This window comes from Halomonas sabkhae (assembly GCF_030409265.1).
GTDB lineage: Bacteria > Pseudomonadota > Gammaproteobacteria > Pseudomonadales > Halomonadaceae > Halomonas > Halomonas halmophila.
Map to the genome: position 1 here is coordinate 115,343 of NZ_JAUFPM010000017.1, position 56,643 is coordinate 171,985.

At 64.7% G+C, this 56,643-nt stretch carries 47 protein-coding genes, 1 tRNA gene and 1 pseudogene (1 of these 49 running past the window's edge); 19 read left to right on the top strand and 30 right to left on the bottom strand.

The genetic code is table 11. The annotated features are described in order from the left end of the window. A protein-coding gene (locus tag QWY79_RS11350) for an ABC transporter substrate-binding protein (RefSeq protein ID WP_290272780.1) crosses the window boundary here: on the bottom strand, window positions 1-600 show its 5' portion. Its footprint begins 429 nt before the window's first position; only the first 600 of its 1,029 coding nucleotides appear in the window; the start codon lies at window positions 598-600; the stop codon falls past the left edge of the window. Between the two features lie 89 nt (window positions 601-689). Continuing rightward, window positions 690-2,867 carry a TonB-dependent receptor gene (locus QWY79_RS11355; RefSeq protein ID WP_290272782.1) on the bottom strand — a complete coding sequence of 726 codons (2,178 nt, stop codon included), beginning with the start codon at window positions 2,865-2,867 and terminating at the stop codon, window positions 690-692. A 181-nt stretch (window positions 2,868-3,048) separates the two neighbouring features. Here QWY79_RS11355 and QWY79_RS11360 point away from each other — a divergent pair, with 181 nt between their 5' ends. Next, window positions 3,049-4,761 (top strand): multidrug ABC transporter permease/ATP-binding protein, encoded by a 1,713-nt coding sequence (locus tag QWY79_RS11360; protein ID WP_290272784.1) that lies wholly within the window; start codon window positions 3,049-3,051, stop codon window positions 4,759-4,761. Window positions 4,762-4,781: 20 nt separating this feature from the next. Here the strand turns inward: QWY79_RS11360 and QWY79_RS11365 are convergent, their stop codons facing one another. Together QWY79_RS11365 and QWY79_RS11370 are read right to left on the bottom strand one after the other, a co-directional pair. Next, entirely contained in the window at window positions 4,782-5,810 is a 1,029-nt protein-coding gene (locus QWY79_RS11365; RefSeq protein WP_290272786.1) for a nickel/cobalt transporter, read from the bottom strand. Window positions 5,811-5,830: 20 nt separating this feature from the next. Beyond that, window positions 5,831-6,490, bottom strand: a complete 660-nt coding sequence (locus tag QWY79_RS11370; RefSeq protein ID WP_290272788.1) for a DUF1007 family protein — start codon at window positions 6,488-6,490, stop codon at window positions 5,831-5,833. Between the two features lie 266 nt (window positions 6,491-6,756). Between QWY79_RS11370 and QWY79_RS11375 the strand changes: the two genes are divergently transcribed. Continuing rightward, on the top strand, window positions 6,757-8,829 hold the full coding sequence (locus tag QWY79_RS11375; protein ID WP_290272790.1) for a TonB-dependent siderophore receptor: 2,073 nt from the start codon (window positions 6,757-6,759) through the stop codon (window positions 8,827-8,829). Window positions 8,830-9,100: 271 nt separating this feature from the next. On the opposite strand, the gene fhuB (QWY79_RS11380) is transcribed toward QWY79_RS11375, so the two are convergent. Genes fhuB (QWY79_RS11380) through QWY79_RS11390 form a run of 3 tightly spaced genes read right to left on the bottom strand, consistent with a single transcriptional unit; the run spans window position 9,101 to window position 12,785 of the window. Beyond that, window positions 9,101-11,101: a Fe(3+)-hydroxamate ABC transporter permease FhuB gene (fhuB, locus tag QWY79_RS11380; protein ID WP_290272792.1), complete on the bottom strand. Its 2,001-nt coding sequence runs from the start codon at window positions 11,099-11,101 to the stop codon at window positions 9,101-9,103. Next, entirely contained in the window at window positions 11,091-12,002 is a 912-nt protein-coding gene (locus tag QWY79_RS11385) for an iron-siderophore ABC transporter substrate-binding protein (protein ID WP_435389786.1), read from the bottom strand. The genes fhuB (QWY79_RS11380) and QWY79_RS11385 overlap by 11 nt, the downstream gene beginning before the upstream one ends. 15 nt (window positions 12,003-12,017) lie before the next feature. Further along, window positions 12,018-12,785: an ATP-binding cassette domain-containing protein gene (locus tag QWY79_RS11390; RefSeq protein WP_290272795.1), complete on the bottom strand. Its 768-nt coding sequence runs from the start codon at window positions 12,783-12,785 to the stop codon at window positions 12,018-12,020. 265 nt (window positions 12,786-13,050) lie between these two features. Between QWY79_RS11390 and QWY79_RS11395 the strand changes: the two genes are divergently transcribed. The 7 genes from QWY79_RS11395 to QWY79_RS11425 all read left to right on the top strand — a co-directional run bounded on the left by QWY79_RS11395 (window position 13,051) and on the right by QWY79_RS11425 (window position 22,782). Continuing rightward, window positions 13,051-13,662 carry a superoxide dismutase gene (locus QWY79_RS11395; RefSeq protein ID WP_290272797.1) on the top strand — a complete coding sequence of 204 codons (612 nt, stop codon included), beginning with the start codon at window positions 13,051-13,053 and terminating at the stop codon, window positions 13,660-13,662. 216 nt (window positions 13,663-13,878) lie between these two features. After that, a complete protein-coding gene (locus tag QWY79_RS11400; RefSeq protein WP_290272799.1) occupies window positions 13,879-14,403 on the top strand; it encodes a sigma-70 family RNA polymerase sigma factor in 525 nt (174 codons plus the stop codon). Window positions 14,404-14,405: 2 nt separating this feature from the next. Next, complete coding sequence (locus QWY79_RS11405; RefSeq protein WP_290272801.1) at window positions 14,406-15,422, top strand: FecR domain-containing protein; 1,017 nt, start codon at window positions 14,406-14,408, stop codon at window positions 15,420-15,422. 105 nt (window positions 15,423-15,527) lie between these two features. Next, complete coding sequence (locus tag QWY79_RS11410) at window positions 15,528-17,924, top strand: TonB-dependent siderophore receptor (protein WP_290272803.1); 2,397 nt, start codon at window positions 15,528-15,530, stop codon at window positions 17,922-17,924. Window positions 17,925-17,932: 8 nt separating this feature from the next. Continuing rightward, complete coding sequence (locus QWY79_RS11415; protein ID WP_290272805.1) at window positions 17,933-18,835, top strand: ABC transporter substrate-binding protein; 903 nt, start codon at window positions 17,933-17,935, stop codon at window positions 18,833-18,835. Next, window positions 18,828-20,822, top strand: a complete 1,995-nt coding sequence (fhuB, locus tag QWY79_RS11420) for a Fe(3+)-hydroxamate ABC transporter permease FhuB (protein ID WP_435389787.1) — start codon at window positions 18,828-18,830, stop codon at window positions 20,820-20,822. The genes QWY79_RS11415 and fhuB (QWY79_RS11420) overlap by 8 nt, the downstream gene beginning before the upstream one ends. A 157-nt stretch (window positions 20,823-20,979) precedes the next feature. Then, window positions 20,980-22,782, top strand: coding sequence for an ABC transporter ATP-binding protein (locus QWY79_RS11425; RefSeq protein WP_290272809.1), 1,803 nt, complete (start codon window positions 20,980-20,982; stop codon window positions 22,780-22,782). Window positions 22,783-22,852: 70 nt separating this feature from the next. Here the strand turns inward: QWY79_RS11425 and QWY79_RS11430 are convergent, their stop codons facing one another. The 5 genes from QWY79_RS11430 to QWY79_RS11450 form a co-directional block, all read right to left on the bottom strand. Next, on the bottom strand, window positions 22,853-23,254 hold the full coding sequence (locus QWY79_RS11430; RefSeq protein WP_290272811.1) for a hypothetical protein: 402 nt from the start codon (window positions 23,252-23,254) through the stop codon (window positions 22,853-22,855). 373 nt (window positions 23,255-23,627) lie between these two features. After that, the gene (locus QWY79_RS11435; RefSeq protein WP_290272814.1) at window positions 23,628-25,715 is read right to left on the bottom strand and encodes a TonB-dependent siderophore receptor; all 2,088 of its coding nucleotides are present in this window, start codon (window positions 25,713-25,715) and stop codon (window positions 23,628-23,630) included. A 132-nt stretch (window positions 25,716-25,847) separates the two neighbouring features. Then, window positions 25,848-26,873 (bottom strand): helix-turn-helix transcriptional regulator, encoded by a 1,026-nt coding sequence (locus QWY79_RS11440; protein ID WP_290272816.1) that lies wholly within the window; start codon window positions 26,871-26,873, stop codon window positions 25,848-25,850. After that, window positions 26,870-27,634 (bottom strand): siderophore-iron reductase FhuF, encoded by a 765-nt coding sequence (gene fhuF / locus QWY79_RS11445; protein ID WP_290272818.1) that lies wholly within the window; start codon window positions 27,632-27,634, stop codon window positions 26,870-26,872. Before fhuF ends, QWY79_RS11440 begins: the two co-directional genes overlap by 4 nt. A gap of 124 nt (window positions 27,635-27,758) precedes the next feature. Next, window positions 27,759-29,834: a TonB-dependent receptor gene (locus tag QWY79_RS11450; protein WP_290273440.1), complete on the bottom strand. Its 2,076-nt coding sequence runs from the start codon at window positions 29,832-29,834 to the stop codon at window positions 27,759-27,761. 383 nt (window positions 29,835-30,217) lie between these two features. Between QWY79_RS11450 and QWY79_RS11455 the strand changes: the two genes are divergently transcribed. Then, window positions 30,218-31,255 (top strand): hypothetical protein, encoded by a 1,038-nt coding sequence (locus QWY79_RS11455; RefSeq protein ID WP_290272820.1) that lies wholly within the window; start codon window positions 30,218-30,220, stop codon window positions 31,253-31,255. A 70-nt stretch (window positions 31,256-31,325) separates the two neighbouring features. Next, a tRNA-Ile gene (locus QWY79_RS11460) sits at window positions 31,326-31,402 on the top strand. A 337-nt stretch (window positions 31,403-31,739) separates the two neighbouring features. Here the strand turns inward: QWY79_RS11460 and QWY79_RS11465 are convergent. Beyond that, window positions 31,740-31,901, bottom strand: a complete 162-nt coding sequence (locus tag QWY79_RS11465) for a hypothetical protein (protein WP_290272822.1) — start codon at window positions 31,899-31,901, stop codon at window positions 31,740-31,742. A 254-nt stretch (window positions 31,902-32,155) separates the two neighbouring features. Here QWY79_RS11465 and QWY79_RS11470 point away from each other — a divergent pair, with 254 nt between their 5' ends. The 4 genes from QWY79_RS11470 to QWY79_RS11485 all read left to right on the top strand — a co-directional run bounded on the left by QWY79_RS11470 (window position 32,156) and on the right by QWY79_RS11485 (window position 35,935). Then, window positions 32,156-32,389, top strand: a complete 234-nt coding sequence (locus tag QWY79_RS11470) for a YMGG-like glycine zipper-containing protein (RefSeq protein ID WP_290272824.1) — start codon at window positions 32,156-32,158, stop codon at window positions 32,387-32,389. Window positions 32,390-32,832: 443 nt separating this feature from the next. Beyond that, complete coding sequence (locus QWY79_RS11475; RefSeq protein WP_290272826.1) at window positions 32,833-33,813, top strand: Bug family tripartite tricarboxylate transporter substrate binding protein; 981 nt, start codon at window positions 32,833-32,835, stop codon at window positions 33,811-33,813. A 74-nt stretch (window positions 33,814-33,887) separates the two neighbouring features. Continuing rightward, window positions 33,888-34,403, top strand: coding sequence for a tripartite tricarboxylate transporter TctB family protein (locus QWY79_RS11480; RefSeq protein ID WP_290272828.1), 516 nt, complete (start codon window positions 33,888-33,890; stop codon window positions 34,401-34,403). Between the two features lie 5 nt (window positions 34,404-34,408). Continuing rightward, entirely contained in the window at window positions 34,409-35,935 is a 1,527-nt protein-coding gene (locus QWY79_RS11485) for a tripartite tricarboxylate transporter permease (RefSeq protein WP_290272830.1), read from the top strand. A 461-nt stretch (window positions 35,936-36,396) separates the two neighbouring features. On the opposite strand, the gene QWY79_RS11490 is transcribed toward QWY79_RS11485, so the two are convergent. Together QWY79_RS11490 and QWY79_RS11495 are read right to left on the bottom strand one after the other, a co-directional pair. Further along, window positions 36,397-37,131, bottom strand: a complete 735-nt coding sequence (locus QWY79_RS11490; protein WP_290272832.1) for a Crp/Fnr family transcriptional regulator — start codon at window positions 37,129-37,131, stop codon at window positions 36,397-36,399. 210 nt (window positions 37,132-37,341) lie between these two features. Beyond that, window positions 37,342-38,061, bottom strand: coding sequence for a Crp/Fnr family transcriptional regulator (locus QWY79_RS11495; protein WP_290272834.1), 720 nt, complete (start codon window positions 38,059-38,061; stop codon window positions 37,342-37,344). Window positions 38,062-38,585: 524 nt separating this feature from the next. Between QWY79_RS11495 and QWY79_RS11500 the strand changes: the two genes are divergently transcribed. Then, a complete protein-coding gene (locus QWY79_RS11500) occupies window positions 38,586-39,629 on the top strand; it encodes a diguanylate cyclase domain-containing protein (RefSeq protein WP_290272836.1) in 1,044 nt (347 codons plus the stop codon). A gap of 42 nt (window positions 39,630-39,671) precedes the next feature. Here the strand turns inward: QWY79_RS11500 and QWY79_RS11505 are convergent, their stop codons facing one another. After that, complete coding sequence (locus QWY79_RS11505) at window positions 39,672-40,772, bottom strand: DUF8606 domain-containing protein (protein WP_290272839.1); 1,101 nt, start codon at window positions 40,770-40,772, stop codon at window positions 39,672-39,674. A gap of 300 nt (window positions 40,773-41,072) precedes the next feature. Here QWY79_RS11505 and QWY79_RS11510 point away from each other — a divergent pair, with 300 nt between their 5' ends. After that, on the top strand, window positions 41,073-41,633 hold the full coding sequence (locus QWY79_RS11510; protein ID WP_290272840.1) for a glycoside hydrolase family 24 protein: 561 nt from the start codon (window positions 41,073-41,075) through the stop codon (window positions 41,631-41,633). A gap of 68 nt (window positions 41,634-41,701) precedes the next feature. Here the strand turns inward: QWY79_RS11510 and QWY79_RS11515 are convergent, their stop codons facing one another. From QWY79_RS11515 to QWY79_RS11540, 6 genes and pseudogenes are all read right to left on the bottom strand, one after another. After that, window positions 41,702-42,133 (bottom strand): DUF7282 domain-containing protein, encoded by a 432-nt coding sequence (locus QWY79_RS11515; protein ID WP_290272842.1) that lies wholly within the window; start codon window positions 42,131-42,133, stop codon window positions 41,702-41,704. A 100-nt stretch (window positions 42,134-42,233) separates the two neighbouring features. Next, on the bottom strand, window positions 42,234-42,983 hold the full coding sequence (locus tag QWY79_RS11520) for an anti-sigma factor (RefSeq protein WP_290272844.1): 750 nt from the start codon (window positions 42,981-42,983) through the stop codon (window positions 42,234-42,236). Next, window positions 42,980-43,597 (bottom strand): sigma-70 family RNA polymerase sigma factor, encoded by a 618-nt coding sequence (locus tag QWY79_RS11525; protein WP_290272846.1) that lies wholly within the window; start codon window positions 43,595-43,597, stop codon window positions 42,980-42,982. Before QWY79_RS11525 ends, QWY79_RS11520 begins: the two co-directional genes overlap by 4 nt. Before the next feature lie 112 nt (window positions 43,598-43,709). Further along, window positions 43,710-44,060 (bottom strand): AzlD domain-containing protein, encoded by a 351-nt coding sequence (locus tag QWY79_RS11530; protein WP_290272848.1) that lies wholly within the window; start codon window positions 44,058-44,060, stop codon window positions 43,710-43,712. Next, window positions 44,053-44,799, bottom strand: a pseudogene (locus QWY79_RS11535) (AzlC family ABC transporter permease). The gene QWY79_RS11530 and the pseudogene QWY79_RS11535 overlap by 8 nt, the downstream one beginning before the upstream one ends. Then, window positions 44,796-45,326, bottom strand: coding sequence for a helix-turn-helix domain-containing protein (locus QWY79_RS11540; protein ID WP_290273443.1), 531 nt, complete (start codon window positions 45,324-45,326; stop codon window positions 44,796-44,798). Before QWY79_RS11540 ends, QWY79_RS11535 begins: the two are co-directional and overlap by 4 nt. A 307-nt stretch (window positions 45,327-45,633) precedes the next feature. On the opposite strand from QWY79_RS11540, the gene QWY79_RS11545 reads away from it, so the two are divergent. Continuing rightward, the gene (locus tag QWY79_RS11545; protein WP_290272850.1) at window positions 45,634-46,992 is read left to right on the top strand and encodes a PepSY-associated TM helix domain-containing protein; all 1,359 of its coding nucleotides are present in this window, start codon (window positions 45,634-45,636) and stop codon (window positions 46,990-46,992) included. A gap of 89 nt (window positions 46,993-47,081) precedes the next feature. Here the strand turns inward: QWY79_RS11545 and QWY79_RS11550 are convergent, their stop codons facing one another. From QWY79_RS11550 to QWY79_RS11585, 8 genes are all read right to left on the bottom strand, one after another. Beyond that, window positions 47,082-47,408, bottom strand: a complete 327-nt coding sequence (locus tag QWY79_RS11550) for a YnfA family protein (protein ID WP_290272851.1) — start codon at window positions 47,406-47,408, stop codon at window positions 47,082-47,084. A gap of 70 nt (window positions 47,409-47,478) precedes the next feature. Further along, window positions 47,479-49,218, bottom strand: a complete 1,740-nt coding sequence (locus QWY79_RS11555) for an NADP-dependent isocitrate dehydrogenase (RefSeq protein WP_290272854.1) — start codon at window positions 49,216-49,218, stop codon at window positions 47,479-47,481. Window positions 49,219-49,377: 159 nt separating this feature from the next. Further along, window positions 49,378-50,619, bottom strand: a complete 1,242-nt coding sequence (locus QWY79_RS11560) for a threonine ammonia-lyase (protein WP_290272856.1) — start codon at window positions 50,617-50,619, stop codon at window positions 49,378-49,380. 30 nt (window positions 50,620-50,649) lie between these two features. After that, a complete protein-coding gene (locus QWY79_RS11565) occupies window positions 50,650-51,234 on the bottom strand; it encodes a gamma-glutamylcyclotransferase (RefSeq protein ID WP_290272858.1) in 585 nt (194 codons plus the stop codon). Between the two features lie 45 nt (window positions 51,235-51,279). Beyond that, on the bottom strand, window positions 51,280-53,208 hold the full coding sequence (locus QWY79_RS11570) for a metallophosphoesterase family protein (RefSeq protein WP_290272860.1): 1,929 nt from the start codon (window positions 53,206-53,208) through the stop codon (window positions 51,280-51,282). Between the two features lie 175 nt (window positions 53,209-53,383). Next, on the bottom strand, window positions 53,384-54,733 hold the full coding sequence (locus tag QWY79_RS11575; protein WP_290272863.1) for a sensor histidine kinase: 1,350 nt from the start codon (window positions 54,731-54,733) through the stop codon (window positions 53,384-53,386). Continuing rightward, the gene (locus tag QWY79_RS11580; protein ID WP_290272864.1) at window positions 54,730-55,401 is read right to left on the bottom strand and encodes a winged helix-turn-helix domain-containing protein; all 672 of its coding nucleotides are present in this window, start codon (window positions 55,399-55,401) and stop codon (window positions 54,730-54,732) included. Before QWY79_RS11580 ends, QWY79_RS11575 begins: the two co-directional genes overlap by 4 nt. Continuing rightward, window positions 55,398-55,772, bottom strand: coding sequence for a PepSY domain-containing protein (locus QWY79_RS11585; RefSeq protein ID WP_290272866.1), 375 nt, complete (start codon window positions 55,770-55,772; stop codon window positions 55,398-55,400). The genes QWY79_RS11580 and QWY79_RS11585 overlap by 4 nt, the downstream gene beginning before the upstream one ends. 148 nt (window positions 55,773-55,920) lie before the next feature. Here QWY79_RS11585 and QWY79_RS11590 point away from each other — a divergent pair, with 148 nt between their 5' ends. Beyond that, window positions 55,921-56,391 (top strand): PepSY domain-containing protein, encoded by a 471-nt coding sequence (locus QWY79_RS11590; protein WP_290272868.1) that lies wholly within the window; start codon window positions 55,921-55,923, stop codon window positions 56,389-56,391. Window positions 56,392-56,643 lie beyond the last annotated feature (252 nt).

Genomic DNA, 56,643 nt, shown 5'->3' on the forward strand with positions numbered 1-56,643 from the left:
CACGGCGGCCTTCTGGGGCCAGGCCGCGGGCATTTCTCGGGCGATCTGGCGGCGGAAGCGTTGTACCCGGGCGTCCCAGTCGTCCAGCAGGGCTCGGGCACGCGCTTCGCGTCCCGTGGCCTGCGCCATCAGCCGCAATGTGGCCTTGAAGTCGAAGACCTCCCGGGTGGCCAGCGTGGGGGCGATATGTTCCAGCAATGGGCGTACCCGTTCATGGCGAAAACGGGTCGCCATGATCAGGTCCGGGTCCAGCCAGGCGATGCGTTCCAGATCGGGCTGAGTCTCCAGTCCGACATGCTCCACGCCCTGCAGCGCTTCGCGCAGGTAATGGTACATGGGCTGCTCGAGCCAGGAGTCGACCACCCCGACCGGTTCGATGCCCAGCGCCACCGCCGTATCCGTGGCCCCCTGATAGAGGGTGACCACCCGCTGCGGTGGGCGCTCGGGCACCGGGGTGCGTCCGAAGGCGTGCTCGATAGCCGGGTTGCCCTGATGAGAGGCTGCACCCTCGACAACGGCGATCAGCACCAGCAGCAGCGGCGCGAGCCACCCCGGGCGGGGCCTGCGCCCCGGGAGAGCGTCCAGGTGTTCAGATGACATGATGGACTCCGAGTACGGAGGCAATGGGCCTTCATGAGACGACGGCGCCCCGGTGGGGCGCCGCGGAAACGTCCTGTTGGCCTGGGCGGTCAGAAGTCGAGCTGATAGCCCAGGGTGAGGGTACGGCCCCGACCCTTGAAGTACAGATCGTCTTCAAGCACGGGCGACTGAGGGAACGACTGCGAGTAGTAGGTGAAGTAGTCCTCGTCGGTGAGGTTCTCGATGCCCAGGCTGGCGCGGCCCACCGGCAGTCGATAGGCCAGGGAGGCATCGAGCAGGCCATAGCCGTCGAACTCGATCTCCGGGTCATCGAAGCTGCGGTCGAGGTAGTGACTGTATTGCAGGTGAGTGGACAGCTTGTCGCTCCAGGCCGCGCTCCAGGCCAGCTTGAGGGTGTCCGGCGCCAGGTCGCGGCCCGTCAGCCTGGTATCGACGCTGCCGTCGCCGTCGGTGTCGGATTCGCCCTCGGCGTGGGTATAGGTGAGCCGCAGCTTGTGGGCATCATTCAGGCGCGCCTCGCCGGTGACCTCGACCCCCTGAATCTCTGTCTTCTCCCGCTGGACACGGTAATTGCCCTGGGCATCGGGCTGGATACGCTGGCCGAGGTCGGAATTCGACTCGTAGTAGCTCAGCTCGAGCCCGTAGCGATCCCAGTCGAAGCGTGCGCCGGCCTCGCGGTTGTCGGTGACGATCGGCGAGAGATCGATCAGGTCGTCGACGTCCTGGCCTGGCGTGCTGACGCCACGCAGGACTCGGCCCACGTCGGGCATGCCGAAGCCCTCGGAGTAGTTGGCGTAGAGTTGGGCCCAGTCGGTGGCCTGATAGACGATACCGGCGTTGAACAGCGTCTCGTCGAACTCGGGATTACCGCCGTTGACCGAAACCAGGTTGTTCTCGACGCTCGTGCTGCGATCCACGGTCGAGTAGTCGTCGACGTTCAGCTCGGCATGCTCCTGGCGGACCCCGGCATGCAGGCTCAGCGACTCGGTCAGGTCGTAGTCGCCCTGCAGGAAGGCTGCCACGTTGCGAAACTGGCTTTCCGGGACATAGTTGCGGTTGGTGTTCACCAGTACCTGCTGGGTCTCGTCCTGCAGCAGGTCAAGGCCTGTGGTCAGGGTCAGGCGGTCGTTCAGCAGGCCGTCGCGGCTCAGGGTGAACTTGGCCCCCACCTTGTCGGACTCGTTGCGCGTGTGGTCATAAAGCGTATTGCCGGCGTCGTCCTGATAGGGGAAGGAGCCAAGGCCGGTGGCACCGAACTGGGCGCGGAACCGCTGGGTATAGAGCTGGGCATCGACGTTGTTGCCAAACCAGTCGGCATGGGAGTACGACAGCCGGGCAGTGGTGGCTTCGTTGTAGCCCGGATCGTTATCCGGAGTGCCCTTGCGGGCCGTGGTTGGCACGCCGGCGTCGCGGTCGCCGGATACCGGTACATAGTCGTCGTTGATATCGAGGTCGAAATGGTTGAGCGAGAACTCGAGGTTCTGGTCGTCGTCGATCCAGTAACCCAGCTTGGCCATCAGATCATAGCTTTCGGAGTTCTGGAGCTCGCCATGGTAGGCCATGCCGACGATCTCGTCGTTGCCGTCGTAGAAGACGCCACGCTCCTCGCGACTGGCGGCCAGCACGTAGTCCCAGTCGCCTTGCTGGCCGCTGAGGCGGTAGTCCAGCTTGTGGCCGAAGCCATCCGACTGGAAATCGTCGTCGCTGGTCAGGCTGATGCCGGCATGCTGTTGAACCCCGGCGCCGTCGGGGCGCTTGGTCACGTAGTTGATGATGCCGCCGGTGGCGCCCAGGCCGTGCTCGGCGCTGGCACCATGGATGACCTCGATGCGCTCGACCATGGACAGGTCGATGGTGTAGCTGTCGCGGCCACCGTCGCGCAGCGGGTTGGACTGAGGCACGCCATCGATCATGAACAGTACCGAACGGCCGCGGAAGGTCTCGCCGGTGTTATTGAGCTTCTGGCGGCTGGGCGAGTAGGAGGGAATCAGGTTGCTGAGCACCTGACTGGGGTCCTGGGTGATCGCCAGCTGCTGCTCGATCTGCTCGCGCGTGATGATGGTGACCTTCTGCGGGGTCTTGCCTTCGCTGCTGCGGTTGCGGGTGGCGGTGATCACCATCGGGTTGAGCCCGCTGTCATTCGCCTCGGGGGTATCGGACGTTGGCTGGGGTTCTGCCAATGCCGTGGCGGGAAGCAGGGTGCAGAGTAGCGCGGGACGACAGACCGTGAGCCATTGCGGCGCTTGAAACCGGGGACGAGAGTGCATAGGGCGGGTGTTCCTTGGAGATCCGAAGACGTGGCGAAGTTGGTGATCGTGGTAACAGCCGGCACGGGCCATCGCTCATGACGAAGGGAATGATAATCTTTTACTTTTGTTTATGTAAATGCTTATCATCCGTGCGGTCGCAGGCGTTCCCCGCCGGCCGGCGCGTTGACTTGCACGCCTGATGCGCCACAATGCCCCGCCATTTGCCCGTCGAGGAGCGCCCGTGGAACTCTTGCGCGTCGTCTTTCGCCATTATCGCTGGCCGTTCATTGCCGTCATGGCGCTCAGCCTGGCGAGTGCCGGCCTGGGCATCGGTGTCATCGCCTTCATCAACCGCCGCCTGATCGAGGCGCACGGTGATCCCCTGAGCGTGCTGCCGCAGTTCCTCGGGCTGATCGTGCTGCTGCTGGCCATCACCCTGGGGGCGCAGCTGGCGCTGACGACCCTGGGTCACCACTTCGTCTATCGGCTGCGCGGGCATCTGATCAAGCGCATTCTCGACACCGATATCGAGCGCATCGAGGCGCTGGGCAGCGCCAATCTGATGGCCAGTCTGTCGAGTGACATTCATCACATCACGGTGGCCTTCGTGCGCCTGCCCGAGCTGGTGCAGGGGGTCATCCTGACGCTCGGCTCGGCGCTCTATCTGGCCTGGTTGTCGCCCGGCATGCTGGCGGTCACGGCGGTCTGGGTGGCGGTGACGGTGGTGGTCGGCTGGTTGCTGGTGTCGCGGGTCTATCAGCACCTGAGCCGGGTGCGGGCCACCGAGGATCGGCTCTATCAGGACTATGCCTCGGTCATCGAGGGGCGCAAGGAACTGGCGCTCAATCGCGACCGGGCACGCCGCCTGTTCGACGAGACCTATACCCGCAATGCGCGCGAGTATCGCCACCACATCATCCGCTCCGATACCTTCCATCTGAGTGCGGTCAACTGGTCGAACATCATGATGCTCGGCGCCATCGGCCTGGTGTTCTTCCTGGCCAATGGCCTGGGCTGGGCCAATACCAATGTGGCGGCGACCTATTCGCTGACGCTGCTGTTCCTGCGCACGCCGCTGATCCAGGCCGTGGGTGCACTGCCCACGCTGCTCGGCGCCCAGGTCGCCTTCGACAAGCTCGAGAGCCTGGAGCTGGCCGAGTATCGCCAGGCCTTTACCAGCGGCGAGGCGCTGAATCACTGGCAGACCCTGGAGCTGCGCGGCGTGCGCTTTCGCTATCCCGCCACCGAGCAGGCTGAGGGCTTCGAGGTCGGCCCCATCGACCTGACCCTGACGCGCGGCGAACAGGTCTTTCTGATCGGCGGCAACGGCAGCGGCAAGTCGACCCTGGCACGCCTGCTGACCGGGCTCTATCAACCCCATGACGGCGAGATCCTGCTCGATGGCGAGGCGTTGACGGCGGAGCAGTGGGAGGCCTATCGGCGCAGCTTCTCGGCGGTGTTCACCGACTTCCATCTCTTCGACCGGCTGGTCGGCCAGGAGGGCGCCGCGCCGGATCCGGCCCTGGTGCAGGACTGGCTGGAGCGGCTCGGCATGCAGGACAAACTGCAGTTCGACGGCGACCGGGTCACCAATCCCCGGCTCTCCCAGGGGCAGCGCAAGCGTCTGGCGCTATTGCTGGCGGTCGCTGAACAACGCGATTTCCTGCTGCTCGACGAGTGGGCCGCCGATCAGGACCCGCAATTCCGCCGCGCCTTCTACCAGGCCCTGCTGCCGCGGCTCCGCGAGCTGGGCAAGACGGTGCTGGCGGTCAGCCATGACGATGCCTATTTCGCCCAGGCCGACCGCCTGCTGGAGATGCGTGAGGGCAGGCTCACCGAATTGACCGGCCATCAGCGCGAGCAGGCCAGCCGGGACGCCGTGGGGCGACTGGACGACACGACGACGCCTTGAGTCGCTGACCGGCCGCTGGGCTAGATCCCCAGCGGCGAGGCGCTATCGGTCGTTTCCGTCTCGCTCCCGGGGCCGTCCAGCAAGGGCAGGGCGTTGCGCTCGGCCGGGTCGCTGAGCAGCAGGCTCAGGCCCAGCAGCAGAATCAGCACGCCGCCGGCGAGCGCGACCCCGCCTACCAGCCTCTGCCACCAGGCGCCCCGCATGGCGCCCGCCAGGCGTTTTTCCGCCCAGTCGCGTGCCATGACACTCAACAGGGCCAGGGCCGATACCGTCAGGGCGGTGCCCACCGCCATGCTCAGCGTTGCCAGCACGCCAACCCCGTAATGGCCCAGCAGGGAGGCGGCGCCCATCATCAGCACCGCCCCGCTGCAGGGGCGCATGCCGATGGAGGCCACCGTGAGCAGGGCGCTGCGCCAGTCGCCGGCGTCCGCCGGTGTCACATGGTGAGCACAGTCACAGTCGTGCCCATGATGAGCCGCGTGGTCGGCGTGGTCATGATGCGGCGCATGAGGCGGCGTTGCCGGGCGTGCGGCGCTGCGCCATTGTCGCAGGGCGCGCCAGCACAGCCAGACGCCCAGCAGCATGATGGCCAGGTAGCTGGCACGCTCGACCCAGATCACCGAGTCGACCGCCGTGCGGGTCAGCCAGCCCAGGCCATGCACCAGCAGCGTGACCAGGGCGATGGCCACCAGCGCCTGGAGCAGAGCGGCCGCGCAGGACAGGCCGAGGGCACGGCGCCAGGCGCCGCCCTGGGTCAGCAGATAGGTGCCGAGTACGGCCTTGCCATGCCCCGGGCCCGCGGCATGAAAGACCCCGTAGCCGAAGCTCAGGCCGAGCAGGATACTCCAGGTATGCAGTGAAGGCGCGCCGCTCAGTTCGCTGATGGCCAGGGTCAGGCCACGGTGCAAATCGCGCTGCCAGCTGATGATCTGCAGGCTGAGCGACTGGCCATGGGCGCTGACCAGCAGGATCACGCCCACCAGGACCAGTACTCCGGCCAGGGTCGACCAGGCCAGCAGGCGCGGATGTCGTTCGGTGAAGTCGTGCATGACAGGCTCCGGGGACACATTCAGCTCGACGCGCAGCTCACTTCACCGGTCTCGGCGAAGAAGCGGCCCAGGCCATCCGGCGCCTCGTCGGTGCGATCCAGTTGCGCGGCCTTGGCCACCATTTCGGGATCCGGCTCGGCGCGGATGATGCGGGTGGTGCAGTCGGGGGCGTCGATGACCAGCGCATCGTCGCGTGGTGTCTGATCCTCGTTGATCTCGTGGATCATCTCGATGTAGTAGCTGGGATCATAGATGCGATAGCGCAGGGTGTCGTCGTCCGCAACGGCGGCCAGCGGCAGGGGCTCGGCGAAGGGCAGGCGGAAGTGGAACTCCACGCGGTCATCGCGCGCCATGGTGGTATATTCCGTGACCTCGTCGAGCTCCACGGGCTCGCCGGCATGACGAACCTCGGTGAAGTAGCCCTTGGGTGCCAGGTTGCTGCGGATCTCGCCGCCCAGCTGGTCGAGGCGGGCTTCCATGGGCTTCTCGCCCTCGGCGCCGTTCAACTCCTCCAGCAGCATCAGGCTGTAGAAGGGGTCGAGTCGCCAGCGCTGGCGCAACGCCTCGACGCGGCCCTGCTCATCGAGCTCGACCCGGACGCTGATGTCGGCCCAGACATGCGGATGGGCCGAGGCGGTGGCGGGCAGCAGTCCGGCGCCCAGCAGGCCGGCAAGGGCCATGACGAGGCTGCGACAGTGATCAGGCCGGTATCGGGTCATGGTGTGGCGCGTCATCCCGCGTGGTGAAAAGCGCAAGCCTAGCAAGAAAGCCTGTGTTGGGCACCCGGTTCGGACCGGAGCGCCATGCCGAGCGCCGTGTTGGGCGCGAGTCGAGCGTTGGTCGGCATGATTGTGAATCTTGGTAGCAACGATTATCATCCGCGCCAGTGTGTCGAAGCCAGCTTCCGGCACCCTGTGTTCATCGCTGTCATTCACGAGGCCTTCTCATGCCAACTCCCTGTTCCTCCCTTCGCCCCCGTTCGCCGATGGCGCTGGCCATTCGGCGTGCCCTGGGGCTTTCGCTGTCCGGCGCCGCTCTTGTCGGGGTGCCAGCCCTGGCTCAGGCGCAGGACGCAGCCGCCGAGTCCGATACTGTGGTGGTCACCGCCACGGCACTGAAGGTCGCGGTGCCGCTGGCCGAAACGCCGCGCTCGGTGTCCAGGGTGCAGCGTGAGGAGCTGGACGAGCGCAACGTTCAGAGCCTCGACGAGAGCTTTCGCTATCGCGCCGGCGTGCTGGCCGGCCACTACGGTGCCGACAACAACACCAACTGGTTCAAGGTGCGCGGCTTCGACCAGGCGACCTACATGAATGGCCTGCGGCTGTTCGATCCGGGCTACTACGAGTGGACGCCCGAGCCCTATGGCCTGGAAAGCGTCGATGTCTTCAAGGGGCCGGCCTCGATTCTGTATGGCGAGGCGCCCTCCGGCGGTCTGGTCAATGCCGTCAGCAAGCGACCCACCGAAGAGGCGAGGGGCGAGGTCCAGCTACAGGTCGGTAACCGCCATCATCGCCAGCTGGCCATTGATACCTCGGGCCCGGCGACGGCCAGCGGGGACGTGCGCTATCGCCTGGTCGGCCTCTACAAGGAGCGCGACGGCGACCTGAACGGCACCGACAACGAGCGCTACTACTTCGCGCCCAGCCTGGAGTGGGGTGTCTCGGACGACACCCAGCTGACCTTTCTGGCCAGTGTGCAGAAGGATGACGGCGTGCCGGAAAACCCCTTCAAGCTGGCCTACGGCACGGTGCAGGACACGCCCTTCGGCAAGGTCGATCCCGAGACCAATTATGGCGCGCCGGACTACGACAAGGACGAGCGCACCCAGGTCAGTGTCGGCTATGAGCTGAGCCATCAGTTCAGCGATACCTGGACCTTCGAGCAGAACCTGCGCTATAGCCATCTCGACCTGGACCTGCGCAGCACCTACATGCTGTCCGGTACCGGCGATGGCCGCACGGGAACCCGGGGCCATCTGCAGCGGGAAGGTGACATCGATAACCTCACGGTCGACAACCGCATGGTCGGCAAGTGGTATACCGAGCGCACGGAAAACACCCTGTTGTTTGGTGTCGACTATCAGGAACTGAGCCTGGACGGTCAGGAATTCGACAGCTTCGCCTATGACAGCGTCGATATCTTCGAACCGGACACCACCATCGCCCCGCTGGACCCGAGCCAGCGCTTCGGTCGCCAGATCGACAAGGAGCAGTTGGGCCTCTATGTGCAGGACCAGTTGCGCATTGATGATCGCTGGGTGCTGCTGGGCAGCGTGCGCCACGACAGCGCCGATGTGAAGAACACCAACCAACAGCTCGATGTCACCGTCGATGAGACCCAGTCACAGACCTCTTACTCCGGGGGAGTGATGTACCTGGGCGACAACGGCATCAGCCCCTATCTCAGCTATACCGAGTCCTTCAGCCCGCAGGCCCAGACCAGCTTCGATGGCGCGGTCTTCGAGGAAATCGAGGGCGAGCAGTGGGAAGTCGGCGTCAAGTATGCGCCGGCGTCCTGGGACGGCTACGTCAGCGCCGCGGCCTTCGATATCGAGGAATCCAACTCCTTCGCCACCACGCCGGCCGGCTATCAGGCCCAGGAAGGTGAAAAGACGTCCACTGGCTTCGAGCTCGAGAGTGTCGGCTACCTGACCGACCAGCTGCAGCTCACGGCGGCCTATACCTACACCGATGCGCGTAACGATGACGACACGCGGGCCGCCCTCATCCCGCGCCACCAGGCCTCCACCTGGCTCGACTACGACTTCCAGCAGGGCGCCCTGGCCGGCCTCAAGCTGGGCGGCGGCGTGCGCTATGTGGGCGAGAGCGTCGATGGCGACACCACCGTCTCCAGCCACACCCTGGTCGACGCCATGGCCAGCTACGACTTCGCCAACAACTGGCGCGCCCAGGTCAACGTCAACAACCTGACCGACAAGGAATACGTCGCCAGCTGTGATTTCTGGTGCTACTACGGCGAATCGCGGAGTGTGACTGGCACCCTCAGCTATCAGTGGTAGGGGGTAAGAGGTAAGGAATCAAGAGGGAAGAAGTAAGAAGGAAGAGGTAAGAGGTAAGAGGTAAGAGAAGGCCCGGTGGTGCGAGACGCATCCCGGGCCTTTTTGCTGGTAACACCGTCGATCGTGAGCCGATACTGCTCGCGTCTCGCGTCTCGCGTCTCGCGTCTCGCGTCTCGCGTCTCGCGTCTCGCGTCTCGCTACCCGCTTCCAGCTCCCGCGTTTTCTTCCCTCTTCACTCTTTCCTCTTCCTTCTCTGCGACGGTCCGCCGGCTCAAAGCCGTCGGAGCCCCCACATGAAATAGGCGCCGCCGAGCAGCGAGGCGACGATGCCGGCGGGGATTTCCTGCGGGAACAGCAGCTGGCGGCCGACCCAGTCGGCCAGCACCATCAGCAGGGCGCCGGTCAGGGCTGCGCCGAGCAGGTGCATGTCGGCCCGCGAGAAACCGAGCAGGCGCGCCAGATGAGGCGCGAGCAGGCCGACGAAGGACAGTGGCCCGACCACCAGGGTGGCGGCGGCGGTGAGCAGGGCGACCAGCAACAGCAGCAACAGCCGCGAGCGGTTGAGGTCGAGCCCCAGGGCGCGCGAGGTGGCGGCCCCCAGCGGCAGGATATCCAGCCAGCGTGCCAGCGGGCCGCTGGCCAGGGCGAGCAGCAGCGCCAGGCCCAGTACCACCAGGCCACTGGTCAGGTCCACGTAATAGGTGGAGCCCGACAGCCAGGCGATGACCTGCTGGCCGCGCGGGTCGCCACCGGCCAGCACGATGGCGCGCACGCCATCGAAGGCGGCGGTGATTGCCACCCCGGTCAGCAGCAGCCGCTCGGGCAGCAGCCCGCTGCGGCCATTGAAGATGATCAGGATCGCCAGGCTGGCCATGGCGCCCAGGGTGCCGATGCCGACCAGCGTCAGGTTATCCGGTGAGGGCAGCAGGAAGATCGCCAGGATCAGGGCAATCGCGCTGCCACCGCTGATGCCCAGCACCTCGGGACTGGCCATGGGGTTGGCGGTGACGCGCTGGATCAGTGTGCCGGCCAGGGCCAGCATCACGCCGCAGCCGGCCGAGGCCAGTACGCGTGGCAGTCGCCACTGCAGCACGTCCCAGTCGGCGGGTGACTGCCAGGACCAGCCACCGGCGGTCTGGCCGACCAGTAGGGCCACCACGCTGATCGCCAGCAGACCGATGGCCAGCCCGCCGGCCAGGCGCAGCGGCGCATGATGACGGCCAGCAGGCGCCGTGGCACCGGCGGGTGGCTGGTCGCCACGCAGCTTGAGGCGCGGGATCAGCCAGATCAGCAGCGGCGCTCCCAGGGTCGCGGTGACCGCGCCGGTGGGCACCAGGCCGGATACCTGGCCGCTGTAGCGCTGCAGCAACTGGTCGGTAGTGGCCAGCAGGAGGGCGCCCAGCAGGGTCGACCACAGCAGGCGCGGCCCCAGGCGGCGGGCGCCGGCGAGGCGCACGATATTCGGCGCCGCCAGACCGATGAAGCCGATGACGCCGACCACGCTGACCACGCAGCCGGTCAGGAAGACCGCCAGCCCCAGCCCCGCCAGGCGCAGGTTGCGCAGGGAGACGCCGAGACTGCGGGCACTGGCATCATCCAGCTCGAGCACGGCCAGTGGGCGCAGCAGCAGCCAGGCGGCGAGCGCCCCCAGGGCGAGACGCGGTGCCAGGAAGGTCACGCCGCCCCAGTCGTTCTGGGCCAGTGAGCCGGCGCCCCAGATCAGCAGGCCCTTGAGCTCCTGCTGATGAAAGAGCAGCAGCACGATGCCCAGGGCGCCAAGATACAGGTTGACCACCAGACCGCCGAGAACCACCACGACCGGCGCCAGGCCACGCCGCCAGGCCAGGGCAAAGACCAGCCCCATGGCCAAGCCGCCGCCCAGCAGGGCCACCCATTCCCGGCCGACGACCAGCAGTCCCGGCGCCATCAGGGTGGTGGCCATCAGCGCCAGGTTGGCACCGCTGGCCACACCCAGGGTGGTCGGCGCGGCCAGCGGGTTGCGCAATACCTGCTGCATCAGCACCCCGGCCAGCGCCAGGCCGCCGCCGGCCAGCAGCGACATCATCAGCCGCGGCCACCAGCTGAAATGCAGCACCAGGGTATCCATGCCGGCATCGGCGCTGCCGAACAACGCCTGCAGGCCAGCGAGCAGGCCGGCGGCATCGACCAGGTTGCTCGATGCCAGCACCAGACAGGCCAGGCACAGCAGGCCACAGGCGATGCCCGGGCTGAGACGCAACAGCGGTGCAAGCCTGACGAGCCTAGCGAGCATCAGCGGTCTCCAGGGCAGTGGTGAGTTGCTCGGCGAAGCGTTGCGCCGAGGGCAGGGCGCCGAAGCTCCACACCGGCGGCAGCACCAGCGGTTCGCCCTGACTCTGCCGTTTCAGGCCCTGCCACAGGCCGCTTTGTTCCAGGGCGTCGCGCACCCCGGCCGGGTAGGGCTCGACTACCACCAGCCGGGCATCGAGGTCCGCCAGTTCCTCCAGGCCGACCAGCGAGAAGCCCCAGGCATTGGTGTCGCCGGGCCAGGCGTTCTCCAGTCCCAGGCGCTTCATCACCGCCTGATAGAGACCGTTGTCGCCGAACACCCGCACATGGCGGGCATCCATGAACTGCACCACCAGCAGGGGCGCGACAGCGTCGGGTAACGTCCGCTGCAGTTCGTCGAGGCGTGTCTCCGTGTCCGCGATCAACGCCTCGGCGGCCTCGGGTCGGTTGACCACGGCGGCGACGCCTCGGGTCAGCTGACGCATTTCCTGCCAGGTGTCCTGGCCCGGCGAGTACAGCGAGAAGTTTTCCACTGGGGCGATGCGCGACAGGCGTGGCGTCAGGTTGGCGAACATCGGCGAGATCAGAATGCGGTCCGGGTCCAGATCGGCCAGCAGCTCCAGATTGGGCTGGGTGCGCAGGCCCAGATCGCTGACCGACTCGGGCAGTCGGGGTTCGCCGACCCAGTCGTGATAGGCCTCGATCTGGGCCACGGCGGCGGGCGGCGTGCCCAGTGCCTGCAGGGTCTCGGCCAGGGTCCAGTCCAGGGTGGCGATACGCGGTGACGCCGCCATGGCCAGCGGCGCGCTCAGCAGCATCGCCATCGCCAGGGCGAACAGCAAGGCATGCCCGGCCACAAGCGGGCGAGGGCGACGAACGGGCGAGGATCGGGTCAGCAGGGTCATGGCACCGGGCGTGGCTTACTGAACGACGGCGACGCGATGGTCGCCACCGGGATGTGACATGACGCGCATGGGGATGCCATAGATGGCTTCCAGGGTGGCGTCTTCCATCATGTCCTGCGGGCATCCCTGTGACAGCACCTGGCCCGAGTGCAGGGCCACCAGGTGATCGCAGTAGCGCGCCGCCATGTTGACGTCATGCAGCACGATGATCACGCCCAGACCGAGTTCCTGGCAGAGCTTGCGCACCAGCGCCAGAACTTCCACCTGGTGGGCGATATCCAGCGCCGCCAGGGGTTCGTCGAGCAGCAGGAAGCGGCTGCCCTGGGCCAGCAGCATGGCCAGCCAGACGCGCTGACGCTCGCCGCCGGACAGGGTATCGACCAGGCGGTCGGCGAAGGCCTCGGTATGCGTCAGGGCGATGGCACGCTCGATCTGCTCCTGGTCCTCGCGGGTGTGGCGGCCCAGGAGGCCATGCCAGGGGTAACGGCCGAAGCCGATCAGCTCGCGCCCGGTCAGATTTTCGGCACTGGGCAGATGCTGGGGCAGGTAGGCCACCTGACGGGCGAACTCGCGATTGCCCCAGCTCGCCAGGGCGCGCTCATCGAAGAGGACCTCGCCGGCAGTGGCGGGTTGTTGCTGGGCCAGAAGCTTCAGCAGGGTCGACTTGCCGGAGCCGTTGTGGCCGATCAAACCATGCACCCGGCCCTGCTGAAACGCCAGATGCGTCGGGTGGAGAAGCCGTTTACCACTGACTTCGAAGGTGGCCCCCTTGACTTCGAACATGCTCGTCTCCACATCACCATAAAGGCGCTCGATGAGTCCCATGGGTCCGGATCGCCCGGGCTCGATGTTCAAGCGCTGGCGTAGCGTAAAGCAGATAAGAATGGTTATCAATATACGCCTTGCCGGCTCGCATCGGGCCGATGAAAGAAATCTATGAAATATTGATAATCATTTTGCGTTAGTGTCTGGGGACCTGATTTGACATACTCGCGTATGCCAAGCGTCGCGGTCCCGCGACCATTCATCAACGAGGAGGATGCTCACCATGCCGCATTCACTGCCGGAACTCGCGTATCAGTACGATGCTCTGGAACCCTATATCGATGCCATGACCATGGAAATCCACCATTCACGGCACCACCAGACGTACGTCAACAACCTGAATGCCGCTCTTGAAGGCACAGGCCTGGAAGAAGTGCCGGTGGACGAACTGGTCGCCAACCTTGACCGCGTGCCGGATGCCAAGCGTCAGCCCGTGATCAACAATGGCGGTGGCCACTCCAACCACTCCTTCTTCTGGACCGTGATGTCGCCGCAGGGCGGCGGCGAGCCGAAGGGCAAGGTCGCGGAAGCCATCAACAGCGAACTCGGCGGCTTCGACGACTTCAAGGATGCCTTCACCAAGGCCGCCCTGGGCCGCTTCGGCAGCGGCTGGGCCTGGCTCAGTGTCGACCCGAAGGGCAAGCTGGTGGTCGAGAACACCCTGAACCAGGACAGCCCGCTGATGTACGGCAACACGCCGGTGCTGGGTCTGGACGTCTGGGAACACGCTTACTACCTGAAGTACCAGAACAAGCGTCCGGATTACATCGCGGCCTTCTTCAACGTCGTCGACTGGGACGAGGTTGAGCGTCGCTACCAGGCCGCCACTGCCTGAGACCCCGTCTCCGGTAACCGCCTGAACGCATCGCGCCCGACAGCGTGATGCGTGACATGAAGCGCCAGGATCGGCTCATCGCCGGCCCTGGCGTTTTTGTTTGGATAGGAGGTAGGCAGGAAGAATTGACAGTCGCGGCGCAGCAATGGATAGTAATAATAATTGTTATTATTTAGGCGGCATTACACCATGCTCCGCCAACCGTTGGATGGCGCCATGTCCCCACGATACACCCGGAATCATCAAATCGATGGCTTGTACCGTGATCACCACGGGTGGCTGCAGGGCTTGCTGCACCGTCGTCTAGGGTGTGTCGACACGGCGGCCGACCTGGCGCAGGACGCCTTCGTCAGGTTGCTGAACAAGCCGCGTCGTTTCGACACTTTCGAGGGCGCGCGTGCCTACCTGAGCGTGATGGCCAAGGGGTTGTGCGTCGATCACTGGCGTCGTCAGGACATCGAGCGAGCCTGGCGCGAGACGCTGGCGGCCCGTCCCGAGGGGAGTGTGCCGTCGCTGGAGTATCAGCAGATCGTCCTCGAGACGTTGTGCGAGGTCGATGCCATGCTCCAGCGCCTGCCCGAAAATGTCGCTGCTACCTTCATCGGCTCGCAACTCCAGGGCAAGCCCTATCGACAGATTGCCGAGGAGTTGCATGTGTCCGAGCGCATGGTGAAGAAATACATGGCGCAGGCCGTGCTGCAGTGCGCGCTGATCGACTCGGGACTGGACGAGGGGACCTGAGCATGTCCGATGAGCAGGACATGGAACGTGACGAGCGTCGTCGTGCGCTCTCTGAAGCGGCGGAGTGGTTTGCGCAGTGGCGTTCCGGCGAGATGACCGAAGCACAGCGCGATGCCTGGCAGGAGTGGCACGACAGTGGCGCGCAGAATCGCTGGGCCTGGGCCCGTATAGAGGCGCTCAGTCAGCGGCTCGGTGGTGAACTCGAAGACGATGATCGGCAGGCGGTGAACGGTGTGATTGCCGAGGCGCGGCGTCGGCGCACGGGCAGGCAGCGCCTGTGGAACGGACTGGCGAGCCTGATGGCCATGGCCGTGCTGACAGGGCTGGCCTGGCAGCCGCTGGGAATCGACGACTGGACGCAGCGCTGGGGTGCCGATTACCACACTGCCACCGGCGAGATTCGGCGTGTCACTCTCGACGATGGCAGCCGGCTGTGGTTGAACACCGCCAGTGCGGTGAATGTCGATGACGCCTCGCCTGGCCTGCGGCTGGAGCTGGTCAGCGGCGAGGTGCTGATCGACACCGGCCGGGGCCGCCTGGTGGTCGAGACACCGAATGCCCGCTTGACGCCCCTGGGTACCCGTTTCGATGTTCGGCTGGGCGACAGTGATGAAACCCTGTCGGTGTTCGAGGGAGCCGTGAAGGTACGGCCACGGGCCGCCGATCGGGCATCGGAGGCCTCCCGGGTGATCGAGACCGGGCAAGAGTCCACCTACACGTCACGCTCGGTAGCCAGTCCGAGGCCTGCCGAGCCGGCCGGGGATGCCTGGACCGGCGGTGTACTGCTGGCCGATGGCATGCCGCTCGGTCAACTGGTCGAGGAGCTCGGGCGCTATCATCATGCGCGCCTGCGTGTGGCGCCCGAGGTGGCCGACCAGACACTGCTCGGCGCTTTCCCCCTGCAAGACCTCGAGCAGTCGATGCGCATGATCGACAATACCCTGCCGGTGCGGGTCCGCCGTGTCATGCCGTTGTGGATCGAGATCGAGCCCGATCGGGTGGCGTCCGTGACGAAGTAATCGGTCGAAGATGAAAAAAAGTGCGCCTTCGGTTCCCCTTCCGGCGTTGCGGTTCGATTCCCTGGTACATCATCCAAGACAACGCATGAGCAAGGGGAATCATTCATGCCCAAGCATCCGTTTCGTCAGCGGTCCCGGGCCCTGGCCCTGACCGTCCAGGTGGCGGCTATGGGAGGCGCATTCGCGGCCTTGTCGGTCCCGGAGCCCGTCCTGGCCCAGGAAACCGAGCGGCAGCAGGTGCGACAGTACGATATTCCCGCTGGACCGGTGGGAGACGCGCTCAACCGTTTCGCGCGCCAGTCGGGGATCTATCTCAGTGGTGTCGGAGCATTGGCAGAAGGGCGTCGTAGCCCTGGATTGCGGGGCCGCTTCGGCGTGCAGGAAGGGTTGAGTCGATTGCTGCGCGATACCGGCCTGCGGGTGGTACGCCAGTCGGATGGCAGTTACCAACTGGTCGAGCGACCGGACGCATCCGACATGGCGCTCTCGACGATGAAGGTGGTGGGCGACCGGGCCAGGAGAGTGTCCACGGAAGGTTCGGGTTCCTATGCGGCGAGCCGAGCCACCATTGGCATGGCGGAACGGTCGATCAAGGAAACGCCGCAGTCGGTCAGCGTGCTGACCCGGGAGCGCCTGGATGACCAGAACCTCACCACCCTGGCGGATGCCATGCGCCGGACCACCGGGATCACCGTGCAGAACTACGGGCCGAGCCAGTACGAGGTCAAGGCCCGTGGTTATGTCGCCGACTACTTTCTCGTCGATGGCAGCCCCGTCCAGGACGTGGGCAGTGCCTGGGAGGGCAGTGGCGTCTTCGATACCGCCCTGTACGACAGGATCGAGGTACTGCGTGGCCCGGCGGGCATTCAGCATGGCACCGGCGAGCCCAGTGGCACCATCAATCTGGCCCGCAAGCGCGCGCTGGCCGATCCACAGGCGTCGTTGACCCTGTCGACGGGATCCGACGCGGCCCATCGCGGCGTGGTCGATGTGACCGGCGCCCTGGACGACGAAGGGCGGCTGCGTGGTCGGTTCGTGGGCGTTCTCGATAATCGTGACACCTTTATCGATCATGTCGATTCGGACAACCGGATCGGCTATGGCACGCTCGAGTACGACATTACGTCGGACACCACGCTCTCGTTCGGTGCGACGCTCCAGGATGAGGAGTTTCGGCCGCATTCCGGGATCCCCGCCTTCAGTGATGGTCGTTTGGCCGATATCGATCGCTCGACCTATCTCGGTTCGCTCTGGGATCGCCAGACCGGCAATGCCCAGCGCTACTTCGCTGAGCTGGAGCATCGGCTGGACAATGGGGGACGCTTTACCGTCAAGGCCAATCGTCTCGAGCGCGAGACGCGCCTGAGGAAGAGCAGCGAGGGGGTGATGCCGGCGGATCCGGCCACCGGCGAATTCGCGACCCGACAGATCGCCTGGGATCTGAAGAAACAGGATGATTACCTCGAAGCACAAGTGCAGTCGCCGTTCCGGCTCTTCGGCCGCTCGCATGAGGCGGTTGTCGGAGCCAGCTATCAGGATGTCTCGATCGATCAGCGCTATGCCTTCGGCGATCCGCTTTATCGGCCCGGCAATATCTTCGATCCCGTTCATGCGACTCCCGAGCCGACTTTCCCGTCCTGGAATCCCCTGCAGGCGAGCACCGAACAGCAGGCGACCTATGGTCAGGCTCGGTTGAACGTCACCGATGCCCTGACGCTGGCCGCGGGCGGTCGTGTCACCTGGTGGGAAACGACCAACAACGATACCGGTGACAGTGGCACCGAATTCACGCCCTACCTGGGGCTGATCTATCGCCTCAATGACGACCTGAACCTCTACAGCAGCTACACCGGGGTCTTCGAGCCTCAGACGGCGACGCGCCGCAACGGCGATACGCTCGAGCCGCGCGAGGGGGATCAGGTCGAACTGGGCATCAAGGGAGCCCACGGCGATGGTGCCCTGAACTGGCATGCCGCAGTGTTTCACATCGAGGACACCAACCGGGCCTTCACCGATCCCGACAACCCGGCCTTCTCGATTCCCGTTGGCGAAGTGGAGAGCGAGGGCTTCGAGGCGGAAATCAATGGCCGTCTCTCGCCGCGCTGGGACGTCTCCGTCGGCTATGCCTACACCCGTACCGACTATGTTCGCGATGCCAGCAACCAGGGGCTGACCTTTTCGCCGGATACGCCGAAGCACAATCTCAACCTCTGGACGCGTTATCGCTTCAGCGACGACCCGGACCAGGGATGGCGGGTCGGTGCCGGCGTGAACGCGGTCAGCGGCACCTATGCCGAAACCTCGGATGTCCGGATCGAACAGGGCGGTTATACCACTTACTCGGCCATGCTCGGCTATCGGTTCAATGAGCACCTGGAGGTGGCGCTCAATGGCGAGAATCTATCCGACAAGCGGTACTACTCGACGGTACGCGGTATCACCAAGCACAACTATTTCGGGGAACCACGCCACTTCATGTTGACCATGAAATACCGCTTCTGAGCCGCGATATGCATTTGCGTGGCAAGTGGTACGGCGCAAGGCACCGCTCGGCATGGTTCGGCCTGCTCCTGATGGTGGTGTCCGCCGCGGGGTGGACCGAGACTTCGCGGCCCGTGGCAACCTTCGACTGGGGTATTGCCGAGACGCTGCTGGCGCTGGACGTGGCGCCTGTCGCCATGGGGAGCGTCCACGCCTTCCATGACTGGACGGGAGACACCTACGCGTCATCCGAGATCATCGATGTCGGCGTGCAGACGCTACCCAACCTCGAGTTGCTGGACCGGATGTCGCCGCGACGCATCCTGCTGCCTCCGCGGCATCGACATCGCGAGGCGCTCATGAGCCGGCTCGGCAAGACGGCACGGCTCGACCACTATCCCTATGCGGGAAGCGAGGGCGATTTCTGGCCACGCATGCGCGCCTTCACCGAGGAGGCCGGGGAGCTGGTGGGCAAGGCGCCCGAGGCCCGGCGATTGATACGCGAGACAGCGGAGCATTTCGACGAGCTGGCGTCACGCCTGAATGGTCAGGCGCCGCCGCTGCTGGTCGTACAACTGCAGGACGAGCGTCACCTGCGGGTCTATGGCGAACACAGCCTGTTCCAGGCCGTGCTGGAGCGACTGGGACTGAAGAATGCCTGGCAGGGCTCGACCAACCAATGGGGGTACACCCTGGTGGGGCTGGATGAGCTGCTGACGATGGAGGCACGTCTGGTGATCATCGAAGGTGCCTTGCCGGTCGGCATCGAACGCCGCCTGTCGAGCAGCGGCATGTGGCGACTCCTACCCAGCGTACGACGCGGTGACACGATCGTGTTGTCCTCATCGTTCTGGATCGCCGGCACCCTGCCCTCGGCGAACCGGTTCGCCGAGGCCCTGGTCGAGGCCCTGGCGGGCGCTGGCGATGGTTGATGGCTCTCTAACGAGCGTGTCGCCCGCTCGAGTCTGCCTGTTGCTGGGAGCGGGTTGCCTGACCCTGTCGCTCTGGCACCTCGGGGGAGGCGCGGGGTTCATCGGCGATCTCGGTGCCCTGTTCTCGCCTTCCCCTCAGGACACCGGGCAGTTGCTGTTGCATTACGCCTGGTGGCCGCGGCTGCTCATGGCCTTGCTGGCAGGAGGCGGACTGGCGCTGGCCGGGGTGTTGATGCAGCAGGTGCTGCGTAACCCACTGGCCTCACCGACCACACTGGGTGTTGCTGCCGGTGCCAGCCTGGCATTGATGGCCGCGCGACTGCTGGCGCCGGGGCTGCTGGTACTGGGCCGCGAGTGGGTCGCACTGACCGGCGGTGGGCTGGCCGTCGGGCTGGTGTTCCTGATGGCCTGGCGTCAGGGGCTGGCACCGGTGGTAGTGGTACTGTCGGGCCTGGTGGTCAACTTCTACCTCGGCGCGGTGGCGACGGCGTTATTGCTGTTCCACCACGAGTCGCTGGTCGGCCTGTTGATATGGGGCGCCGGTTCCCTGGTGCAGAACGGCTGGGACGACCTGGCCTTTCTCTGGCCGAGGCTGCTGGTTGGGGCCATCGCCGCCTGCTGGCTGCTGCGCCCCCTGGCGATTCTGGAACTGGATGATGCCAGCGCCCGGAGTCTCGGCGTCTCGCTGCGGACTCTACGTCTGGCGGGTCTGGGCATCTCGGTGGCATTGACCGCCAGCATCGTCAGCGTGGTCGGTGTGATCGGCTTCATCGGCCTGGCCGCGCCGAACATCGTCCGCATGGCGGGCGGACGCTCCCTGAAACAGCGCCTGTGCTGGGGCGTTCCGCTCGGTGGCCTGATGCTGGCGGTGACGGATCTCCTGTTGCAGCAGATGGGCGGGGAACTGATCGCCGTCATGTTGCCTACTGGGGCGATCACCGGGCTATTGGGCGCGCCACTGTTGCTCTGGCTGATACCGCGCCTGCATCTCGAGCAGGGGCGGCCCGGCCAGGCAACGCCGTCGCTGGGCGCACGTCATTCGATGCCGGGGCGGCTCGCTATTCGCCTGGCGATCATCCTGGCGGTGGCCGTCGTGATGGCGGTCTGGCTGGGTCAGGACGAGCAAGGGTGGGACTGGCTGTCGGGGGATGCCTGGACTCTGGCGGAGTGGCGCTGGCCGAGGATGCTGTCCGCGGCGGCCAGCGGGGTGATGCTGGCGGTTGCCGGTGCCGTGCTGCAGAGGTTGTCCGCCAATCCCATGGCCAGCCCCGAAGTGCTCGGCATCAGTGGTGGCAGTGCCATCTTTCTGGTGCTGGGGATCTTCCTGTTGCCGTCGCCGACGCAACCGTTGTTGATCGGTCTCGGTACGCTGGGTGCGCTGATCACCCTGGGGCTGCTGGTCGTGATGAATCGCCGGAGTGGCTTCGCGCCATCGCGGCTCTTGCTCACCGGGGTGGCCATTGGCGCGCTTTTCGATGCAGTGCGGAGCGTGCTGCTGGTGAACGGCGATCCTCGGGGACAGGAGGTCATCGCCTGGATGGCCGGGTCGACCTATCATTCCAGTGCGACGAGCGCCCTTGTCGTGGCCCTGCTTGCCGGTGGGCTCGGGGCCGCGGCATGGCCCTTCGCCCGTTGGCTGGACATCCTGCCCCTGGGCAGTCCCATGTCCCGGGCGCTGGGCATCCAGTTGAGCCGCGCCCGCCTGACGCTGCTTCTGCTTGTGGCCCTGATGACGGCCAGCGCCACCCTGGTGGTCGGGCCACTGTCCTTCATCGGGTTGCTGGGTCCTCATATGGCGCGCCTGATGGGCTTTTCCCGTGCAGGGTGGCATCTCGCCGGGTCGGCCCTGGTCGGTGCCTTGTTGATGGTGCTCGCCGATTGGCTGGGTCGGCAGCTGTTGTTTCCTGATGAGATTCCCGCCGGCGTCATTGCCTCGTTGCTTGGTGGAGCCTATTTCATGTGGGGACTTGGGTGGCGCCGTGGGTGACGGGAAGACGCGCTGAAGTGTCCGTTGCAGGGGGCGGAACGCCGCTTGCCGCCACGGGACAGCCATCCGTCGACGGGGTATGGTAGCCCCCTATCTCGCTCGGTGGCTCCGTGGGCCATCGGGTCAAGCATCATTGCGTTGTCATGGAGAACCACGCATGTCGAGCAGGAGCAGTTTTCAGGCTCTGGGACGCCTGTTGCGTTACGCCCGAGGGCATCGGCGGCACATCATCGTCGCCACGATCTGCTCGGTGATCAACAAGTTGTTCGATATTGCCCCGGAGATCCTCATCGGGGTGGCCATCGATGTGGTAGTCAATCAGGAGGACAGCTTCGTCGCCGGGCTGGGGTTCACCACGGCCCGCGAGCAGATACTGGTGCTCGGGGTGCTGACCTTCCTGATCTGGGTCGGCGAGTCGGTGTTCGAGTATCTCTACCAGATCCTGTGGCGCAACCTGGCCCAGCGGTTGCAGGCCGAACTGCGCCAGGATGCCTATGAACACGTGCAGCGTCTCGACATGAGCTTCTTCGAGTCGCAGAGCTCGGGGCGCCTGGTGGCGATCATGAACGACGACGTCAACCAGCTCGAGCGTTTCCTCGATGGCGGCGCCAATTCCATGATTCAGGTCGGGGTCACGGTGGTGGCGGTAGGGGCGGTGTTCTTCGTGCTCTCACCGTTGATCGCGCTGCTCGCCTTTACCCCCATTCCGCTGATCATCTGGGGAGCCTTCTTCTTCCAGCGCAAGGCCGGGCCGCTGTACGCGGAAGTCCGTGAGCGCGTCGGCGAACTGGCCAGCCGGCTGTCCAACAACCTGGCGGGCATCGCGACGATCAAGAGCTTCACCGCCGAGGCGCGCGAGGCCGAGCGTCTGCGCCAGGCCAGCGAGGCCTATGTGGAGGCCAATCGCCGGGCGATTCGCATCAGCTCCGCCTTTATCCCGGTGATCCGCATGGCGATTCTAACCGGCTTCCTGGCGACCTTCACGGTGGGTGGCATGATGGCCCTGCGCGGCGATCTCAATGTCGGTGCCTATGGTGTGCTGGTGTTTTTGACCCAGCGCCTGCTGTGGCCGCTGACCGGTCTGGCCCAGGTGATCGACCTGTTCGAGCGGGCCATGGCCAGTACCCTACGTATCCTCGATCTACTGGCCACGCCGATCCAGGTGCATGACGCCGGTGGTAGCGAACTGGCGCGTCCGGTGCATGGCGCGGTGCGCTTCGAAGGCGTGGGGTTTCGTTACGCCGAGTCTGCAGCTGGTGTCGAGGATATCGACCTCGAGGTGCCGTCCGGTCATACCCTGGCCCTGGTGGGTGCCACCGGGTCGGGCAAGTCGACACTGATCAAGCTGCTGCTGCGCTTCCAGGATCCGGCAGAGGGGCGGGTATTGATCGACGGCCAGCCGACCGAAACGCTCACACTTTCCTCGTTGCGCGAGGCCATCGGCCTGGTCAGCCAGGATGTCTATCTCTTCGAGGGCACGGTGCGTGACAACATCGCCTATGGCCGCCCCGAGGCCGACGAGGACGAGGTGATCGAGGCGGCGCGTACCGCCGAGGCCTGGGGCTTCATCCAGGCATTGCCGCAAGGGCTCGACACGCCGGTCGGCGAGCGGGGCGTGCGGCTTTCCGGCGGTCAACGCCAGCGGTTGTCGCTGGCCCGAGCCTTGCTCAAGGATCCGCCGATCCTGGTGCTGGATGAGGCCACCAGCGCCGTGGACAACGAGACCGAGGCGGCCATCCAGCGTTCGTTGTCGCGTATCGGTCACGGCCGCACGGTGATCATGATCGCCCACCGGCTTTCGACCATCGTGCATGCCGACCAGATCGCGGTCGTCGAGGCCGGCCGCGTCGTCGAGCGCGGTCGTCACGATGAGCTGCTGGCGAAGGACGGGCGCTATGCCACCCAGTGGCGGGTACAGACCGGCGAGTTGAGTGGCGAGGCAGCCACGACACTCGCCTGAGGCACTATCCGTGCGGCCGTGTCCCGCAGCAGGCGCAGGATGCGGCGTTGGGCCTTGGCATCGGTCGGGTTCAGCGCTGCCGCCAGGGTATCAGCCAGCGGGCGATGCTCGACCAGCCGGACGGGGAGGCCATGGCCGCTGGCGCGGAGAGTGCCTCGGTGGTGGCCTTGAGGGCCTGCATGATGGCGTCGAGATGATCGCGGCAGAACTGGCTGTTCATGGCGCCGGGGCAGTTGGCCAGCAGCATGTTGCAGTGGTAGATGGCGATATCCAACGGCTGGGTGGTGGTCGGCACATGGGCGGCATGCCGGCGGGCGTGGTGCAGTTCGCCGGAGAGCATGTCGAGCAGGCTGGTGTCCATCCAGCACGGCTGGGTGTCGTCATGCTTGCCGGCGATGGACTGATGGATGGCCTGAAAGGAAACGTACAGGAAGGTGCATTGATAGAAGAGTTGTGAGCGCTCGGCTTTCATGGCGACACCCCGGCCTGACGTGACAGGTACACATGATAATGAAAATGGTTATCAATTGATATCATGATCCTAGCCCGAATCGCGGGTGGGGTCAATGTGGGCGGGAGCTGGGAGCTGGGAGCTGGGAGCTGGGAGCTGGAAGCTGGAAGCTTGAAGCTTGAAGCTGGAAGAGTGCGGCTGCGCCGCTGGAAGAGGGGGGAAGAAGACAGAGGGAAGAAGGAAGAGGGAAGATAAGGCCCGGAGCGCAAAATGCGCCTCGGGCCTTGGTGGCATCATCGCTGATTCTGCCAGGATACTGCTTGCTTCGAGCTTCGACCTTTCCTCCGTTTCGCTCTTCTTCCTTCTTAACTCTTCTCTCTTCCCTCTTGTTTTTCTAGAACTCGTAACTGAGGGTGGCCTTGACGCTGCGTTCGGCGCCGAAGTAGCAGTACTGCAGCGAGTTGCAGGAGGCGACGTATTCCTTGTCGGTCAGGTTGTTGACGTTGAGGCGGGCCATGACACCGTCCATGCCGGCGTTGGTGAAGTCGTAGCTGAGGCCGGCGTCGACCAGGGTGTAGTCCGGGACCTGTTCGGTGTTGGCGCGGTCGGCCTGGATGTCGGCGCGGTAGCGTACGCCGAGCCCGGCGCCGAGGCCGGCCAGGTTGCCATCGGCAACGCGGTAGTGGCCCCACAGCGACGCCTGGTGGCGTGGTGCGTAGATGGCCCGGCTGCCCTGTTCACCGGCCACATCGCTCTTGGCGTAGGTAATGTCGGTGAAACTGTAGCTGGCCTGCAGGCTGAGCTCGTCGGTGAGCTGGGTCTGCGCCTCGAGCTCGACCCCCTGGGACTCGATCTCGCCGATGGCACGATATGGATCGGTGGGCTGCTCCTTGGTGGCGACGTTTTCCTGGGTGATGTGGAACATCGACACGCTGTAGCGATTCGTGGTGCCCGGCGGCTGGTACTTGAGGCCGGTCTCCCATTGTTCGCCTTCCATGGGCGGGAGCAGGTCGCCCTGCTTATCGACGAAGCTGGTCGGCGTGAAGGAGGTGGAGTAGCTTACATAGGGCGATACGCCATTGTCGAAGGCGTAGAGCAGCCCGGCGCGGCCGCTGAACTGCTGATCGTCGAGCTCGCTGGTGGTGTCGTTGTGGTGCAGGGTGTTCTCGATGTTGACCACGTCATAGCGCCCGCCCAGCGACAGGTGCCAGTTGTCGAGCGACATCTGGTCCTGCACATAGACCCCGGTCTGGCTCAGCTCATGGGTTTCGTCATTGGTGGTGACGATATCGCCGCTGGGGCCGGCACCGTATTCGGGGTCGAAGGCATCCAGGGCCGGGAAGGCGCCGGAGGTCCAGACCACGTCATTTTCGCGGTGCTGATAGTCGGCACCCAACAACAGGGTATGGTCGAGCGCGCCCGTGGACAGCTCGGCCTGCAGCTGGTTGTCCAGCGTCCAGGCCTCCATGGACTCCTCGCCACCCGAGTAGTAGCGGTTGAGCTCGGTATCGTTGGCCCAGCCGAAGCCGTAGACCTGGTTCATGGTCACATCGGTATTGAGATAGAGCAGCTTCTGGCGTGCTGTCCAGCTGTCGTTGAAGCGATGTTCGAGGTCATAGCCGACCATGCGCTGGGTGCGCTCGAACGTGTCGTAGGCGTCCTCGCCATCGAAGAAGTTGTTGTCGATCCTGCGGCCATCGCGGCTCTCCACGGCGCCCTCATAGGGCACGCCGGAGTGATAGCCGCCTTCCGGGTCCTGGTGCAGGTAGGCGTGCAGGGTCAGGCTGGTGGCATCGGTGATATCCCAGGTCAGCTGTGGGGCGATGGCCACACGCTTTTCCTCGACTGGGCCGAACTGGGTATCCGCGGCGTTGGCCTTGCCGGTGAGACGGAAGGCGACCCGGCGCGCGTCGTCCAGCGGGCCGGTGAGATCGAAGGCCGCGCTGCGCTGATTGTTGCTGCCGGCGCTGTAGCGGATCTCGCCGCCATGCTCGAATTCCGGGCGTTTGCTGGTCATCGACACCACGCCACCGGGCGAGGCGCGGCCATACAGCACCGAGGCCGGGCCCTTGACCACCTCGACGCTGTCCAGGAAGTACGGATCGACGACCAGCGAGCTGTAGGAGTTGGCGTCGCCCATCAGCTTGAGGCCATCGAGGAAGGTGTTGCTCAGGCTACCGTCGGAGAAACCGCGCAGCACGATATAGTCGTAGCGGTTGGAGGCACCGACCTGGTTGGCGTAGACGCCGGCGGTATAGCCCAGGGCGCGCTGTACCGTCTCGGCGCCTTTCTGCTCCCAGTCCTCACGGTCGACCTGTGAGGTGGCCTGGGGCGTCTCGTTGAAGGGCGTTTCGGTCTTGGTGGCGACCGTGCCGGTGACCGTCACGGCGTCGAGCCGTTCGGCCTGCTGGGCGAGGGCATTCAGGCTGGTGGCGGTGCCGGCCAGGGCGATGGCCAGTGCCAGGGGTGTGGGTCGTGTCATGCGAGGCATCCTGTCGAGCGGGACATGGGCAATGTCATTACGAATGAGTTTCGTCTATTCAAGTAATGAGAATTATTGCTTTTTCTGTCCTGCTCGGTGTATGCCGGCTGCTCAAGTGGCTATGCGGGATGCTCAGCGTGCCGATTCGGGGGAACTCGACGGCCCTGTCGCGATATCCCGGGCCGTTTCGGGGCGAGGGCAAGCGCCACCCGGGACGACGTCGCGCGGGGAAAAACCGAAATAGCGCCGGAATGCCGTGGCAAGATTGCTGGCGTGACGGTAGCCGCAGAAATGTGCGGCCTGCTGTACGCTGAAGCCCTGCTCCAGGTAGTGCCGCGCCAGGCCCAGGCGGAACTCGCGCAGCTCGTCGAAGACGCTCTGGCCGAAGGCGGCGCGGTACTTGCGGCGCAGGCTGGCCGGGCTCATCGAGGCCTGCGCGGCGAGGGCCGCCAGGCGATGGTCCTCGGCCGGGGCCTGACGCAGGGTCTCGCGCACGCGCTCCAGGCGCTGGCGTTCGCCGGGCGCCGCCATCGAGCCGGTCCTTGAAGGCGTCGCACCCGGCAGGCCATGGGCCAGCAGCTGCAGGCTCAGGCCCTCCAGCTGCAGGCGCTGCGCCGGGCCCGACATGGGGTGAGTGATGGCATCTTCCAGTGTGGTCTGCAGGCTGGCCGGTAAATGCCAGGCACGCATGCGCGAGCCCTGTTCGAGGGCCGAGCCATGGTTCAACTCGCGCAGGCGCGACTCATCCAGCCCCAGCGTCACGGCACGAATGCGCTGTCCGGCCGGCTGAATGGCACACAGTCCCTGACGCGCCTCCAACTGCACACTGAGCGCCATGCCGGCGCGCAACGTCAGGTGTTGATCACCCAGGCTGACCTCGGCCTGGCCCTTGAGCATGACGATGATGGTCAGGGGCGCACGGCTGCGTGAGCGCGAGTCGTAGCGCTCCAGTACTTCGATATCCGAGGCCACCAGTTGCATGCCGGGCCCGGGGTTCAGCTCTTCCACGCGACCCCGCATCACCGGGCGCGAGCGCGCCTGGAGCTCCGGAAAGGAGTAGTCGATGCCGTAGCGTTGCCCATAGACCTGCAGGTCCCGCGGCGTATGGGCGCGGATCGGTGACTCCCCGGTCGGCGCCGGGCTGACCCTGGCATTCATCGTGCTGACGCTCCCTTTGCGGCGCGCTCTTCCCGGCATTCCAGCGGGCAGTTGCCGCAATAGCCCAGTTCGTCGATCAGATAACGGATGCAGCACAGCCGGCGGACCCGCTTGGGCGCGCCGCCATCGCCGTCATCATTGGCGGCATTGACGTAACGAACCGGTTGGAAGAGCGGGTTGCGGCGGCCGTCCGCCAGCTTGCGCGATGCCAGCAGCTGCTGCGCCGGCTCGGCGGTGCTCGCCGAGGCCATGGGATGCATGGGCACCGCCTGGGTGAAGTGCTCGAAATAGTTGCCGGCATTGCTCCAGAACACCTTGGGTGAGGCGCCGGAATAGGCCGCCAGGCCCTCGATGAGCGGTGTCAGGTGGTCATCGATCAGGGTGGCGAAACGCCCGGGACCATCCAGTTCGGCCAGCGGGCGGCCTTCATCCTTGAGGCACAGGCCGGCGACATGGCCTTCCGGTGCCAGGATCAGGCGTAGCTCATTCAGCCCCAGGGGCAGGTCCCGTTCGAGCAGCAGGTTGGCCGCCAGGCTGGTGGACGTCACGGCGGCGAAGTGCCACTTGGTCCACAGCGACACCAGGGCCCTTCGATCGCCTCCCGGATAACGGGCGCTGAAATCCGCCATCAGTGCCTCGAGCCTGGCCGGTTCCAGCAGCTCGGTGGCGGCGATGGTATCCGGCGCCTGGTCGTTCGACACCCGGGGCGGCGTCAGCTGCTCCATGGGCCCGATGTACAGCGATGACAGTGCGAGAGACATGGCGGACTATCCGAGGAATGCGTACCCGGATATTAATAAAAATGGGAATTGTTATCAAATAAAATCGAGCCGGACCGATGCTACCACCGGGCCGGCTCGAGTGCCGTCATCCATCAGGAGGCCTTCAGTAGCTCATCGACCAGCCGAGCGTGAAGGTGCGACCGCGTGCCTGGTAATCATAGAGGTACTCCGGGCCATAGTAGGGCGAGTAGAACATCGAAGCGCGCTGGCCCCAGACGGTGGAGTACTGCTCGTCGAGCAGGTTGGAGACGCCGAGGCTGACCTCACCCACCGGCAGGGCCTGGCTCAGCGACAGGTCAAGCGTGGTGTAGCCGTCGATCTCGCGGTCCGCGGCATCCTCCAGATCGAAGGCATGGCTGGCCTGCAGGCGCGCCGAGCGCTGGGCGTTGGGGTCCTTCCAGCCGATGAAGGCCGTGGCGGAGGAGAGCGAGGCGTAGCGGGCGTCGCGCTTCTGCCAGTCGCCATTCGTGTCCTTCTGCTCCGAGCGCACCATGTGCAGGGTGGTGCCCAGCTCCAGGCCATTGTCGAAGTAGCGCTTCACCGAGCCTTCGAAGCCGAAGTCGCGCTTCTTCTGATCGACCACATTGACGCTGAGATCCTCGCCGTTCTCCACGGCCTTGTCGGACCAGGCGTAATACAGCGCCGCCTGGGTCATCCAGTCGGCACCGCGATAGCGCCAGCCGAGCTCGACCTGGTCGGTCTTGATGGCCGACAGCGGGTTGGCCGCCACACTGACCTCGGCGCTCTTGCCGTAGTACTTGGCCGGGTCGGGCAGCTCGAAGCCCTGGCTGAACTGCAGCCAGTTTTGATGGCCGTTGCCGAAGTCATAGAGGGCGCCGGCGTTGAGCAGGGTGGCATCGTAGTCGTTTTCACCGCCGGGAATGCCCTGGAAGTCCTCGACCTCCACATCCATGTGCTGCTGGCGCACGCCGGCCGAGAGCTGCAGCCCGTCGCTGACCTGCCATTCGCTCTGGGCAAAGCCCGAAAGCCCGTCGACCTGATAGCCGGGATAGCGCGGCTCGACTCCGGCGTTCTGCTGCACCAGGCCACCGCTGGCATCCGAGACCGCCTTGTCGAAGAACATCTGGCTGGCATCGAAGGTCTCGCGATCGACATCGACGCCATAGGTCAGCGATACGCTGTCGCTCAGATCGGCATCGAACAGCGCCTTGAGCCCCGAGAGATCAGTGTTCTGCTTCGAGGCCCGGAACTCATAGCCGCCGTCGGCCGGGTAGGGGAATGCCTGGAAGCTGGCTTCTTCCTCGCGATGGAAGGCCTGCAGATAGAAGTCCTGGCCGAGCAGGTCGCCATGGTGATACTGCGCGTTGAGCATCTTGCGCTCGGTGGCCGGGTTGCGATCCGAGGCGTAGCCATCGCGGATCTCGGCGTCGCCCAGATCCGGCGAAGCGGCATCCAGGTTGGGGAAGTGGACGCCGCGCTCGCCCTCGAAGCCGGAATCGTACAACTGCGCGGCCATCTGCAGGCTCTGCTGTTCGGTCAGCTGGATATCCAGGCTGCCCATGACATCGATGCTGCGATTGTCCTGCAGGTCGGTCTGGGCGATATCCGGGAAGATCTCCTGGCCACTGGCATCATAGTGGCGGCCCTGTTCCTCATAGGCCGCCGAGATACGCCCCTTGACCTTCTCGGTGCCGCCGCTGATCGACTGCGCCAGGCGATAGCTCAGATCGTCGTCCTCGTTGAAGCCGGAGGTCGCGCTGGTCTCGGTCGCCAGATGAAAGCCCTCGCGTTCACCCTTCTTGGTGATGATGTTGATCAGACCACCGGTCGCGCCGCCGCCGTAGAGACTGCTGGCGCCGGACAGCACCTCGACGCGCTCGATGTTGAACGGGTCGATGGAATCGAACTGGCGCGAGATGCCCCGCGAGCTGTTCAGCGAGACCCCGTCGATCAGCACCTGGGCGGTGCGGCCGCGCATGTTCTGGCCATAGTTGGTGCGACCCTGGGGCGCCAGATCGAGTCCCGGCACCAGCTTGCCAAGCGCCGTCTTCAGATCCGCCCCGGCGCGCAGCTGATCGCGCAGATCCTGCTGGCCGATCACCCAGACCGCCCCGGGAATCTGGCTGATCTCGGACGGCGTGCGCGAGCCGACCACCACCATGGTCTCGTCCTCGCTGGCCTGCTGGGCCAGGGCGGCGCCGGGCAGGATGCCGACCATCGCCGCCAGGCCGGCTGTGAGGGCCAGCGGATGGCGCTTGAGCGCGGCACTCGCCGGGCGAGAGGTCGCGCAACGGGACTGAAAGGAATCGATCCGCTTGAATGAATGCATGTCGTGCCTTTTTGAATAGTTCGGGAATATTGGCTATCGGGATGTGACGAGGCTATTGCCGTACTCGTGATGGCGTGCGCTTCTTGTGGCGCAGACGTCTCATGCGATGGGACATGGCGTCCCGGTTCGTGGGCACTATAAAGAAAAGTAAAACAATTGAGAAGTATTCTGATTCATAGTTCTGGCGCGACGCTGATGGTGGCCGCGGTCAGGGCGCGCGTAGTAGCCTGTTCGCCACATCCAGGGACGATATCCACCAATGAGGAGGCCGCATGACGCAAGCCCGCATTCAACAGCAAGGCGTGATTCACTGCTTTCCGGCCGGACTGCGCGACGAGAAAGGCGAGCTGGTCAACGCCGAAGTCTCCGCTGCCCTCTACGACGGCGAGCGCATCGTCCTGGCCAGCGACAAGCCGGTGCCCGGGGAAGGGCGCTCGGCCGTTTTCGCCATGCCGCTCAATGCCGATGGCCCGGACGACAGCGCGCTGGAATACCTGTCCACCGACATGCTCCAGCAGGCGGTGAAGTACGAGGACATGGCGCTGACCACCGACTTCCGCCACGTGCTGGCGACCACCGGCTTCGACCGTATCGACGAGATGACCCATGACCTCAACGACTACAACCACCTGCTGATCTGGCCGCTGGGCCGCCCCGAGGAGGTGCAGGTGGTCGACCCGGACCCGCGCGACGGCGTGGAAGGCTCCCTGGAGCTGCGCCGCAAGCTGACCGGAGCCATCGGTCATCCCTACTACAAGATCGAGGGGCTCGCCGCCGTGCCCGGCGAGCGCGGCGACGGCCTGCTACTGTTCGGCGTGCGCGAGCAGGGCAACAGCTTCGATGACTTCGAATACGTCAGCCGCCTGGTGGGCGCGCACTACCAGATCAACGACCACGGCAACATCGAGTTCATCGATGCCGTACGCGAGCACTACGCCTTCGACCCCGACCAGCACGAGGGCGTGCGCTTCGAATGCGGGCTTTCCAGCCTGGAATACGATCCCTACCACGCCCGGCTCTATCTGCTGACCAGCTTCGAGACCGAAGTGGACGGCGAAGAGCACATCGGCGGCTACCTCTGGGTGGTCAGCCTTGACGACTTCCGCGAAGGCCAGGCCCCCGAGATGGTCACCCATTCCGACGGCTCACCGCTGGAGTTCGAACACAAGGCCGAAGGCCTCGCCGTGCTCGACCGCGAACGCCTGTTCGTCGCCTACGACAACGACCGCAACATGGAACTCGGCAGCGTCGACGAGCGCGACGAACGCCACGCCTGCGAAGCGCCGTACACCATCCTCCAGCTCACCTGAGCCCGCGCCGCGCACGCCAATCGCCGCTGGCCTCGGCCGGCGGCTTTCGGTATCATGCGTCGCGCTGTCAGGGCCCATAGCTCAATTGGTTAGAGCAGAGGACTCATAATCCTTTGGTTCTCGGTTCAAGTCCGGGTGGGCCCACCATAGGACAAGCTCGTACGTTTTCCGTCTTTCTGTACCTGCCATCCTGCCCACATTGTGCCCGGGAATGGGCCTCGGCTTTCCGCCTCCCGAGCGCCGCCCGCTTCATGAGCGCCATTTCCTGACTTGTCATCGGGCGGAACTATTCCGTGTCCTAGGACAGGCATGTCTTTTTCTTGTTACGTGCATATTGTGTCCCCTACATCCTGGGCAGACCTGCCGGTGTTACTCTGCGACGTGCTGCCTCCCACAGTGCCCCGCAGCTTGTGCGCCACGGATGGTAAATGCTGCATCCAGGGAGGAACGCGTGGTCAGGAACGGCCTCTTTGCTATCCAGAGATCAGTCGTGCACCGGGCGGAACCTGGTAGCGAAGCTCTTGGCATGGGCCGGGTGGCGGTTGCTGGCCAGCAGGCCGATCCGAATACCAGATCCGACATTCTCCGGGCGGTGGCATATGGCCTTGGGGTACTGACGAACTTGAGCGATGATGGCCGCCGCCATGCCCGCTATAGTCTCCACCGTATGCCACGCATCCAGACAATGCGCCAAGCAGTCCGACGATTGCTATCAGTCTTCCAATCTTCATCATTGCGATCCCTCCTGCGGTGTTCTCTCGCACCATAGCAAGAGATCCTGTGTTGTCCCGGGAAGAGGGCGACATTCTTGGAAATTGCACCGGGTGTCGCTGCCATGCCACAGAGCAGCAGTGCACAGGCTTGCTAGCATGAGAGTTTATTCCTCACTGGAGATTCATCATGCGTGTACTGAAAACGGGTCTACTGGCCGGGCTGTTGGCCCTAGGACTTTCTGCTTGCGGCACATCGACAGGTGAGCGCGCGCTCAGCGGAGCCGGTGTGGGAGCGGCCGTGGGCGGTGCAGCGGCTGCCGTAACGGGCGGCGATGTCTCTCAGGGGGCTGTCATTGGGGCTGGTGCAGGCGCTGCCACTGGGGCGGCAACAGACGAGGGTGACATCGACCTGGACGATTGAGACTCTCGCTACGCAGTGGCCGGCGTCGGGTGCTGCCCGGCGCCATCGAAAATGCCTCGCATCCCGGGTGCGACTCGCGATGTGTCCTCGATGATACCGGGCTGTGCCGATAGTCGCAGGTTCGCTTCCTGACTGGAGCCACCCTCGGTGACTGTCAAGCCACTTGCTCTGCCGGGTTGTCCGGCCCCCTTTCCTACCTTCTTTTCTTCACTACTGCTTTGGTCTATATGAGACCTTTGGTGTATTGCTCTTCATGACCCTTGGTCCTAGGTTATTTGTATGATGTATGACGTTAAAGCCTTCTCATACTGATAATGCTGGTCTGCCGGCTTTCGATAGAGCCAATTGAGGCTTGCGAGGGTATTTGCTGAAAACTGAGAGGGTGGTGCGAGTATCTCGCTCAGGCCTGTCGGCAAGACGATTAACTCATTAAGGAGTAAGCAATGAAATTACAAAAAACCCTTTTAGCTATCGCTTGCACGGCAACGATGGCTGCTGGCACTGCTCAGGCGGATTATCCCGATCGGGATGTTCGTGTCATCGTTCCCGCGGCTGCCGGTGGTGGTACCGACGCCATCGTGCGGAAAATCTCCAATATTGCGGAAGAATCCTTTCCCGTTTCGATGTATGTCGAGAATGTCGCCGGGGGCATGACAGCCACTGGTCTGCTGCAATTGATGGACGCGCGGCCGGATGGGCAGACAATTGCTGCCATTACTTATGACAGCATCATCACCATTCCCTGGAAGGAGATGCTGCCTGGCTTCAGCATGGACCGGATGAAAATGATCGCCCGCATCACCAAGGAAGCCGATGCGATTACCGTCGCTGACGATGCGCCTTATGAAACACTGGACGACTTGATTGCGGCCGCCAAGGAGAACCCCGGGAGCATTCGCTTCGGCATCCAGAACATGGGAGCGAGGACCCATCTGACACTGCTGCAGCTACAGGACCAGACAGGTGCTGAGTTCAAGATTGTCTCTTACGACAACAGCGCTGCCACGCAGAAAGAGGCGCTGCTCAACGGCGAGGTCGATGGAGTCGTCACCAGCCTGGGGGATCTTGCACCGCTGATCGAGTCGGGTCAGGCCCGGGGGCTTGTCGAATTCTCCGACACGCAGAACGAAGGCTTCCCGGATGTTCCTCCCGTCACCGAGACCGATACCGGGCTGGACCTGCAAATGGGCAGCTTCATCACTCTGGTGGCGCCTGCCAAAACACCGGATGATGTGATCCAAACGCTGGAAGACACGTATCACGAGGCCTACGAAAGTGAGGAGTTCCAGCAGTGGCTGACCAACATTGGCGTGACGCCTGCTTGGCTGGGGTCCGACGAGGTCACTCAATGGTCGCGTGAGACTCAACAGCAGCTCTTCGACACCATGGATAATCTGGTCGAAAAGGGCGTATTGGAGAAGTAAAGCTCCAGTATAGATTCTTGCTGTTACTGCGCCATGCATCTCGCATGGCGCAATGATGTTTAATAGGTTCTGATATGTCTTCCAAACGGCTTTCCCTAGGCGGTGGGTTCTACGTTCCGGCTGTACTGGCAGTCATCACGATTGTTTATCTGATCTCGGCGATTCAGATTGGCCCGCCCATGAAAGATGGCAATATGACAGCCTCTTTCTTCCCCATAGTGACCGCAGTGCTCATGCTGGTCGCTCTGGTTGTCGCGATGGCACAGGATGTTCGCCGAGCCCGCAGCGAGGAGCATAAGACGCCTGATGCCGAGGTCGACGACGATGCCGAATTGAGCAAGACCTATGGCGGAATTTCGGTGGGTGCCATTAGTGTCGTCCTGCTGACGGCCGGATATCTGCTGGCCTTCGATCTGATCGGTTATTTCGTATCGACCTTCTTTTACGTTTTGCTGCTGATGTTCCAGTTCGGCAGTGGTGCGGCGAAGAACTGGCTGATGCGACTGATCGCAACCTGTGCGATTACGGGGGCGGGGTATCTGCTGTTTGAGGTCTTTTTCCAGGTTCGCCTTCCGACCTTCTGGAGTTAATGATCATGGAATCTCTTTACGGTCTTCTGGGCGGATTCGCTGCGCTCGCCAACCCCGAAACACTGTTATACATGGTAGGCGGCTTCCTGATCGGCACACTGTTTGGTGCCGTGCCGGGGCTGACGTCCGTTCTAGCCATTGCACTGCTGCTTCCACTGACGTATAGCCTGGATGTCACCACGGCATTGGTGGCATGTGCCAGCATCTTCATGGCAGGTATGTGCAGTGGCAGCATCACGGCCACGACCATCAATATTCCCGGCGCGCCCTCATCGATGATGACCGCGCTGGAAGGGTATCCGATGCAGCGGCGTGGTGAGGGGGCCAAGGCTCTGGGGCACGCTGCCCTTGGGTCGATGATTGGTGGTTCGGTGGGGGCCTTGCTGTTGATGGTGCTGTCGCCCCTGGCCGCCGATGTGGCATTGCTGATTCGCACCCCGGGCAAGTTTTCCTTGATTGCCTTCGCGCTCATCGTGATCATCATTTCCCAGCGTGGCTCGGTCACCAAAGGCATGATTGCCACACTGCTGGGCGTGATGATTGCCACTATCGGTATCGATGTTGTGCAGCCGTTGGCTCGCTTTACCTTCGGCAGCAGCGTGCTGGTGCAGGGGATCGACATGATGCCCTTGATCATCGGGACCTTTGCTATCAGTGAGTTGCTGATCCAGGCCGATAGCCGGAGTGCTCGGACGGTCGACCCCAGCAAGCTGCAAGCCGCGAAGGTCAAACGCCGTGATTTCATTCCGCCGTTGTCCGAAGTGCGGGAAATCGGTTTGGTGCGCTATTTGAAAAGCGCGGTCATTGGTTACGCCGTGGGCATTCTGCCGGGTGCCGGTGGATCGATGGCGGCCTTTGTCTCCTATGCCGAATCGATGCGCTCCTCCAAGCACCCTGAGCGTTATGGCAAGGGGAATCCCGAGGGCATCGCATCTGCCGAATGTGCCAACAATTCCATGTGTGGCGGTGCCTTCGTCCCGATGCTGACGTTTGGTATTCCCGGAGATCCCACGACGGCCATCGTTCTCGGTGTACTGGTGATCAATGGTTTGCAGCCTGGACCGCAGTTCATGACCCAGCAGCTTGATCTGGTTGCCCCGATGTTCGCCTCGCTCTTTGTCAGTGCCTTGGTTCTGGTGCCGCTGACGCTTTACTTGTTGGGACCGTACTTCCTGAAGATCGTGTCGATTCGTCGCGACGTTCTCTACTCGAGCATCGCGGTTGTGGCCCTGGTGGGCAGTTATGTCGCCACGTACTCGACCTTCCAGATGGCTCTGGCGCTGGTGTTCGGTGTACTGGCCTATTTCCTGCGCAAGCAGAAATATCCCACGGTCTGTCTGCTGCTGGGTTTTGTGCTGGGGCCAAGTCTCGAAGAATATTGCCGTCGTGCGCTCTCGATCAATGACGGCAGTCCAATGGTCTTCCTGACCAGTCCGGATAGCCTGTTCTTCATTGCCCTGACCGCCGTCTTCTTCTACTTCATGGTGATTCGCAAGCCTCGGGAAAATCCTCTCAAGGCGATGTCGGATTAAATCCGGGTAGAATGATTGAAGCGCCACAATCACGGTTGTGGCGCTTTCTTCTTTGCCTCATGCACCATGATGTTGTGCCTGTGTCGTAGGGCGTATTCGTTGTCGTGGAGCCCCGATGGCTTGGATCAACTTCCTCCTTGGCCTGACCCGGTTGGTCGTAACAAAGACCCTCTCGCGCGGTCGGCAGCATGTGACTGGCTTTAAGCGGCGCAGCAGGGGCTGTGTATAGTGCTCAAAGCAGCAAACAGATGCGTGTCAACTGATGCTGATGCCCCGATCCCATCATGGGCGCCAACAATCGCTTCGCCCGCGGTACGCTGCTGGAACCCACCACGCGCCTGGTGACTCTGGCGAAAGTGTCGGCCATGGAGTCACTCGACTTGGCTTCCTGGCTTGCGCACCGCAGATGGCCAGGAGGATTGATGAGCCAGTAAATCAGCACGACCGTCTACATAGCACCATCACGACGTTCCCGCTGGCGCGCTTCCTTCCGTAATGACCCGGCGGTAGATGCTCCGGTCGTCGGTATAGCACCCGCAGGCGGCCTCGATCAGGCCCGCCCGATCCAGCACCGTGATATCCCCGCGCTGATAACTGATCAACCGGCGCCCCTGAAGCGCCATGGCAGCCAGGGTGATGCCGGCGCGCCGCACCCCCAGCATCATGGCCAGAAACTCGTGGGTAAGGTGCAGCCGGTCCGAGTGCGCACGATCCTGGGTCATCAGCAGCCAGCGCGCCAGGCGCGCCTCGACCTGATGAAAGTGAGTACACGCCGCCACCCGACCGAGCTGGTGCATCTGCACATAGAGATAGCGCTTCAGCAGTACCTGAAGCGCCGTGCGCTGTTCCAGGTGGCCGCCAAAGTCAGCCACCGGCATGCGCAGGGCCTGCCCTGCGCCCTGCACCAGGGCGCGCAAGGGCGACTCCTCGAGTCCCAGGATCAGGGGCATTCCATACATCCCTTCACTGCCGATCATGGCCACTTCCAGCCGCTCACTGTCGCTCAGACTGGCAATCAGGGAAATGAAGCAGTCGAGGGGAAAATAGACATGCAGAATCTTCCCGCCGGGTTCGGTAATCACCGCACCAAATGTCAGGTCGATGGTCTCGCAGTCGGCAAGGAAAGGCGCTCGGTCCTGAAGCGGCAAGCTGTCGATAAGGCCGTTGGTCAGCGGGCTGGGGATAAGGGACTGCATGGGTGCGCTCCTGGTGAGGAACCGGCAATCGGCACATGGCGGGCAACCACCAGGCTCCGAGGCCGACGGCAGCCGGGGTGATCAGGCAATCCCCGAAAAGCTACCGAATGAACAATGGCATGTTCATCGTCATGTCGTCGGTGCGCCAGGAGACACACGAGGGAAAAGTGTTGCTCGAGCACGCTATCGCGCCTCGAGGAAATGGCTCCATCACCCGGGAGGATGGTAGCTCAGTAGGCGATCGTACTCTTTCTTGACGGTCGCATAGCACTCACAGACCCGTGCTTCCAGGCCAGGCCTGTCCAGGATACTGATGCGACCACGATGGTAGGCAATCAACCCGGCCTTCTGCAGCTTGCCGGCCGACTCGGTGACTCCCTCGCGACGCACGCCAAGCATGTTGGCGATCAACTCTTGGGTCATGATCAGTTCGTGGCTCGGCAAGCGATCCAGGCTCAGCAAGAGCCACCGACATAGCTGCTGGTCCAGGCTGTGGTGTCGGTTGCATACCGCCGTCTGCGCCATCTGGGTGATCAGGGCCTGGGTATAACGCAACAACAGGTACTGGAGCGTCGAGGCGCGATCGAACTCATCTTTCAGCAATTGCCCCTTGAGGCGATAGGCGCTGCCAGCGCTTTGTACGACGGCTCGGCCCGGCGTGGTTTCGCCGCCCATGAACAGCGAGATGCCGACGATACCCTCGGCCCCGACGACGGCAATTTCCGTCGAGTCACCATCTTCCATCACGCACAGTAGCGATACGATGGAGTCCGTCGGGAAATAGACATGGCGCATCACCTTTCCCGACTCGACCAGCGAGTCCCCCAGTGTTAGCACAACCCGTTCGAGGTGGGGTGCCAGGCGCTGGTATTCATCCTTCGGCAGGGCTGCCAGCAGGTGATTCTGACGAGGGTCATGTTGCGAAGTCATGACGAATACTCCCGTATCAGGCAAGCCCCCGGCAAAGGGGGAGAAGAGCGGAGGTGTCCGACGGTGATTGACGGACCGAGTCAGCCGCTGGAGCGTCTTGCTGGACTTGAATCGGGTCTCGGGCAAGAGGCAGGACGGCCTTCATCGCAACATCAGGAAGCCGACAAGCCATTGATATATCAGGAGAAGTGCTGGCTCACAGGAGCCTGGCTGCATTTCCCACCCGCCGACTGAGTCGCTGGAAACGAAGACCATGCTTTGTACGCTAGCGCACGGAAGCAACGCCGTCACGCCACTACGCTCGTTGGATAGCGGCCAGGCTTCCAGGCAGGGCTCGGGCCAGGCAACGTTATCCCGGCGGAAATCGGACATCGGCAGAACAGGGAACCGGCTTATGGTAATACACGCCCTTCTGATGACCATGTCCCTTGTCTCAAGCCCTCGAGCACCCAGCGGACCCTGCCATCCCCGCTCACCTCATGAGGATCTGCCCCAAGGGCCAGGCGCGTCCCCGGGCCAAGTGCATGAGTAACGGCGCGATGCTTGAGGGCGCCACCGGGACACCACTCGGTTCCGCCTCCTTCCCTGCCGAGCAGCGATGGGCGAGGGCGGCCCTCGACGCTATCAGCGATGCCGTCCTGATCATCGACCTCCGCGGCACAGTCACCTACATGAACCGAGAGGCGGAGACCCTGACAGGCTGGTCACTACGCGAGGCCACCGGAGCGCCAGTCTCGCGGGTGTTGCCTCTCGTTGACGGCATGACAAACCGAACGGCCATCATCCCCGGACGTCGCGCCATCGAGCAGAACCGAACGGCAGGCTTCACCCTGGATTGCGTGCTGGTCCGCCAGGATGGCAGCAAGCTTGCGATCGAGGATTCCGCGGCGCCCATCCGCGACCGTGAGGGGCGCGTTACCGGCGCCGTGATCGTGTTCCGCGATGCCACTCGCTCACAGGTCATGCTGGAGAGAATGGCCCACCTCGCGCAGCATGACCCGCTCACCGGACTGCCCAACCGTGCCCTGTTGACCGAACGGCTCTCCCGGGCCCTTGGCCTGGCCCGACGTCACCGTCACCTGGTCGCTCTGCTCTATCTCGACCTTGACGCTTTCAAGCCCATCAATGATTCGTTCGGCCATGCCGTGGGGGACAGCCTGCTTCAGGCGGTGGCGAGTCGTGTTCAGGAGTGCATGCGCGACATCGACACCGTGTGTCGCCAGGGTGGCGACGAATTCGTGGTCCTGCTTGCCGAGATCAATCGACCCGAGGATGCCACCCGAGTCGCGGAAAAACTGCTGGCCGTCCTTGGCCGGCCGTTCTGCATTCATGGCAATCAGTTCCATGTCACGCTCAGCATCGGCATCAGCCTCTACCCGGATGATGCCGACGATGCCGATGCCCTCATGCACAACGCCGACACGGCCATGTACCACGCCAAGCGCAATGGCCGAAACGGACATCACTGCTTCACGGCCGAGATGCATACTGGCTCGCTGCAAAGCAGGCGCACCGAATCAGGCCTGCAACGGCCTTTTCAGCCCTCGCAACTCGTTCTCGACTTCTAACGATGTGCCGGGCGTTCCGCCGGTATCGGATGCGGGGCTCACTTAATCCGCCAGGCCCCAGGTCTGCTTCAAGCGCGAGACGGTATGCTCCCATTTCGGCGTGGTCGGCTTGCACACGGTATTCTGATTGCCGAACAGGCCGACCTCGCTGAATGCCTGAGAAGTGGGGAATGAGGCGATCCAGCGGACCGGCACCAGGTATTCTGCCGTGTCCGCGCCATGCTCGTCGCTGAACTGATAGAGATGCGGGTATTCAGCGGCTGTGGTGAGCTCGGTCAACAGGGTTGGACCCTGCTCGGTCGAGACCCGGAACTCGTCGGCCCGGCAGCGTTCTCCGGTTACCTCGGCAACGCCCACATAGCCGGTTTTGGGGATATTGACCCAGACCTGGTCACCTTCCGAGAGCATGGAGAGGGTTTTCGAGTACCAGCTCGCACCACCCCCGGCGATAAACCCGTGCCGGCGTGCCAGCTCCCAGGGTCGGTCATCACCGAAGGAGGCATAGAACTCGCCGTTCCAGGGCTCGCGGCGTGGCTTTCGAGCCAACGGTTGTGGCGGCTCGTCGGGGTCGATCATCCAGGCCCGGCTCAGATACTGGTTGCCCTGGTCCTCGAAAGCGGCGAAGAACAGGGCGTTGATCGCGAGCTGGGCATGGTCGTTGAGATAGTTGATGATGCGCTCGCTACTGGCGTCGAGCTGGGTGGCCACCACGACCATCTGGTGGTTCTCATTGAGGGCAACGCTATCCAGCGTGATGCCGAACTTGCCCTCGAAGGCGTCCTCGAGAGACGCATGAGGGCGCTGATAGCGTTCGGCGAAGGCCTGATAGATGTCGATGAGCTGGTAGTCGGCGAGGGTGACCACCCAGGCGGCATAGTCGATGGCCTGGGCCACCACGTCGCGAGGTGTCTTGTCGCGCTTTAGTTCGATGATGATGACGTTGCCATTGGCATCCAGGGCAAGCAGGTCGATCATCTTGTCGAAGTCGGTGCGAACCTGTCGGCCGATCAGTAGCCAGTCCTGATTGAGGATGGCGATGTCCTGCATGATCTGCTCTTCGAGCTGCCCTTCGTCGGCCAGCCCCGTGGGCCGCAGCTTCTGTGGCGTGTGGCCGAGTTTCCAGATTCCCTGTTCGATTCCCATTGTGGTGTTCCCCTTGTCGTGCCTTGTCGCTGTGATGCCGCCCCGTCCGTTGCCACTACCTTGGTGGCAATGGACAGGGCCGGGTGGCATGCCTGTCGATTGTGACCGGTTTTCTGCCTCTCTTGGGAGTCTTCTTGTCGGCATTGCCAGCGCGGTACGCCTGCATACCCAGTGTCCCCCCTGACCACACCCGCCTGTTATGCTGCGAGGAACGATCGCGGGGCAGGATGCAGGGTGCTTCCCGGGTGCCTTTCGGGGAGGGCTGCGCGGTCGGCGGGTCGGTAATGAAAGGGAATCATCATGCCGCGTATCGAGGCTCGAGCCGCCGGAGGGCGGGATGTCTGTGCCTTTCTGGACATGCTGGCGCATGCCGAGATCGGTGAGGCGATGCTGGCGCTGTCCGATGATGGCTATGACGTCCTGGTGGGGTCGCTACCCGGGGCGATGGAGACGTTCTCGAGCTATGCCGAGCATCCCCTGATCGAGGCTGAGGCCATCGAGTATGCCCCCGGTCTGTGGTCGACGGCGGCGGGGCGTTATCAGATTCTGGCTCGCTACTGGCGGCACTATCAGCCGTTGCTGGCGTTGCCGGATTTCGGCCCCGAGAGCCAGGATCGTTATGCGCTGCAGCAGCTGCGCGAGCAGCGTGCCCTACCGTTGATTCAGTCCGGTCGACTGCGTCGCGCCATTGCGGCCTGCGCGAACATCTGGGCGAGTCTGCCCGGCGCCGGCTATGGCCAGCACGAGGTGGCGTTCGAGGAGTTGATGGTGGTCTATCAGCAGGCCGGTGGCCGGCTGGCGTCGCGTGATTATCACTGGTTCGAGGCGGTGATGCAGGCGGGTAGTGCGCCGCATGAATAAAGGGACCCCGTGGGGTCCCTTCGCTGTGCGACGTAGAAGCCAGTCAAGGATATAGAGTGCGAGCGGGATTACTCGGCGGTGATGGTCTGGGTGACCAGTTCGCCGTCCATCTTGATCGGGCCGTCCTCGGAGGCGCCCAGGGTGTATTCGAAGATGCCGGTCTTCATGCCGCCGTCTTCGCCGTGCACCATCAGCATCAGGTGGTCGCCGGCGCTGACCTCTTCGGTGAGCAGGGCGGTGACGTGCATGTTCTTGCCTTTCTGGAGCGGGGCATGGCCGACCACCGGGCCGGGTTTCATGCTTTCGTCGGTGCGGTGCACCACCAGCCAGCCGTTGGTGTTGGTCATGACCTTCTCGGCCGTTACGGCGCCGCCGGAAACGGACTGGTCATCGGCCCAGACCTGGGGATGCTTGTCGCCGTGCATGTCGGCTTGTGCCAGGCTGGCGCCGACCAGCAGTGAAGCGGAAACGAATGCGCTTGCCATCAGCTTGGTCATCATTCTCTTCTCCTTGGTATCCGAGCATGTTCCCACCCTGTGGTGATGGGGACATGGTCAGATACGCAGGGAGGGCGCCGCGGGTTTCAGCGGATACCCGAAATCAGAGGTTACGCGTGGCCGGGTAGAGGTAGCCATGGATGGCCGGGCCGGTAGGCTGGCCGGTCGGTGAGCCGCCCGGTGGCTCGACGCTGATGCCGAAGGTGGCGCGCTTGAGCAGCTCGGGGCTGTACTCGCTGAGGGCGTTGGCGGCCAGGCTCAGGTCGTCGTTGAGCACGCCCACGGAGCGTGGCTTGGGACCCAGGGAATCTTCCTTGATCCACATCTGATAGCTCTTGTCGGGCAGTGGCTCGGCCGCGACGGCCTGCACGTGCAGGTCACGACTGGGCAGCTCCACCGAGACCATGAAGGCCGGCTGCTGGTCGTTCTGCTGGAAGACCGCGACGAAGGGTTCGCGAGCGTCCTGCGGCGGGAAGGGGGCCAACAGCAACACGGCGAGCACCAGGGCGGCGGCCGTGGCCAGGCCGGTGCCCCATTGCCAGAAGCGCAGGCGACGCTGCAGTTGATGGACATTGTCGCGCGGCGCGTCGCTGTCGGTAGTCCGGGTGGCGGCGGCCCGCTCGGCCTCCAGGGCATCCAGGCGGGCCTCGATGCGCTGCAGCAGGTCGGGCCCGGGGGCGACCTCCCGGATTTCGTCGCCCAAGGGGGCAAGACGGGCTTCCCAGGCCTCGATCAGGTCATTGAGCGTGGCGTCGTCCTGGCGGCGCTGCGCGACCCGAGTGCGTTCTTCGGCGTCCAGGGTGCCGAGCACATACTCCGCGGCCAGCATGTCGAGATCGTCGCGGTCGGTCATGATGCCAGACACCCCTTGAGTTGCTTGAGGGCACGGTGCAGCCAGGTCTTGACGGTATTGACCGGCTGCTCGAAATGTTCCGCCAGGTCGGCGCGTGACCAGCCTTCCAGATAGGCCAGCCGAACCATGTCCTGGCGGCGACCCTCGAGTTCCTCCAGGCAGGCGTAGAGGCGTTGCGCATCCTCTTCACCCTCCAGGCGTTCACGGGCGCTGGGCGTATCCGAGGCGGTTTGATCCAGGATGTCGGCCGGCTCGTGGCGGGCCGTGGGGCGTCGGCGCAACTCGTCGATGGCGCGGTTGCGGGCGATGGTCACCATCCAGGTGATGGGCGAAGCCTTGAGCGCATCGAACTGCTCGGCCTTTTGCCAGATAGTGACGTAGACCTCCTGAACGACATCGTCGGTCCGCTGCTCGTGCTTCAAGATACGCAGCACGGCCCCATAGAGTTTCGCTGCGGTGGCCTCGTAGAGTCGGGCGAAGGCCTGGCGATCCTGGTCGGCGACGCCCTGCAGCAGCTCCTCGAGTTGTTCCCGGGTGATGGCACCTGGCATGGCGTCGGGGCCGGTCGAGGTGCCGGCGGCGGGGTCCGAGGCCGGGTCCGAAGCATGGTGCATGCCGCATTCTCGCTTGTGGTGGAGGCGTCGAGGCACGCGGCGAAGCGTGCCAGTCTGATCGGCAGATTGACGCGACTCGTGCGTGGCGGTCAAGTCGACCGGGCCGGGAGCTTCAGCCCTGAAGCATGTCCATCAGCAGGATGACGCTGCCATAGGTGCCGACTCCGGCGATGATCGGCCAGCCCAGCGAGCGCAGGCGGTACCAGACGATCAGGGTAGCGATGACGCCCAGCAGGGTGGCGAGCCAGGCCGTGGTATCGGGCTGGCGGGGCACCAGCGAGACACCGAAGAGGGCGGCGATCATCATCGGGCCGAGGATGCTCAGCCATTGCGGCATGGCCTCCACGCTGTCGTTGCCGTCCAGGCGCCTGAGGCGGCGCCGCATCCATAGCAGCGGCAGCAGGCGGATCAGGTAGGTGCCGAGGGCGCAGGCCAGCACGGCCAGCCAGAGCCGATTACTCATGGGAACCTCGCGAGGCGGGTGAGGCGTTCGGTCGGGCACCGAGCCTGACCAGATAGAAGCACAGCACACCACAGCCGGCAGCCAGCGGAATGCCCAGATTGGTCAGGCCATTCAGGGTGCAGGTCATGGCAATGGCGATGGTCAGCAACAGGGCAGCCGTCCAGCGTGGCGAGGTGAAGCGCGGCATCACCAGCACCAGAAATAGTGCCGGCAGGGCGAAGGGCATGACCTCGCCGAGCAGCGGCCATTGCGCCATCAGCCAGTCGCCGGCAATGGCGCCCAGGGCGGTGCCGGCGACCCAGCTCACCCAGGCCAACAGGGCGGCACCGCTATACCAGCCCAGGCGCTGGGAGGCCTCGAGTTGGGGCATGCGCGTGTGCGCCAGGGCGAAGACCTGATCGGTCAGGCCGTGCATCAGCCAGGGCCACCAGCGACTGGTCGTCAACTAGGGCGCCAGGTTCGGTCCATAGACCATGTGACGCACATTGATCAGCAGGGTCATGGCGATCAGCAGCCAGAGGGGAGCGCCGGCCGCCGCCATGCCGATGAACAGGAACTGCGAGGCGCCGGCATAGATCAAAAGCGAGATCAGAGTGGCTTCCCAGGTGGTGAAGCCGGCCTGGATCGATACCAGCCCGAAGGAGATGGCGACCGGGATGTAGCCACCCAGCAGCGGGATGGCCTCGCGCATGCCGAGCCACCAGGCAGGTGTCGTCAGGCGTCGGGTATCGGTGGTCATGGTTCGGCCTGCATGTCGGCGTAGACGATGCTCATGAGCAGCGTGGCCCAGGTGTCCCGGGTGCGGTAGAGGTGCGGCTGGTCGGCGTGGAATTCGAGGGTATCGCCGGCCCCGAGTGGCCGGATGTCGTCTTCCGGGCCGGCTTCGAGCCGGCCGCTGATCACGGTCAGGGATTCCCGGGCACCGGGCGTGTGGCCCTCGGCATGTCGCACGGTGTGGGGCGCGCAGCGCATCCAGTAGGCATCGACGCGCGGCGAGTCCTGGCCCTGGTCGAGCAGATGGACCTCCACGCCGTCTTCGCCCAGCGGGACCTTGATCGGCGCCACCAGGGTGCCGAAGGGCACATCGAGCTGCACCGCCAGGCGCCAGATGGTGTCCAGTGTCGGGTTGCCGTCGCCCTGTTCCAGGCGCGACAGGTTGGATTTGGCGATGCCCGCGGCGGTGGCCAGCTGCGAGAGCGACCAGCCGCGCGCCCGGCGCAGGGTCTGCAGGTGCTGCCCCAGGGTGCTCAGGGAAAGCCTGTCCATATCGCTCATGATCGTGAACTCGCTCGATGGCACGGTGTTCGTTATATAGAACGTTCTATATAATGAACGGCGGTTTGTCAAACGACTGCCTCACCGGTCTGCGACACCGCACCGCATGTATCGGCTCCGGTCCATGACCAGTGCCGAGATATCATGGCCGGACCCGTCCGACAGGCCATGAATTAATCTTCCAGCTCGGGAAACGCTTTGTGCCTGGCCGCGTATCTGTATCAGCCGGGGCCGGAGGATGGCTTTTGGATCGGACCTGGAGGGTGCGGGTCATCATCGTTGTGCAAGAGGATGCGTCATGAGTGGCAATGCTCAGGATCTTTATCGTGCGGTCTGGCGCTGGCATTTCTATGCCGGACTGATCGTGATCCCGTTTCTGGTCTCGCTGGCTGTGACGGGTGGCCTGTATCTGTTCAAGGATGAAATCGGCCAGTGGTGGAACGCCGATATCGTGCGGGTCGAAGCCCAGGCGTCACCCGCTGTGTCGCCGGAGCAGCAGGTAACGGCGGCGCTGGCGGCGCAGCCGGGCGAGGCGTTTCGCTATGTGCCACCGGCGTCGCCCGCTCATGCCGCCGAGGTGGATATTGCCAGTGAGGCCGGCAAGCAGGCCGTCCATGTCGACCCCTACAGCGGCGAGGTCACCGGCAGCCTGCCGTATCGCGGCAGCCTCATGTGGGTGGTGCGTTACCTGCACAGCCTGAATTATTTCGGCGAGGCGGCGAGCCTGATCATCGAGATCGTCGCTGGCTGGGCGATCCTGCTGGTGCTGACCGGGATCTATCTGTGGTGGCCACGCGGCCGACGCGGTGGTGTGGTCTCGGTACGCGGCAAGCCGGGCAAACGGGTGTTCTGGCGCGACCTGCATGCGGTGACCGGCATTCTTGTGGGCGGCTTCATCCTCTTTCTGGCGATCACCGGCATGCCCTGGTCGACGGTCTGGGGCAGCAAGGTCAACGAACTGGCCAATGGCCACAACTTCGGCTATCCCGATGGCGTGCGGGTCAATGTGCCGATGTCCGAGGTGCGTCTCGCCGAGCACAGCGATACCTCCTGGTCCCTGAAGCAGGCGCAGTTGCCCACCTCGACGCCGCCGGAGGCCGCGCCTGCATCGAGCGAAACGGGTGCCGAGCCGATCGGCCTCGATCGGGCCGTGGCGCGATTCGATGCGCTGGGGCTGGCGCCGGGGTATGCGGTGAACCTGCCGGGTTCCGCGCAGGGCGTGTACACCGGCTCGATCTATCCGGACGACCTAGGCCACCAGCGCGTGGTGCACCTCGATCAGTATTCCGGCGAGGCCTTGCTGGACATGAATTATGCCGACTATGGCCCGCTGGGGCGCGGCCTGGAGTGGGGCATCAATGTGCATCTGGGGCAGCAGTACGGCCTGGCCAACCAGCTGATCCTGGCCCTGGCCTGTGCCGGCATCGTGCTGCTGTGCGTGTCCTCGGGTGTGATGTGGTGGAAGCGTCGACCCAGCGGGCGTCTCGGCGTGCCGCCGGAACCCGGCGATCCAGGGCGACTGCGCGGCGTGCTGGCGCTGCTCGCCATCGGCGGGGTGATCTTCCCGCTGGTGGGAGCGTCGATGCTCGTCATGGCGTTGGTGGATAGCCTGGTCAGGCGTCGTGGCGGCAGAGGCACCGCCGTCGCCGGTCGCTGATCGCCGGTCGAGGAAAGGATGGCGTCACAAAATGGCCGGCCCACGCAGGTGGTGCCGGCCATGCTCGTTGAGGTGTGCACGACTTGCGCTCAGCTACCCCGTGGGGCGAGCAGGATGATCCCGGCGCCGGCCAGGCAGATCGCCGCGCCGATCAGGTCCCAGCGGTCGGGCAGGCGCTGCTCGACCAGCCACAGCCAGCCCAGCGAGGTGACGATGTAGACGCCGCCGTAGGCCGCATAGGCGCGGCCGGCGTAGTCGGCGTCGCTGAGGCTGAGCAGCCAGGCGAAGAGCACCAGGCTGGCCACGCCGGGCAGCAGCCAGAGGGCGGACTTGTCGAGCCGCCACCAGGCCCAGACGCTGAAGCAGCCGGCGATCTCGGCCAGGGCGGCGGCAACGTAGAGGACGAGCGTGCTCATGGTCGTGACACAGGCGACACCAGGGGCGGCCGGCACCTGCACGCCACAGGTGCCGGGACACGGCGGCGCATCACGCCGTGAGGCGTTCGGCGACGGCGTCGATGAAGCCCTGCATGTCGACCACGCTTTCCTTCTCGGGCTCGTTGGTCTTGCCCTTGAGATCGCCGGTGACGATGCCGTCGCCGATGGTGTCGATCAGTGCGGCCTTGAGGCGGCTGGCGTAGTCGCCCAGCTCGTCATTGCCCTCGCGTTCGGCGACGGTTTCCAGGGCATTGCCCATGGCATAGATCAGCGCCGAGGAGTTGAAGTGCGCGACCTTGCCGTCGCTCTCCTGGTACTGCAGGTAGAGGTCGTGGGCGGTGCCGTGGGGCGCCTCGAACAGCATGGTGCCGTTCTTGCTCTCGATGATCGAGCTGGCGGTGGCCAGGCTGCCGCCCAGGGCCGCGGAGATATCCGAGAAGATGTCGCCGTCCAGGTTCTGCGCCGGGTAGAGGGCGTTGCGGGGCGGGTCGGTGATCATTTTGACCAGCTGACGCGAGGGCCGCATGATCATGAACGACGGGGGCGGCGTATCGGCCTTGGCCAGCTCACGACGCGCTTCGGTGATGACGTTGCTGAACACCTCATCGTAATCCATGTACTCGCGCTTGAGGCCGAAGTAGACCTCCTTGTCCTTGCGCGAGGCGTCGCGGAAGACCTGCAGCACCCAGTCCTTGATCGCCGCGCGGTCGTTGGACATCAGCAGGATGGGGTCGCCCTTGCGGACGTGGCGGGCATGCTTCTCCTCGCCGTCGACCACCACCTTGAGGATGCCATCTTCCTCGGCCGGCGCATTGTAGCTGCCGTACTGGTCGCCGCCGCCGGCACTCATGCGCGAGATCGACACCTGGGCCTTGCGGTCCGGGATGCCGTGGCGCTTGAGCTGCTCGACCAGCTTGTACAGCTTGCGCCCGGAGGTGTTGTCCGGCACCCCCCACAGGGCGCGCTCCGGCGGGTTGGCGACCAGCCGCGCGGCCTGGGCGTCGATCAGCTCGTAGTGGTACTCGAGCCCCAGTTCCTCGACCCTGGCCTGGTAGTCGGCCTTGTAGATGTCCTCGATGGCGGCGCGCATCACGCCGTCATAGCCGGCGATGACCGTGTCCTTGAGGCCCAGGTAGATGTCGCGCTGCTCGTCGATGGCACGCTGGAAGAAGCGATGCGCCCAGGCCTTGACCGCTTCCAGGTCATTGGTGGCCAGCAGCCAGGGGTCGCCCTTGTGGACTTCGCGGCGGTGCAGTTCGACCGGGTCGCCGCTGGCGCCGACGAACAGCAGCTTGACCATGCCGGAGCCATCGGCGAGGGCATTGTGGCTGTCCTTGATGCCGCCGTCGTCCATGGTGTCGACGACGATATCGCGGCCCACCCACTGTGGACGCTCGAGCCGCAGGTTGCGGAACTCGATGTCTTCGCGGGTGATGTTGCCGCCGATGCCCTTGCGGATGGCGCCGTTGGGCGACTTGGTGGCCAGCGGATTGAGGCTGGCGCGATCGAGCGCGGGGCGCTCGGCGAGCATGGCATCGAGTTGTTCACGGTTGACCGTCATGCCGGCGTTCTTGACGCCTACGCCATGGCGGTTGAGAGCCTCGATGGCATCGGTGACGGCCTGGCCGTTGGTCGCCAGTCGGTTCTCCGCCGTCAGGTCGATCTCGACCAGATTGATGTCCAGCGGCCGGGTCACGAAGGTCTCGAGAATACGTTCGAAGGCCACCTGCGCCATTTCGTCGCCATGCAGGATGACAAGCGGGGAGGCCACGTTGATCTGTCTGCTCATTGCGCTTTCCATGTCGGTCGTAAAATGAAGGACGGGCTTGCCGCGCCAGTCGCCTGACGATCAAGCGGCATCATGTCATCGCGCATTATACGCGCCAAGTGTCCCGGCATCATGCCCGGGGCCTGTCGTCGCTCCGCGCCTGCGGCCCGGCGGCGTTGTTCAGCTATCCGCCCAGCGCTCATCGGGATGCACCTCGTTGGCCGGCAGCACCGGATCATAGCCTTCGGCGCGTAACGCTTCGATGACATCCCGGGTATGATCGCGACCCAGTGTCTCCAGCGTAGCCTCGACTTCGGTGGCACGCAGCGAGAGGTCGGTGAAGGTGCGCTGATGGGCAATGGTGATGACATTGGCGCGCTGTTCGGCGAGCAGGTTGGTGAGCTCGGAGAGGGCGCCGGGCACATCCGAGATGCCGACGCGCACGCGCACGATACGCCCGCTGCGGACCAGGCCGCGCTGGATCACCGAGGACAGGGCCAGCATGTCGATGTTGCCGCCGCACAGCACCAGGCCGACCCGGCGGCCGCGGAAGCGCTCCGGGTCGTCGAGGATGGCGGCCAGGCCGGCGGCGCCGGCACCCTCGGCGACGGTTTTCTCGATTTCCAGCAACAGCAGGATGGCGCGTTCGATTTCCGGTTCGTCGACCAGGCAGATGTCGTTGACGTGCTGGCGGATGATCTCTCGGGTCAGCTCACCGGGCTGCTTGACGGCAATGCCCTCGGCGAGACTGGCTTGGCCGCAGTGGACCGGCTCGCCGGCCAGCACTTGCTGCATGGCCGGGTAGCGTTGGCTCTGCACGCCGACGATCTCGATCTCCGGGCGCAGCGCCCGGGCGGCCACGGCATTGCCGCTGATCAGACCGCCCCCGCCGATGGGGATGACCAGGCTCTCCAGGTCCGGATGGTCCTCGAGCATTTCCAGCGCCATGGTGCCCTGGCCGGCGATGATGGCCGGGTCGTCGTAGGGATGGACGAAGACCAGGTCGCGCTCTTCGGCCAGGCGCTGGGCATAGGTGCCGGCCTCGTCGACGCCATTGCCTTCGAGGTGCACTTCGGCGCCCAGCTGGCGAGTATTGCGCACCTTGAGGTTGGGGGTGTGGCGCGGCATGACGATGGTGGCGTGAATGCCCAGGCGGGCGGCGTGGTAGGCCACCGCCTGGGCATGGTTGCCCGCCGACATCGCGATGACGCCCCGGCGGCGCTCGTCTTCGGACAGCATCAGCAGATGATTGAGGGCGCCGCGTTCCTTGAAGGCGGCGGTGAACTGGTGGTTCTCGAACTTGATGTACAGCTCGCAGCCGGTCAGCGCCGAGAGCGTGGCCGAGTGCAGACAGGGCGTGCGCACCAGCTGGTCGCGGGTGCGCTCCGCGGCTTGTCGTACGTCATCCAGGGTGACGGTCATGGGCGAGTCTCTCCATCGGGCCGGGCGTGATCAGGATGTCTCGGGGGTCGTGTCGTCCACCTGGCGTAACTGGTGAGCCAATTCCCTGATGTGGGTATCCTCGACGCCGAGCTGGTTGAGGGCGTCATCCAGGTTCAGCAGGTAGTCGCGATTGGGGCCGCTGGGCCCCTGCGCGGTGGCGATCTGACGGGCCATGGTCTCCAGCGGGGCTTCACCGAGAAAGGCAGCGTTGTGTTCGGTGGCGATGTACACCAGACCCTGGGCGGTGTCGCCATCATTGAAGCGCAGGGTGACGACCTCGCGCAGGTAGCCGTTCTTCTCGCGCACGTCCAGTGGGCCGAGCACGTCCGGGGTGATGCGATAGGCCATGCCGTGGCAGGTGGCACCGGGGTCGGGCAGCAGGGTGGCGACGCGTCCCGGCGAGTCGGGGGTGCCACGGTGGTCGTGGGAGCCCTGCCAGAAGCGGCGCGTCCAGCCGCGAATGCTCGCCGGGCGGCGTTCCAGGTAGTCGAAGCCGGCCTTCCAGATCAGTGAGCCATAGCCGAACAGCCAGATGGCGTCCTGGTCGGCGAAGTGATCCCGCTGTTGATTCTGCTGGGTAGTGTCGAGGGTCATGGCGTCCGTCGTGTCGTTGAGTCGTGGCCGTGAAGTGGCGAAGCGTCAGCTGTCCTTGCGCGGCGGTGGGAAGACCACGTCGAAGCCGCGGGCATCGAGCTGGCGGATGTCCTCCGGGCGGCCCTGGTCGTCGAGCACCACCAGACCGATACCGGCGCCGTTCCAGAGGCGCTCGCCGGCCTCGGCACGGTCCGGGTCGCGCGGCCGGATGCGCATGGGCCGACGCTTGGTGAACCAGTTGAGCGGTGAGCGCGGCGCATACAGCCAGCGGTTGGCGCGGTCGAAGGTGTCCAGCAGGGTGTCGGGGAAGGCGTTTTTCACACCGCTCGAGGTGATCTGCCAGATGCGCGAACCCTGCTTGCTGTGGCGAATCTTGATGTCGTAGGCGAAGGAATAATGCACATCGCCGGACAGCACCACGTAATGTCCCGGGGTGCGCGAGTGGCGGAAGATGTTGAGCATCACGCTGGCCGCGCCGCGATGCGCCATCCAGTTCTCGGCATCCACCAGCAGCGGCTTGCCGGCCAGGGTGAAGAGTTTCTGCACGGCCTCGATGAGCTTGACGCCGAACATCGGGGTCGGTGAGACGATCACCACCGAGGGCGCGTCGAGCATCTGCTGCTGCAGGTCGGAGAGCGCTTCCCAGTCCATCAGCCCGGACGGGCGGCCGCGCTTGCGTTCGCTGCGCCAGCGACGGGTGCGGGTATCCAGCACCACCAGCTTGGGGGTGCCGGGTACCTGATACTCCCACCCCTGGAAGCGTTGCAGGTTGTCGAGGAACTGGTCATGGGGTTCGGCGGGCAGCCAGCCGTCTTCCCGGGCGGCGGTCTCGAGCAGTGCCGCGACCTCGTCCATGGGCTCGGCCAGCCGGTCGGGGTCGTTGCCCCAGCCCTGGCAGAGCAGATAGCCCATCAGCGCATTGCCGATGATGCGCCGCGAGAAGGGGTTGCCGTAGGCGGTTTCCTCCCAGGCGGCGGTCAGGTTCCAGTCATCGGTGACGTCATGGTCGTCGAAGATCATCAGGCTCGGCAGATGGGCCAACAGGCGCGCCACGGCCGGCAGTTCCTCGGCGAAACGCTCGATGACGCCGAACTCCTCATCGAAGGTCTCGCGCTGGCTGTCCTCCAGCGCCGGGCGTTCGATCTTCACCAGTTGCCAGGGTGTGGGCGACCAGACCAGCAGGTACATGGCGATGATCTCGCCGAAGCTGATCAGATGGTTGGAGGCATTGGCCGAGGTGAAGATGGGCTTGCGGGCGCCACCGAAGAAGCCCTTGCGGACATCCTTGCTCTCCTCGACATCCGGCAGCAGGGAATCGCGTCGGTAATAAGCCGTATCCGTGGTGGCCAGGGCGCGGCTGTCACGGATGGTGGCGCCTTCCAGGGGCTCGTCGAACAGGCCCAGCTGCTGGATCAGCTGGTGAATGGCCACCAGCATCGGGCCGGCCACGTCATCGGCATAAATCTGGTCGCCGGACATCAACAACCAGGCGGGCCACTGGGTGGTGTCGTCGTGGCGCTCGGCGAGCCAGGCATCGGCGCGTGCCAGGCCGTCCGGGCCGTCGTGATGCGGGCGGCGGCAGGAGCCATGCATCAGCCGGCGCTGGGTGGAGGCCAGCACGAAGCTCGGGCGTCGAGCGCCGTCATGCAGCAGGTGCGGGGCCCAGTCGGCGATGCCGCCTTCCTCGCCGAGGCGCAGGTCATAGTCGATGCGCTGGTCCTGGGGCAGCGACGTGCCCAGGGCGACATCGATCAGGTGCAGGTAGGCATGCCGGCCCAGCGGCAGGCAGCGCACGCGTTTGTCGTTGAGCGCCAGGCGGCGCGGTGGCTGGCCTTCGGGCTGCAGGACCAGCTGCATGTCCAGCGGGCGGCTGCCGACCACCCAGAGCAATAACCGGTCAGGCGACAGGCGTCTCAGCAGAGGGCCGGCCAGTACGGAAGGGAGGGGCTGGGATGCATCTTCCGTTGTAGTCATGTCGATTCCTTTCTCGCCATCTTGTCTCGCCGCGTTCCCGCCATGCAGGCCGGTCGGCAGTGACTCGGACATTGTCGGGGCACGCTGACAGGCTCGGAGAGCGTTGCAGCGCTCGATGTGTCCAGCATACCACTCAGTCGCGGGACTGTGAGGGCCGTCAGTCAGGGGCCAGGGGTTACCAACTGGTCTCGGGCAGCCAGAGGCGGGCGCAAAGGCCGCCGCCGTCGGCGCGCTCGAGGGTCAGCGTGCCTTCATGCAGTTTGACGAGGTCATGCACGATGGCCAGGCCCAGGCCACTGCCGGAGCGCTGTTCGTCGAGCCGTGCGCCCCGCGCCAGGGCGGCCTGGCAGTCGGCCTCGCTCATCCCGGGGCCGTCGTCCTCGACCTTCAGCCAGGTGCCCTCGTCATCTCGCCCGCCACTCAGGGTGACGCGATGGCTGGCCCAGCGCAGGGCGTTGTCGAGCAGGTTGCCGATGATTTCCTGCAGGTCCTGGGGGTCGAGGCGGACGCTCAGCCGGTCGTCCAGATCGTGCTCCAGCACCAGGCCACGCCGCTGGGCCAGGCGCGAAAGCCCGTCGAGCACCGGGCGCAGGGTCGCGTGACAATCGATCGGGCGGTTGAGCGTGCCATCGCCGGCCGCGGAGGCCCGCGCCAGATGGTGACGAGTGGCATCGTCGATGCGTGCCAGTTCGCCCTTGAGCCGACGGCGCGCCTCTTCCGGGAAGCTGTCGGCAAGGGTGGTCAGCACGCTGACCGGTGTCTTGAGGGCGTGGGCCAGGTTGCCGGCGGCATGGCGAGCGCGCTCCAGGCGGCGACGGTCGCGCTCGAGCACGGCATTCATGGCACCGGCCAGTCGCGCCAGCTCGGTGGGCAGGCGGGTGCCCAGGCGTTCGCTGGCGCCGCTTTCCACCGCCTCGAGGTCGTGTCGGAGTCGACGCAGGGGCGCCAGGCCCCAGCGGATCTGCAGCGCCAGGCCGATCAGGATCAGCAGGCCGAGGGCGGCCAGCGAGAGGCTCAAGAGTCGGTTGAAGCGCGATGCTTCCAGATCGATGGCGCGAGTGGGCGCCGCTACGCTGACCTGCAGCGGGGTGTCCAGCGGGGCCAGCTGGATCTGTCGGGAGAGGACACGCAGCTCGGTGTCCCGGGGGCCGACAAGTTCCCGAGGGGCCCCGGTCTCGAGGACCGGCAGGCGTTGGTCCCACAGCGAGCGTGAACTCAGCAGCCGATCGTTGCCGTCGCTGACCTGCCAGTACCAGCCGGAAAGGACCTGGCGAAAGCGCGGCTCGCCCAGCTCGCGGTCATGCACCAGGCGCTGCTCGACCGCGTCGTAGCGCACGCCGGCGATGACCTGGTTGAGCAGGCCGTCCAGGCGTTCGTCGAACACCGTGGTGACCGAGTCGCGGAAATGGTGGGCGAGCCCCAGGCCGGCCAGGGGCAGGAGCAGGCCGACCAGCAGCAGGGCGGCCAGCAACAGGCGGGTGGCCACGGAGGCGCGGGTCAGTCGGTCACGCCAGGTCGTGCTCATGAGGCGGCTTCATGGTCGACGAGCCGGTAGCCCTGGCCGCGCTGGGTCACGATGCGCTGGCTGCCCAGCTTGCGCCGCAGCCGACTGATCTGCACATCGATGACGTTGGAATCCGGCTCGTGGTCGCGGTCGTAGACGTGCTCGGCGAGTTCGGCGCGGCTGACCACCCGCGGCGCGGCATGGATCAGATAGGCCAGCAGGCGCGATTCCTGGGCGGTCAGGCCCACCGGGCGACCGGCCAGGGTCACGCTGGCGGTATGGGTGTCGAAGGTCAGGTCACCGACGCGCAGCACCGGGTGCGCGTGGCCATGGCTGCGGCGCATCAGGGCACGCAGGCGGAACAGCACTTCGGCGGTCTCGAAGGGCTTGGTCACGTAGTCGTCGGCACCGGCGGAAAAGCCGGCCGCCTTGTCGGCCCAGCGTTCGCGGGCGGTCAGCACGAGCACCGGCAGATCGATGCCGGCATCGCGCCACTGGGCCAGCCAGCGGGTGCCATCGCCATCCGGCAGACCCAGGTCGAGAATCACCGCATCGTATTGCTCGGTCTGCACCAGGAAGTCGGCCTCGCCACCCTCGGCGGTCTGTTCGATGAGCACGCCGGCATCGGCCAGGGCGGTGCTCAAGGCATCGGCGAGCGGGCCATCGTCTTCGACCAGCAGGACTTTCATGGTGACTTCCTCATGGCGTTGATGTTCGCGCCTTCCATGCCGACCAACTGGCCGTTGCCGGCGTCGAACTCGAATTCCACGACCTGCCCCTGGGGGCCGAGCATTTCGATTTCATAGAGGGTTGCGCCATCATCACGCTCCAGCTCGACCTCCAGCACCTCGCCCTGGTAACGGGACTGCAGCCAGTCGAGGATGGTCGGTAGTTCGACCAGCTCGCCGCGTTGCACTGCGTCGTGCAGTTCCTGCCAGTCCTCGTCGGCCAGCACCGAGGTCGCCACCAGGGTACACAACAGCATACCTGCGGCAGCAGTACCGCAGCCGGTCGGTGTCAGGCGCAGGCGCCGGGTGTCGAGGAAGCGAGGGATCTTCATGCCGTGGAGCTTGCCATTGAGCACATGAATGCAGCATGAACGGCCCTGTCAGCTTCGGGCAAGGTGGCGGATGGTACAACGTCAGCTGTCGACCCGACTGAATTGCCCGGCAGATTTCGCCCGGGCCCAACAAGCAGAGGACATTACCATGACGTTCAAGACACTGATGATCGCCTCCGTTTCGTCACTGGCACTGGTCGCCGGAACGGCGCAGGCAGATGACCGCCTCGCACTCGACCAGCTCGATAACCTGCTGGAGCGTGGTCAGACCTTCGGGTTCACGCATTACGAGGAAATCGAGGTGGATAGCCAGGATGTGGCGGAAATCGAGGGTTGGCTGGATGATGAATGGTACGCCGATGTTCGCCTGTCGCTGAACAGCGATGAAACGCTGCGCGAGGAGCGTGAACGGCTGGTCAGCGGTGCCTGGGGCATGACCGCCGAGGATGTGCGTCAGGCCTTCTCCGCGGCGAGTGCCGAGGGCATGACCGAATTCGAGAGCGTGCAGATCAATGAAGCCGGTCGCATCGAGATCGAAGGGCGTGGCCAGAATGGACGCGAACTCGAGATTACCACCCGTCAGGGGGAGGACGGAGTGCTCTCGGTCGAACAGGACTGAGGCTCGGCTTCTCTATGCCAGAGGGCAGGGAGGTCGTGGCCGCCGGGCCGGCAGGCAGGAGGATAGCTGCAAGCGATCCGGGACGATCTTGCCTGCCGCCATGGCCCGGCTGTCCATTCGGAGGTCCGAAAGACCGGTGAAGCGTCATGATTTCGTCACACCGTGCAAATAGTGTTTGACCTGTGCGCCGCACAAGCGCATGCTAGTTCGCAGTAGGTTAGCAAGTCGCATATCGCAAGTGGTCATCGAAAC

Excerpts from the sequence above, each read along its gene's own strand:
- QWY79_RS11355 (WP_290272782.1), bottom strand. The coding sequence starts at position 2,867 with ATGCACTCTCGTCCCCGGTTTCAAGCGCCGCAATGGCTCACGGTCTGT.
- QWY79_RS11360 (WP_290272784.1), top strand. The coding sequence starts at position 3,049 with ATGCGCCACAATGCCCCGCCATTTGCCCGTCGAGGAGCGCCCGTGGAA.
- QWY79_RS11365 (WP_290272786.1), bottom strand. The coding sequence starts at position 5,810 with ATGCACGACTTCACCGAACGACATCCGCGCCTGCTGGCCTGGTCGACC.
- QWY79_RS11370 (WP_290272788.1), bottom strand. The coding sequence starts at position 6,490 with ATGGCCCTTGCCGGCCTGCTGGGCGCCGGACTGCTGCCCGCCACCGCC.
- QWY79_RS11375 (WP_290272790.1), top strand. The coding sequence starts at position 6,757 with ATGCCAACTCCCTGTTCCTCCCTTCGCCCCCGTTCGCCGATGGCGCTG.
- fhuB (WP_290272792.1), bottom strand. The coding sequence starts at position 11,101 with ATGCTCGCTAGGCTCGTCAGGCTTGCACCGCTGTTGCGTCTCAGCCCG.
- QWY79_RS11385 (WP_435389786.1), bottom strand. The coding sequence starts at position 12,002 with ATGACCCTGCTGACCCGATCCTCGCCCGTTCGTCGCCCTCGCCCGCTT.
- QWY79_RS11390 (WP_290272795.1), bottom strand. The coding sequence starts at position 12,785 with ATGTTCGAAGTCAAGGGGGCCACCTTCGAAGTCAGTGGTAAACGGCTT.
- QWY79_RS11395 (WP_290272797.1), top strand. The coding sequence starts at position 13,051 with ATGCCGCATTCACTGCCGGAACTCGCGTATCAGTACGATGCTCTGGAA.
- QWY79_RS11400 (WP_290272799.1), top strand. The coding sequence starts at position 13,879 with ATGTCCCCACGATACACCCGGAATCATCAAATCGATGGCTTGTACCGT.
- QWY79_RS11405 (WP_290272801.1), top strand. The coding sequence starts at position 14,406 with ATGTCCGATGAGCAGGACATGGAACGTGACGAGCGTCGTCGTGCGCTC.
- QWY79_RS11410 (WP_290272803.1), top strand. The coding sequence starts at position 15,528 with ATGCCCAAGCATCCGTTTCGTCAGCGGTCCCGGGCCCTGGCCCTGACC.
- QWY79_RS11415 (WP_290272805.1), top strand. The coding sequence starts at position 17,933 with ATGCATTTGCGTGGCAAGTGGTACGGCGCAAGGCACCGCTCGGCATGG.
- fhuB (WP_435389787.1), top strand. The coding sequence starts at position 18,828 with ATGGTTGATGGCTCTCTAACGAGCGTGTCGCCCGCTCGAGTCTGCCTG.
- QWY79_RS11425 (WP_290272809.1), top strand. The coding sequence starts at position 20,980 with ATGTCGAGCAGGAGCAGTTTTCAGGCTCTGGGACGCCTGTTGCGTTAC.
- QWY79_RS11430 (WP_290272811.1), bottom strand. The coding sequence starts at position 23,254 with ATGAAAGCCGAGCGCTCACAACTCTTCTATCAATGCACCTTCCTGTAC.
- QWY79_RS11435 (WP_290272814.1), bottom strand. The coding sequence starts at position 25,715 with ATGACACGACCCACACCCCTGGCACTGGCCATCGCCCTGGCCGGCACC.
- QWY79_RS11440 (WP_290272816.1), bottom strand. The coding sequence starts at position 26,873 with ATGAATGCCAGGGTCAGCCCGGCGCCGACCGGGGAGTCACCGATCCGC.
- fhuF (WP_290272818.1), bottom strand. The coding sequence starts at position 27,634 with ATGTCTCTCGCACTGTCATCGCTGTACATCGGGCCCATGGAGCAGCTG.
- QWY79_RS11450 (WP_290273440.1), bottom strand. The coding sequence starts at position 29,834 with ATGGTCGGCATCCTGCCCGGCGCCGCCCTGGCCCAGCAGGCCAGCGAG.
- QWY79_RS11455 (WP_290272820.1), top strand. The coding sequence starts at position 30,218 with ATGACGCAAGCCCGCATTCAACAGCAAGGCGTGATTCACTGCTTTCCG.
- QWY79_RS11465 (WP_290272822.1), bottom strand. The coding sequence starts at position 31,901 with ATGGCGGCGGCCATCATCGCTCAAGTTCGTCAGTACCCCAAGGCCATA.
- QWY79_RS11470 (WP_290272824.1), top strand. The coding sequence starts at position 32,156 with ATGCGTGTACTGAAAACGGGTCTACTGGCCGGGCTGTTGGCCCTAGGA.
- QWY79_RS11475 (WP_290272826.1), top strand. The coding sequence starts at position 32,833 with ATGAAATTACAAAAAACCCTTTTAGCTATCGCTTGCACGGCAACGATG.
- QWY79_RS11480 (WP_290272828.1), top strand. The coding sequence starts at position 33,888 with ATGTCTTCCAAACGGCTTTCCCTAGGCGGTGGGTTCTACGTTCCGGCT.
- QWY79_RS11485 (WP_290272830.1), top strand. The coding sequence starts at position 34,409 with ATGGAATCTCTTTACGGTCTTCTGGGCGGATTCGCTGCGCTCGCCAAC.
- QWY79_RS11490 (WP_290272832.1), bottom strand. The coding sequence starts at position 37,131 with ATGCAGTCCCTTATCCCCAGCCCGCTGACCAACGGCCTTATCGACAGC.
- QWY79_RS11495 (WP_290272834.1), bottom strand. The coding sequence starts at position 38,061 with ATGACTTCGCAACATGACCCTCGTCAGAATCACCTGCTGGCAGCCCTG.
- QWY79_RS11500 (WP_290272836.1), top strand. The coding sequence starts at position 38,586 with ATGAGTAACGGCGCGATGCTTGAGGGCGCCACCGGGACACCACTCGGT.
- QWY79_RS11505 (WP_290272839.1), bottom strand. The coding sequence starts at position 40,772 with ATGGGAATCGAACAGGGAATCTGGAAACTCGGCCACACGCCACAGAAG.
- QWY79_RS11510 (WP_290272840.1), top strand. The coding sequence starts at position 41,073 with ATGCCGCGTATCGAGGCTCGAGCCGCCGGAGGGCGGGATGTCTGTGCC.
- QWY79_RS11515 (WP_290272842.1), bottom strand. The coding sequence starts at position 42,133 with ATGATGACCAAGCTGATGGCAAGCGCATTCGTTTCCGCTTCACTGCTG.
- QWY79_RS11520 (WP_290272844.1), bottom strand. The coding sequence starts at position 42,983 with ATGACCGACCGCGACGATCTCGACATGCTGGCCGCGGAGTATGTGCTC.
- QWY79_RS11525 (WP_290272846.1), bottom strand. The coding sequence starts at position 43,597 with ATGCACCATGCTTCGGACCCGGCCTCGGACCCCGCCGCCGGCACCTCG.
- QWY79_RS11530 (WP_290272848.1), bottom strand. The coding sequence starts at position 44,060 with ATGAGTAATCGGCTCTGGCTGGCCGTGCTGGCCTGCGCCCTCGGCACC.
- QWY79_RS11540 (WP_290273443.1), bottom strand. The coding sequence starts at position 45,326 with ATGGACAGGCTTTCCCTGAGCACCCTGGGGCAGCACCTGCAGACCCTG.
- QWY79_RS11545 (WP_290272850.1), top strand. The coding sequence starts at position 45,634 with ATGAGTGGCAATGCTCAGGATCTTTATCGTGCGGTCTGGCGCTGGCAT.
- QWY79_RS11550 (WP_290272851.1), bottom strand. The coding sequence starts at position 47,408 with ATGAGCACGCTCGTCCTCTACGTTGCCGCCGCCCTGGCCGAGATCGCC.
- QWY79_RS11555 (WP_290272854.1), bottom strand. The coding sequence starts at position 49,218 with ATGAGCAGACAGATCAACGTGGCCTCCCCGCTTGTCATCCTGCATGGC.
- QWY79_RS11560 (WP_290272856.1), bottom strand. The coding sequence starts at position 50,619 with ATGACCGTCACCCTGGATGACGTACGACAAGCCGCGGAGCGCACCCGC.
- QWY79_RS11565 (WP_290272858.1), bottom strand. The coding sequence starts at position 51,234 with ATGACCCTCGACACTACCCAGCAGAATCAACAGCGGGATCACTTCGCC.
- QWY79_RS11570 (WP_290272860.1), bottom strand. The coding sequence starts at position 53,208 with ATGACTACAACGGAAGATGCATCCCAGCCCCTCCCTTCCGTACTGGCC.
- QWY79_RS11575 (WP_290272863.1), bottom strand. The coding sequence starts at position 54,733 with ATGAGCACGACCTGGCGTGACCGACTGACCCGCGCCTCCGTGGCCACC.
- QWY79_RS11580 (WP_290272864.1), bottom strand. The coding sequence starts at position 55,401 with ATGAAAGTCCTGCTGGTCGAAGACGATGGCCCGCTCGCCGATGCCTTG.
- QWY79_RS11585 (WP_290272866.1), bottom strand. The coding sequence starts at position 55,772 with ATGAAGATCCCTCGCTTCCTCGACACCCGGCGCCTGCGCCTGACACCG.
- QWY79_RS11590 (WP_290272868.1), top strand. The coding sequence starts at position 55,921 with ATGACGTTCAAGACACTGATGATCGCCTCCGTTTCGTCACTGGCACTG.